50 protein-coding genes and 1 pseudogene (2 of these 51 only partly in view) are annotated in these 56,730 nt (G+C 61.6%); 28 read left to right on the top strand and 23 right to left on the bottom strand.

Annotation, left to right across the window (positions count from 1 at the left end):
* From P3S72_RS18985 to P3S72_RS18970, 4 genes are all read left to right on the top strand, one after another.
* Positions 1 to 741: the 3' portion of a hypothetical protein gene (locus P3S72_RS18985; protein ID WP_276193595.1), read on the top strand. It extends 558 nt beyond the left edge of the window; the window shows 741 of its 1,299 coding nt (coding positions 559–1,299); its start codon lies beyond the left edge, outside the window; the stop codon is at positions 739 to 741.
* A gap of 43 nt (positions 742 to 784) precedes the next feature.
* Positions 785 to 1,549: an enoyl-CoA hydratase-related protein gene (locus tag P3S72_RS18980; RefSeq protein WP_247405895.1), complete on the top strand. Its 765-nt coding sequence runs from the start codon at positions 785 to 787 to the stop codon at positions 1,547 to 1,549.
* Between the two features lie 120 nt (positions 1,550 to 1,669).
* Positions 1,670 to 2,752: a catalase family peroxidase gene (locus P3S72_RS18975; protein WP_247405898.1), complete on the top strand. Its 1,083-nt coding sequence runs from the start codon at positions 1,670 to 1,672 to the stop codon at positions 2,750 to 2,752.
* A complete protein-coding gene (locus P3S72_RS18970; RefSeq protein WP_247405901.1) occupies positions 2,749 to 3,288 on the top strand; it encodes a cytochrome b in 540 nt (179 codons plus the stop codon). The genes P3S72_RS18975 and P3S72_RS18970 overlap by 4 nt, the downstream gene beginning before the upstream one ends.
* A gap of 40 nt (positions 3,289 to 3,328) precedes the next feature.
* Here P3S72_RS18970 and P3S72_RS18965 read toward each other — a convergent pair whose 3' ends face one another.
* A complete protein-coding gene (locus P3S72_RS18965) occupies positions 3,329 to 4,480 on the bottom strand; it encodes a M14-type cytosolic carboxypeptidase (protein ID WP_276193594.1) in 1,152 nt (383 codons plus the stop codon).
* A gap of 465 nt (positions 4,481 to 4,945) precedes the next feature.
* On the bottom strand, positions 4,946 to 5,296 hold the full coding sequence (locus P3S72_RS18960) for a DUF3077 domain-containing protein (protein ID WP_276193593.1): 351 nt from the start codon (positions 5,294 to 5,296) through the stop codon (positions 4,946 to 4,948).
* A 129-nt stretch (positions 5,297 to 5,425) separates the two neighbouring features.
* On the opposite strand from P3S72_RS18960, the gene P3S72_RS18955 reads away from it, so the two are divergent.
* Positions 5,426 to 6,061: a LexA family transcriptional regulator gene (locus P3S72_RS18955; RefSeq protein ID WP_276193592.1), complete on the top strand. Its 636-nt coding sequence runs from the start codon at positions 5,426 to 5,428 to the stop codon at positions 6,059 to 6,061.
* On the opposite strand, the gene P3S72_RS18950 is transcribed toward P3S72_RS18955, so the two are convergent.
* The 4 genes from P3S72_RS18950 to P3S72_RS18935 are packed head-to-tail and all read right to left on the bottom strand — an operon-like array spanning position 6,058 to position 11,584.
* Positions 6,058 to 7,983, bottom strand: coding sequence for an acetyl/propionyl/methylcrotonyl-CoA carboxylase subunit alpha (locus P3S72_RS18950; protein WP_276193591.1), 1,926 nt, complete (start codon positions 7,981 to 7,983; stop codon positions 6,058 to 6,060). The two genes, P3S72_RS18955 and P3S72_RS18950, sit on opposite strands and share 4 nt — an antisense overlap.
* Positions 7,980 to 8,786 (bottom strand): gamma-carboxygeranoyl-CoA hydratase, encoded by an 807-nt coding sequence (locus tag P3S72_RS18945; protein ID WP_276193590.1) that lies wholly within the window; start codon positions 8,784 to 8,786, stop codon positions 7,980 to 7,982. The genes P3S72_RS18950 and P3S72_RS18945 overlap by 4 nt, the downstream gene beginning before the upstream one ends.
* A 15-nt stretch (positions 8,787 to 8,801) precedes the next feature.
* On the bottom strand, positions 8,802 to 10,409 hold the full coding sequence (locus tag P3S72_RS18940; RefSeq protein ID WP_276193589.1) for a carboxyl transferase domain-containing protein: 1,608 nt from the start codon (positions 10,407 to 10,409) through the stop codon (positions 8,802 to 8,804).
* A gap of 11 nt (positions 10,410 to 10,420) precedes the next feature.
* The gene (locus tag P3S72_RS18935) at positions 10,421 to 11,584 is read right to left on the bottom strand and encodes an isovaleryl-CoA dehydrogenase (protein WP_276193588.1); all 1,164 of its coding nucleotides are present in this window, start codon (positions 11,582 to 11,584) and stop codon (positions 10,421 to 10,423) included.
* 149 nt (positions 11,585 to 11,733) lie between these two features.
* Here P3S72_RS18935 and P3S72_RS18930 point away from each other — a divergent pair, with 149 nt between their 5' ends.
* Complete coding sequence (locus tag P3S72_RS18930; RefSeq protein ID WP_276193587.1) at positions 11,734 to 13,416, top strand: AMP-binding protein; 1,683 nt, start codon at positions 11,734 to 11,736, stop codon at positions 13,414 to 13,416.
* 56 nt (positions 13,417 to 13,472) lie between these two features.
* Here the strand turns inward: P3S72_RS18930 and P3S72_RS18925 are convergent.
* The 4 genes and pseudogenes from P3S72_RS18925 to P3S72_RS18910 all read right to left on the bottom strand — a co-directional run.
* Positions 13,473 to 13,688: pseudogene (locus tag P3S72_RS18925) on the bottom strand (flavin reductase family protein); the annotation flags it as partial.
* A 612-nt stretch (positions 13,689 to 14,300) separates the two neighbouring features.
* Positions 14,301 to 15,200 carry a hydroxymethylglutaryl-CoA lyase gene (locus tag P3S72_RS18920; RefSeq protein ID WP_276193586.1) on the bottom strand — a complete coding sequence of 300 codons (900 nt, stop codon included), beginning with the start codon at positions 15,198 to 15,200 and terminating at the stop codon, positions 14,301 to 14,303.
* Positions 15,201 to 15,216: 16 nt separating this feature from the next.
* Positions 15,217 to 15,612, bottom strand: a complete 396-nt coding sequence (locus P3S72_RS18915; protein ID WP_253396847.1) for a MerR family DNA-binding transcriptional regulator — start codon at positions 15,610 to 15,612, stop codon at positions 15,217 to 15,219.
* A 115-nt stretch (positions 15,613 to 15,727) separates the two neighbouring features.
* Positions 15,728 to 16,663, bottom strand: a complete 936-nt coding sequence (locus P3S72_RS18910) for a LysR family transcriptional regulator (RefSeq protein ID WP_276193585.1) — start codon at positions 16,661 to 16,663, stop codon at positions 15,728 to 15,730.
* A 151-nt stretch (positions 16,664 to 16,814) separates the two neighbouring features.
* On the opposite strand from P3S72_RS18910, the gene P3S72_RS18905 reads away from it, so the two are divergent.
* Positions 16,815 to 18,044: an acyl-CoA dehydrogenase gene (locus P3S72_RS18905; RefSeq protein WP_276193584.1), complete on the top strand. Its 1,230-nt coding sequence runs from the start codon at positions 16,815 to 16,817 to the stop codon at positions 18,042 to 18,044.
* 129 nt (positions 18,045 to 18,173) lie between these two features.
* Here P3S72_RS18905 and P3S72_RS18900 read toward each other — a convergent pair whose 3' ends face one another.
* On the bottom strand, positions 18,174 to 19,505 hold the full coding sequence (locus tag P3S72_RS18900; RefSeq protein WP_276193583.1) for a phosphate ABC transporter substrate-binding/OmpA family protein: 1,332 nt from the start codon (positions 19,503 to 19,505) through the stop codon (positions 18,174 to 18,176).
* Between the two features lie 133 nt (positions 19,506 to 19,638).
* Entirely contained in the window at positions 19,639 to 20,451 is an 813-nt protein-coding gene (gene xthA, locus P3S72_RS18895; protein ID WP_276193582.1) for an exodeoxyribonuclease III, read from the bottom strand.
* Between the two features lie 168 nt (positions 20,452 to 20,619).
* Between xthA and P3S72_RS18890 the strand changes: the two genes are divergently transcribed.
* The 7 genes from P3S72_RS18890 (at position 20,620) to P3S72_RS18860 (ending at position 31,546) form a co-directional block, all read left to right on the top strand.
* Positions 20,620 to 21,270 carry a GNAT family N-acetyltransferase gene (locus P3S72_RS18890; protein ID WP_276193581.1) on the top strand — a complete coding sequence of 217 codons (651 nt, stop codon included), beginning with the start codon at positions 20,620 to 20,622 and terminating at the stop codon, positions 21,268 to 21,270.
* 64 nt (positions 21,271 to 21,334) lie between these two features.
* Entirely contained in the window at positions 21,335 to 23,062 is a 1,728-nt protein-coding gene (locus P3S72_RS18885; RefSeq protein WP_276193580.1) for an autotransporter assembly complex family protein, read from the top strand.
* Positions 23,062 to 26,745 (top strand): translocation/assembly module TamB domain-containing protein, encoded by a 3,684-nt coding sequence (locus tag P3S72_RS18880; protein WP_276193579.1) that lies wholly within the window; start codon positions 23,062 to 23,064, stop codon positions 26,743 to 26,745. The genes P3S72_RS18885 and P3S72_RS18880 overlap by 1 nt, the downstream gene beginning before the upstream one ends.
* 138 nt (positions 26,746 to 26,883) lie before the next feature.
* Positions 26,884 to 27,357, top strand: coding sequence for a MarR family transcriptional regulator (locus tag P3S72_RS18875; protein WP_247407614.1), 474 nt, complete (start codon positions 26,884 to 26,886; stop codon positions 27,355 to 27,357).
* Positions 27,354 to 28,805, top strand: a complete 1,452-nt coding sequence (locus tag P3S72_RS18870; RefSeq protein ID WP_276193578.1) for an efflux transporter outer membrane subunit — start codon at positions 27,354 to 27,356, stop codon at positions 28,803 to 28,805. Before P3S72_RS18875 ends, P3S72_RS18870 begins: the two co-directional genes overlap by 4 nt.
* 15 nt (positions 28,806 to 28,820) lie before the next feature.
* On the top strand, positions 28,821 to 30,017 hold the full coding sequence (locus P3S72_RS18865) for an HlyD family efflux transporter periplasmic adaptor subunit (RefSeq protein WP_276193577.1): 1,197 nt from the start codon (positions 28,821 to 28,823) through the stop codon (positions 30,015 to 30,017).
* Complete coding sequence (locus P3S72_RS18860; protein ID WP_276193576.1) at positions 30,017 to 31,546, top strand: DHA2 family efflux MFS transporter permease subunit; 1,530 nt, start codon at positions 30,017 to 30,019, stop codon at positions 31,544 to 31,546. Before P3S72_RS18865 ends, P3S72_RS18860 begins: the two co-directional genes overlap by 1 nt.
* A gap of 162 nt (positions 31,547 to 31,708) precedes the next feature.
* On the opposite strand, the gene lpxH is transcribed toward P3S72_RS18860, so the two are convergent.
* Entirely contained in the window at positions 31,709 to 32,458 is a 750-nt protein-coding gene (lpxH, locus tag P3S72_RS18855) for a UDP-2,3-diacylglucosamine diphosphatase (RefSeq protein WP_276193575.1), read from the bottom strand.
* Positions 32,455 to 32,958: a peptidylprolyl isomerase gene (locus P3S72_RS18850; RefSeq protein WP_276193574.1), complete on the bottom strand. Its 504-nt coding sequence runs from the start codon at positions 32,956 to 32,958 to the stop codon at positions 32,455 to 32,457. The genes lpxH and P3S72_RS18850 overlap by 4 nt, the downstream gene beginning before the upstream one ends.
* A 247-nt stretch (positions 32,959 to 33,205) precedes the next feature.
* On the opposite strand from P3S72_RS18850, the gene P3S72_RS18845 reads away from it, so the two are divergent.
* Together P3S72_RS18845 and cysS are read left to right on the top strand one after the other, a co-directional pair.
* Positions 33,206 to 34,903, top strand: coding sequence for a glutamine--tRNA ligase/YqeY domain fusion protein (locus P3S72_RS18845; protein ID WP_276193573.1), 1,698 nt, complete (start codon positions 33,206 to 33,208; stop codon positions 34,901 to 34,903).
* Positions 34,904 to 34,917: 14 nt separating this feature from the next.
* Entirely contained in the window at positions 34,918 to 36,306 is a 1,389-nt protein-coding gene (gene cysS, locus P3S72_RS18840) for a cysteine--tRNA ligase (RefSeq protein WP_276193572.1), read from the top strand.
* A gap of 111 nt (positions 36,307 to 36,417) precedes the next feature.
* On the opposite strand, the gene P3S72_RS18835 is transcribed toward cysS, so the two are convergent.
* Together P3S72_RS18835 and P3S72_RS18830 are read right to left on the bottom strand one after the other, a co-directional pair.
* Positions 36,418 to 38,304 carry a DUF262 domain-containing HNH endonuclease family protein gene (locus P3S72_RS18835; RefSeq protein ID WP_276193571.1) on the bottom strand — a complete coding sequence of 629 codons (1,887 nt, stop codon included), beginning with the start codon at positions 38,302 to 38,304 and terminating at the stop codon, positions 36,418 to 36,420.
* 214 nt (positions 38,305 to 38,518) lie between these two features.
* The gene (locus P3S72_RS18830; RefSeq protein ID WP_276193570.1) at positions 38,519 to 38,854 is read right to left on the bottom strand and encodes a DUF6124 family protein; all 336 of its coding nucleotides are present in this window, start codon (positions 38,852 to 38,854) and stop codon (positions 38,519 to 38,521) included.
* Positions 38,855 to 39,233: 379 nt separating this feature from the next.
* Between P3S72_RS18830 and P3S72_RS18825 the strand changes: the two genes are divergently transcribed.
* Positions 39,234 to 39,692, top strand: coding sequence for an HIT family protein (locus P3S72_RS18825; protein WP_276197956.1), 459 nt, complete (start codon positions 39,234 to 39,236; stop codon positions 39,690 to 39,692).
* A gap of 127 nt (positions 39,693 to 39,819) precedes the next feature.
* Here the strand turns inward: P3S72_RS18825 and P3S72_RS18820 are convergent, their stop codons facing one another.
* From P3S72_RS18820 to P3S72_RS18790, 7 genes are all read right to left on the bottom strand, one after another.
* A complete protein-coding gene (locus tag P3S72_RS18820) occupies positions 39,820 to 40,158 on the bottom strand; it encodes a Na+/H+ antiporter subunit G (protein ID WP_276193569.1) in 339 nt (112 codons plus the stop codon).
* Complete coding sequence (locus tag P3S72_RS18815; protein ID WP_276193568.1) at positions 40,155 to 40,433, bottom strand: K+/H+ antiporter subunit F; 279 nt, start codon at positions 40,431 to 40,433, stop codon at positions 40,155 to 40,157. The genes P3S72_RS18820 and P3S72_RS18815 overlap by 4 nt, the downstream gene beginning before the upstream one ends.
* A complete protein-coding gene (locus P3S72_RS18810; RefSeq protein WP_276193567.1) occupies positions 40,430 to 40,918 on the bottom strand; it encodes a Na+/H+ antiporter subunit E in 489 nt (162 codons plus the stop codon). The genes P3S72_RS18815 and P3S72_RS18810 overlap by 4 nt, the downstream gene beginning before the upstream one ends.
* Positions 40,915 to 42,597: a monovalent cation/H+ antiporter subunit D gene (locus tag P3S72_RS18805; RefSeq protein ID WP_276193566.1), complete on the bottom strand. Its 1,683-nt coding sequence runs from the start codon at positions 42,595 to 42,597 to the stop codon at positions 40,915 to 40,917. Before P3S72_RS18805 ends, P3S72_RS18810 begins: the two co-directional genes overlap by 4 nt.
* On the bottom strand, positions 42,594 to 42,938 hold the full coding sequence (locus P3S72_RS18800; RefSeq protein WP_007986256.1) for a Na+/H+ antiporter subunit C: 345 nt from the start codon (positions 42,936 to 42,938) through the stop codon (positions 42,594 to 42,596). Before P3S72_RS18800 ends, P3S72_RS18805 begins: the two co-directional genes overlap by 4 nt.
* Complete coding sequence (locus tag P3S72_RS18795) at positions 42,938 to 45,859, bottom strand: monovalent cation/H+ antiporter subunit A (protein ID WP_276193565.1); 2,922 nt, start codon at positions 45,857 to 45,859, stop codon at positions 42,938 to 42,940. The genes P3S72_RS18800 and P3S72_RS18795 overlap by 1 nt, the downstream gene beginning before the upstream one ends.
* Positions 45,860 to 46,068: 209 nt before the next feature.
* Positions 46,069 to 46,998, bottom strand: coding sequence for a DMT family transporter (locus P3S72_RS18790; protein ID WP_276193564.1), 930 nt, complete (start codon positions 46,996 to 46,998; stop codon positions 46,069 to 46,071).
* A gap of 92 nt (positions 46,999 to 47,090) precedes the next feature.
* Between P3S72_RS18790 and P3S72_RS18785 the strand changes: the two genes are divergently transcribed.
* The 11 genes from P3S72_RS18785 to P3S72_RS18735 all read left to right on the top strand — a co-directional run.
* Positions 47,091 to 47,654: an XRE family transcriptional regulator gene (locus P3S72_RS18785; RefSeq protein WP_276193563.1), complete on the top strand. Its 564-nt coding sequence runs from the start codon at positions 47,091 to 47,093 to the stop codon at positions 47,652 to 47,654.
* Between the two features lie 155 nt (positions 47,655 to 47,809).
* The gene (locus P3S72_RS18780) at positions 47,810 to 49,006 is read left to right on the top strand and encodes an SfnB family sulfur acquisition oxidoreductase (protein ID WP_276193562.1); all 1,197 of its coding nucleotides are present in this window, start codon (positions 47,810 to 47,812) and stop codon (positions 49,004 to 49,006) included.
* Positions 49,007 to 49,018: 12 nt separating this feature from the next.
* Positions 49,019 to 49,378, top strand: coding sequence for an acyl-CoA dehydrogenase (locus tag P3S72_RS18775; protein ID WP_276193561.1), 360 nt, complete (start codon positions 49,019 to 49,021; stop codon positions 49,376 to 49,378).
* Entirely contained in the window at positions 49,378 to 50,811 is a 1,434-nt protein-coding gene (locus P3S72_RS18770) for an LLM class flavin-dependent oxidoreductase (protein ID WP_276193560.1), read from the top strand. The genes P3S72_RS18775 and P3S72_RS18770 overlap by 1 nt, the downstream gene beginning before the upstream one ends.
* A 114-nt stretch (positions 50,812 to 50,925) precedes the next feature.
* A complete protein-coding gene (locus P3S72_RS18765; RefSeq protein WP_276193559.1) occupies positions 50,926 to 51,834 on the top strand; it encodes an AMP-binding protein in 909 nt (302 codons plus the stop codon).
* Positions 51,831 to 52,601: an ABC transporter ATP-binding protein gene (locus tag P3S72_RS18760; protein ID WP_276193558.1), complete on the top strand. Its 771-nt coding sequence runs from the start codon at positions 51,831 to 51,833 to the stop codon at positions 52,599 to 52,601. The genes P3S72_RS18765 and P3S72_RS18760 overlap by 4 nt, the downstream gene beginning before the upstream one ends.
* Complete coding sequence (locus tag P3S72_RS18755; RefSeq protein ID WP_276193557.1) at positions 52,601 to 53,482, top strand: branched-chain amino acid ABC transporter permease; 882 nt, start codon at positions 52,601 to 52,603, stop codon at positions 53,480 to 53,482. Before P3S72_RS18760 ends, P3S72_RS18755 begins: the two co-directional genes overlap by 1 nt.
* A 4-nt stretch (positions 53,483 to 53,486) precedes the next feature.
* A complete protein-coding gene (locus P3S72_RS18750; protein WP_276193556.1) occupies positions 53,487 to 54,536 on the top strand; it encodes a branched-chain amino acid ABC transporter permease in 1,050 nt (349 codons plus the stop codon).
* Positions 54,537 to 54,553: 17 nt separating this feature from the next.
* Positions 54,554 to 55,894 (top strand): ABC transporter substrate-binding protein, encoded by a 1,341-nt coding sequence (locus P3S72_RS18745; RefSeq protein WP_276193555.1) that lies wholly within the window; start codon positions 54,554 to 54,556, stop codon positions 55,892 to 55,894.
* Positions 55,895 to 55,897: 3 nt separating this feature from the next.
* The gene (locus P3S72_RS18740; protein ID WP_276193554.1) at positions 55,898 to 56,665 is read left to right on the top strand and encodes an ABC transporter ATP-binding protein; all 768 of its coding nucleotides are present in this window, start codon (positions 55,898 to 55,900) and stop codon (positions 56,663 to 56,665) included.
* 12 nt (positions 56,666 to 56,677) lie between these two features.
* A protein-coding gene (locus P3S72_RS18735; RefSeq protein ID WP_276193553.1) for an FAD/NAD(P)-binding protein crosses the window boundary here: on the top strand, positions 56,678 to 56,730 show its 5' portion. The gene runs 1,342 nt beyond the window's last position; the window shows 53 of its 1,395 coding nt (coding positions 1–53); its start codon is at positions 56,678 to 56,680; the stop codon falls past the right edge of the window.

Genomic DNA, 56,730 nt, shown 5'->3' with positions numbered 1-56,730 from the left:
TTGTTTTGGGGGCTGACGTTGCTGGCGTCCGTCGATAGCTTTGCGAGCCTGCTGCACAGTGGCGCGTTCTGGATGCTGGTGCTGTTGACGCTGAGCATCGCGCTGCCCTGGCTGCGGCTGCGCAAAGTTGCCGTTGAACACACGCGGCCTTCCGGGCATGCGGTAATTACGCGCTTTACCCACACCACGCCTTTTGCCGGTTCGTCGACCGCGATCAGCCGGCATCCGCTGCTGGAGTGGCACTCCTTTGCCAACATCCCCACGCCGGGCCAGGCCGGGTTTCGTCTGACCATCTCCCGCGCCGGCGATTGGACGGGGCGGTTTATCGAGGACTTGCCGAGCCATGTATGGGTCAAGGGCATCACCACTGCCGGCGTGGCCAATGTGGAAACCCTGTTCAAGTCGGTGGTGTACGTCGCCACCGGCAGCGGGATCGGCCCGGTCATGCCGCATTTACTCGCGGCGCGGCTGCCGATCCAACTGATCTGGTCGACCCGCAGCCCGAGAAAGACCTACGGCGACGAATGGGTCGACGAGATCCTGCGCGCCCAGCCCGGCGCGTTGATCTGGGACACCGATGCGCGCGGCAAACCTGACCTGGTGCAGTTGGCCTACGGCGCGGTGCAAGCCTTTGGCGCGGAGGCTGTGATCTGTATCGCCAACCAGCGTCTGACGCGACAGGTGGTGCAAGAACTGGAAGCCCGGGGAATACCCGCCTATGGCGCGATCTGGGATTCCTGAAAAGCGCGTGTTCATTCAACGATATCAATCACTGGAGGTGCCTATGAATGTAGTGATCGAGCGTCATGGCCGGGTGGTCCTGGCCAGGCTCAACCGTCCCCATGTCAAGAATGCGCTGAACTCGGCGTTGATGACGCAGCTGGTTTCCTGTCTGGAGGCCCTCGACCAAGACCCCGAGGTCGGGTGTTTTGTCATCACCGGCGCAGCGGAGTATTTCGCCGCCGGAGCCGATATCAAGGAGATGAGTGGCAAGTCCTATCTGGACATGCTCAACGAGGATTACTTCGTCGGCTGGGAGGCGTTTAGCCGCCTGCGCACGCCGACCATTGCCGCCGTCAACGGTTACGCCTTCGGTGGCGGCTGTGAGCTGGCGCTGATGTGCGACATGATTTTCGCCGCCGATACCGCCACCTTTGCCCAGCCGGAGATCAAGCTCGGCGTGATGCCGGGCATGGGGGCGACCCAGCGTCTGGCGGGCTTGATCGGCAAGGCCAAGACCATGGACCTGGTGCTGACCGGGCGGCCGATGAGCGCTCAGGAGGCTGAACAGGCCGGGCTGGTGTCGCGTGTCTATCCGGCGGCAACCTTGCTAGAGCAGACGCTGGCGGTGGCCGCGCAAATCGCCGGTTTTTCTCGACTGGCCACGCGGGCGGCGCGTGAAGCGGTCGAGCAATCCCTGCAGCTCGGCTTGCACGAGGGCGTGCGGCTGGAACGCCGGCTGTTCCACAGCCTGTTCGCCACGCCTGATCAGCAGGAGGGCATGCGGGCGTTTCTCGACAAGCGAGCGGCCGTGTTTAATCAGGTCTAGGAGGGCGCAGGACGCGGCGCTGGGGCTACTCTGAAAAAAACTACAGCGGAGGGGGAATAAACCTACATGGGATTCGTCTCATAGCTCAATTCCCCCCTGGCCACGTGCCCTGGAGCTTTCATGGTAGATCACTCATCACCGCCCCGTCCGCCACTCGGTATGGCCAGCCTGGTGCTCAGGCTGGCGTGTATCGGTGGCGTGGTGGCGGTTGTCGCCGGGGCGTTTGCCTACGTCAACGGCACCTTCGACCCACAACGCCTGCAGCCCAAAACCCTGGTCAATGCCCTGGAAACCAATAACGGCGTACACCCGGGGTTCCGCCGCAACCACGCCAAGGGTGTGTGTGTCGCCGGGTATTTCGAGAGCAGCAGCGAAGCGCGAGCCTATTCGAGTGCTCAGGTATTCAACGCGGCCAAGACCCCGCTGATCGGCCGTTTTGCCTTGCCCAGCGGTAATCCCTACGCGCCGGACAGCAGCGTGCCCATCCGCAGTTTTGCCGTGCAATTCAGCCAGGCCAACGGCCAGCAGTGGCGCACGGGGATGAACAGCATGCCGGTATTCCCGGTGGGCACCCCCGAGGCGTTCTACCAAATGCTCAAGGCCGGCGCGCCCGACCCGGCCACCGGCAAGCCGAACCCGGCGAATATGCCAGCGTTCTTTGCGGCCCATCCCGAGGCCGCGCCGTTCCTGGCGTGGGTCAAGACGGCCAAGCCATCCGCCAGCTATGCGACTGAAACCTATAACGGTATCCATGCGTTTTACCTGGTGGGCGTCGATGGCACGCGCCAGGCCGTGCGCTGGGGGGTTGTCCCGCAGAGCCTGGATGCTGCGGGCGATACCGCGCCAGCCGGCAGTGATTTCCTGGAAAAAGATCTGGTGCAACGCCTGGCTTCAGGACCGCTGCGTTGGCAGTTGAACCTGACCCTGGCCAACCCCGGCGACCCGCTCGACGATGCAAGCAAACCCTGGGTCGGCGAGCACACCGTGCTGAACGCCGGCACCCTGGTGCTGCAAAGCAGCCAAGCGCAAGCAGACGGCGATTGCCGCGACATCAACTTCGATCCGCTGATTCTGCCGAGCGGCATCGAAGCCTCGAATGACCCGTTGCTGGTCGCGCGTTCGGCCGCCTACGCCAGTTCTTACCTGCGTCGCGCCGCAGAAGTCAGCCCGTTGCACCGCAGCCCTCAGGAGTCGAAGCCATGAATGCCCAACCACGGTTTTTCGCCCCGCTGGCGCGCTTGCTGCACTGGCTGATGGCGCTGATGATCATCGCCATGCTGTTTATCGGCGCGGGCCTGGCAGCGTCGGTTTCCGAACGCCATGAATGGTTGATTCACCTGCACAAGCCGCTGGGCATCGCGATCCTGGCGTTGGTGATCGTGCGCTTGGTGGTGCGTTTTTCTACGCGCCAACCGCCGTTGCCCGCCGACTTGCCGCTGTGGCAAGCCTTGGCGGCCAAGGCGTCCCATCTGGTGCTATATGCGTTGATGCTGGTGTTGCCGCTGCTCGGTTGGGCGATGATTTCGGCGGCGGGCGACCCGGTGATGCTCAGCCGTTCGGTGCAACTGCCGGCGTTGGTGGCGGCCAACGCGCCGTTGTTCGCGGTGCTGCGCAAGGCCCATGGTTATCTTGCCTACGTGCTGTTTCTCACGGTGCTGTTGCACCTGGCGGCGGCGCTGTTCCATGGGTTGATTCGCCGTGACGGCGTGCTGCGGAGCATGACGGGCCCCCAGGACTGAGGCCCGCGCTCGATGGTTGTGGCGAGTACGCTCGCCGCATTCAGCGCAACAGGCTGACGATATCGGCCACGCTGCTCAACACATCCTTGCCCAACTGCATCGACCGTTTGCCCGACCAGCCGGTGTGCGGGTTGGGCGCGTCGTCGTTGTCCTTGAAGGGCATCTCCAGGGTCAGCGACAGGCAGTCGTATTTCTCCCCGACGGCATTGCAGGCCAGGGTCATATTGGCTTCGCCCGGTAGGTCGCGGGTGTAGCCGTGGGTAGTCTGGAAGTCACGGGTCAAGGCGCTCAGGTGGCTGCGGAAGTGTTTTTCCAGGCCTTCGATGCGCGGGGTGTAGCTGGGGTTGCCTTCGCAAGCGGCGGCGAATACGTAGGGGATTTCCTCGTCACCGTGGATATCGAGGAACAGGTCGACGCCATACTTTTCCATTTGCTCCTGGACGAACAACACCTCCGGGCTGATCTCCTGGCTGGCGTTCTGCCAGGCTCGATTGAGGTCCTGGCCCATGGCGTTGGTGCGCAGGTGGCCGTGGAAGGCGCCGTCGGGGTTCATGTTCGGCACCAGGTACAGGTCGGCGACGGCCAACAGCTTTCTCAGCTCGGCATCACCGTCCTGTTGCAGGCGTTCGATGATGCCTTCCATAAACCATTCGGCCATGTGCTCGCCGGGATGCTGCTGGGCGATGATCCACACCTTGCGCCGACCTGCGCCACCTTTGCCACGGCGCAACAATTGGATATCGCGGCCTTCGACACTTTTACCGGTGGCCAGTAGCTGGGTGCCCGCGTGGTTCAGCGCCTGGTCGATGAGCCCGGCGTGGCGCGCGCGGCTGTAGGGTTCGAAGTAGGCAAACCACGCATGCTTCTCGCGGGTTTCCAGGCTGATGTGCAGGGTTTCGCCATCGAAGCGCGTAGGCACCCGGAACCAAGTGACATGGTCATACGAAGCCACGGCGTTGTAGCCGCTCCAGGCGTGCTTATAGGACGATTGCCCGGCGTTGCTCAGGCGGAAGGTGTGGGTGTGGCCCACATGCATGCCTTCGGCCTTGAAGTGGAACCATTGGAAATGGTGACTGCGGGTATCGGGTTTGATTGCCAGCAACAAGTGATAGGCATCGCTGGCATCCAGCACTTGGATGTTGCCGCTGTCGAAGTCGGTGCTTATCTTGATGGAGGTCAAGGCCACGGTCATAGTCTGGTTGCCTGAGTATGAGTGTTGTGGCGGTTATCTTACACAGAGGTTGGGCAAAATCTGGATGCAAAATTGTTGCGAGAGGAGGGGGGCGTCGTCCTTGACGCCGCTGCAGCTTAGGGTCTATGAGATTGATTCTCAAGCGCTATTTCGCAAAGATCTGAGCTAGAGCGGTCGCCCGGCTTTCTTTCGACGATGGTCTTTTGCTATCATTTGCGTCATCAAGCAACACACAGTCTTCATTAGCCTGAAGCCATGCCAGGGAAACTGGCAAAAAAAAGACCCGGCCAAAGAGCCGGGTCAAAAACCGTGATTAGCCTGATGAGGAGATATTCCAAGAGTCCGACCTAAGGTCTCTTGGCCTATCGACTGATCTCGCGATCAGCTGGCTCCAATAATAATCATTATCATTTGCAAGTCAAATGTTTTTATCCGAGGGATAGGAATATTTTTCTTTCGTGTGGCTCATGGATTGTCCTGAGCGTGCGGCGCCTGCAACGATCGCTCCACCATCGCCTTCGCCATATCAATCAAATACACCACTGAAAATGCCAGGTCACGCTGGTTGCCTTGATGGCTGCTCGCCGATTCGTAGGCCGTGGCGGCCGCGCTGCGCAACAGGTCCGAGGCATGCACCAGGGCTTCCTCCGGGCTGATGCCGGGCTTGATGCTGAAGAAGGCGTCATTCGGGGCCGAGTCGCACATATCTTCTTTCAAATAATAGTCCAGCGCCCGTTGAGCGGCGCCGCTGCTGCGCATGTCGAGCAGTTCATGGGATTCGGGTTCGCCGGGCAGGCGATAGGGGCTTGTCGTCATAGGTCGGTACTCGGGTTGGGTGTCGAAACGCGGATGCCCGATAATAGTACGTATCGTATTTATGTCGTTTTATGGATTACTACAAACTGTTTATTGCCCTGAAAAATACGCAACGTATTGTCAGGCCCCATGGATAACTGGATAGCGTTGGTCAGGGCCAACATGAAAGACCGCAAGGTCACGCAGGATGAACTGGCCGAACGCCTGGGCATGTCCCAGGGCGGTGTGGGGCATTGGCTGAACAAGCGCCGGGTGCCAAGCCTGGCGGACATGAACCGGGTGCTGGAGGAACTGGGGCTGGGCGACCTGGAAGTTGCGCTGGATATTCGCCAGAAGACCGATGCACTGCCGGCCGGGCTACAACACTACAACCCGTATTTCCGCTACCCGGTCAGTGACTGGAAAGGTGTGTGCGAACTTCGCGAAGAGCGCCCGGCCTACGGCGCGGCACGCTTTGAACTGACGGATTATCACGCCCAGGGCGAGGCTTACTGGCTGCCCGTGGTCGGCGATGCCATGACCGCGCCCAGTGGCCTGAGCATCGGTGATGGCATGATCATCCTGGTGGACCCGGCCATCGACGCCGAACCCGGCAAGCTGGTGGTCGCGCAGTGCGCGCAGAGCACGCAGGCGACCTTTCGCCAATTGCGCGAAGAGAGCGGCCAGCTGTACCTGGTGCCGCTCAATCCGACTTACCCCAAGCGGCTGTTCAGCGACGATTGCCGCATCCTCGGCGTTGTCGTGCAGGCCTCGGCGAAGTTCTAGTCCGCTGTTTCAAGTTCCACCAGCGCGCAACCTTCGGCAACCATTTCGCCTTCCTGGCAGAACAGTGCCTTGACCACGCCGGCCTGGGGCGCGCGGATGCTGTGCTCCATCTTCATCGCCTCCAGCACCACCAATTGCGTGCCGGCTTCGACGGTCTGGCCGACGTCCACCAGCACACGCACGATGCTGCCGTTCATCGGTGCGGTGAGGCCGCCTTGGTGGGATTGGTTGGCCTCGACCGCCGCAATCGGATCGAACAGGCTGATGGCATGCATTTCGCCATCCCAGCGCAGGAACAGCGTGCTGGCGCTGCGCACCGCCAGATGGGCGCGGCGTATCCCCTGGTGTTCGATCAGCAGCTGTTCGCCTTGCAGTCGCGGCGCGTGCTGCGCCAACGTCACCAGGCGATCCTGACCGTTGCAGCTCAAGTGCAGCGAGACTTCGGCGGGCAGCCCCGCGCGAAAGCCACGGGTGTCCGCCCATGGCCCGTCACCCGCTGGCAGGCTCTGCATGAAGGCCGAACCTGCGGCCTGCCAGAACGCGTCGCTCAATGCGCCAGGCACCGGCAGCAGCTCGTCCTGATAGCGCGGAATAAACCCGGTATCCAGCTCAGCGGCGGCAAACGCCGGATGACCGATGATGCGTCGCACAAAGCCCAGGTTGGTCTTGAGCCCGCCGACGGCGAACTCGTCGAGCATGCTCAACAGGCGCAGCCGCGCTTGTTCGCGGTCCTCGCCCCAGGCGATCAGTTTGCCGAGCATCGGGTCGTAGAAGGGCGAAACGCTGTCGCCTTGCTCGACACCGCTGTCCACCCGACGGCCCGGGCCGGGCGCGGATTCACGGTACAGCGTCAGGTGGCCGGTGGCGGGGAGGAAATCATTGGCCGGGTCTTCGGCATACAAGCGTACCTCGATCGCATGCCCGATCAACGGCACCTGCGCCTGGGTGATCGGCAGCGCTTCGCCCTGGGCCACGCGAATCTGCCAGGCTACCAGGTCGAGGCCGGTAATCGCCTCGGTCACCGGGTGCTCCACCTGCAGCCGCGTGTTCATCTCCATAAAGAAAAATTCGCCCCGGGCATCCAGCAAAAACTCCACCGTGCCCGCGCCCACATAACCAATGGCCTGGGCCGCACGCACTGCGGATTCGCCCATCGCCCGGCGTTGTTCGGCACTCAAGCCGGGCGCCGGGGCCTCCTCGACGACCTTTTGGTGGCGCCGCTGGATCGAACAGTCGCGCTCATTGAGGTACAGGCAGTGTCCATGCTGATCGGCAAACACCTGGATCTCCACATGGCGCGGCTTGAGCAAGTACTTCTCCACCAGCATCTGCGCGTTGCCGAATGACGACAACGCCTCCCGCTGGGCGGAGGCCAGGGCTTCGGCCAGTTGGCTGACGTCCTCGACCACCTTCATGCCCTTGCCGCCGCCCCCGGCCGTGGCCTTGAGCAGCACCGGGTAGCCGATACGCGCACAGGCGGCGCGGAAAGTTTCCAGGTCCTGAGCCTCGCCGTGGTAGCCCGGCACCAGCGGCACGCCGGCGGTTTCCATCAGGGCCTTGGCCGCCGATTTGCTGCCCATGGCGTCGATCGCCGAGGCGGGCGGGCCGAGAAAGATCAACCCGGCCGCCTCGACGGCGCGAGCGAAACCGGCGTTTTCGGAAAGGAAGCCGTACCCCGGATGAATCGCCTGGGCGCCGCTGGCCTGGGCGGCGGCGATCAGTTTGTCGATTTGCAGGTAGCTGTCGCTCGCTTTGCTGCCGCCGAGGTCGACGCGGATATCGGCTTCGCGGCTATGGCGCGCATCGCGATCGGTGGCGCTGTGTACCGCCACGGTGGTCAACCCCATCGCCTTGGCGGTGCGCATCACACGGCAGGCAATTTCGCCACGGTTGGCCACCAGCACGCTGGTCAGTGTGTTCATGCGCGTGGCTCCTGCGACTGCCAACTGGGCGGGCGTTTTTGCAGGAACGCGCGCAAACCTTCCTGGCCTTCGGCGCTGACGCGAATTCGTGCGATGGCATTTTCGCAATAGCGCCGCAGCGCCGGGGTAAGGGCGCCGTTACCGACTTCGCGCAGCAAGTCCTTGCTCGCACGCATCGCCGCCGGGCTGTTTTGCAGGAGATTGGCAATCCATTGGTCCACCTGTTGATCCAGGGTTTCGGCCGGATAGCTTTCGGCCAGCAGGCCGAGGTCGCGCGCGCGCTCGCCGCCAAAGCGCTCCGCGGTCAGCGCATAACGACGCGCGGCGCGCTCCCCAATGGCTTGCACCACAAACGGGCTGATCACGGCGGGCGCCAAACCAATGCGCACTTCCGACAGGCAGAACTGTGCCTCATTCGCCCCAATCGCCATGTCGCAGCAACTGATCAGGCCCAGCGCGCCACCGTAGGCGGCGCCTTGTACCACCGCCAGGGTCGGGATTTTCAGCTTGGCCAGGTTGTACATCAGCTCTGCCAGTTCGCGGGCGTCGTCGAGGTTGGTGGCGTAATCCAGTTCGGCCGATTGCTGCATCCAGGCCAGGTCGGCGCCGGCGCTGAAGTGTTTGCCGCGCCCGCGCAGGACCAGAAAGCGCAGCGACGCATCGCCCTGCACGTGGTCGAGGGCGAGGATCAGTTCGCGGATCATCTGGGCGTTGAACGCGTTGTGCTTGGCTTCACGACTGAGCCACAGCGTGGCGAAACCACGGCTGTCGGTGATCAGTTCGAGGGTGTTGAAATCGTTCATGGGGTACAGCTCCATTTACATGCGGAACACGCCGAAGCGGCTCGGCTCGATGGGGGCGTTCAGCGCGGCAGACAGGGCCAGGGCTAGTACTTCGCGGGTCTGCAACGGGTCGATGACGCCGTCATCCCACAGGCGTGCGCTGGAGTAATAGGGGTGGCCCTGGGTTTCGTACTGGTCGAGGATCGGCTGCTTGATCGCCGCTTCCTCATCGGCACTGAACCCATTGCCGGCGCGTTCGGCCTGCTCGCGCTTGACCTGCACCAGCACGCCGGCCGCCTGTTCGGCGCCCATCACGCCGATGCGTGCGTTGGGCCACATCCACAAAAAGCGCGGGTCGTAGGCGCGGCCGCACATCCCGTAGTTACCGGCGCCAAAGCTGCCGCCGATGATCACGGTGAATTTCGGTACTTTGGCGCAGGCCACCGCCGTGACCAGCTTGGCGCCGTGCTTGGCGATGCCGCCGGCTTCGTACTTCTGGCCGACCATAAAACCGGTGATGTTTTGCAGGAACAGCAAAGGAATCCCGCGCTGACAGGCGAGCTCGATAAAGTGCGCGCCTTTTTGTGCGGCTTCGGCGAACAGAATCCCGTTGTTGGCCAGGATCGCTATCGGGTAGCCGTGCAAGTGCGCAAAACCACAGACCAGGGTGGTGCCGAACAGCGCCTTGAACTCATCGAATACCGAACCGTCCACCAGCCGCGCAATCACTTCGCGCACATCGAACGGCTGCTTGGCATCCGCCGGGATCACGCCGTACAACTCTTCGCTGCTGTACAGCGGCGCCACCGGTGTGCGTTGCAGCAACTGGCCCTGTTTGCGCCAGTTGAGGTTGGCCACGCTGCGCCGTGCCAGGGCCAGGGCGTGTTCATCGCTGTCGGCATAGTGGTCGGCCACGCCGGAGATCTTGCAATGTACATCGGCACCGCCGAGGTCTTCGGCGCTGACCACCTCGCCAGTGGCGGCTTTCACCAGCGGCGGGCCCGCGAGGAAGATGGTGGCTTGCTGGCGTACCATGATCGCTTCGTCCGCCATCGCCGGCACATAGGCACCGCCAGCGGTACACGAGCCCATCACCACCGCAATCTGCGGGATACCCTGGGCGCTCATGTTGGCCTGGTTGAAGAAGATCCGCCCGAAGTGCTCGCGGTCCGGGAATACCTCATCCTGGCGCGGCAGGTTGGCGCCGCCGGAATCCACCAGGTAGATGCACGGCAGGCGGTTCTGTTCGGCGATGGTCTGGGCGCGCAGGTGTTTCTTGACCGTCAGCGGGTAGTAGGAGCCGCCTTTCACCGTGGCGTCGTTGGCGACGATCATGCATTCGACGCCTTCAACCCGGCCGATCCCGACAATCACCCCGGCGGCGGGCACGTCTTCGCCATACACCTGGTGGGCGGCCAGTTGGCTGAGTTCCAGGAACGGCGAGCCCGGGTCGAGCAAGCGGTTGATCCGCTCACGCGGCAGCAGTTTGCCACGCGAGGTGTGGCGCTCCTGAGCCTTGGCGCCGCCGCCTTGCTGCACCTGGGCGAGCAGGGTGTGCAGGGCGTCGACCTGTTGGTGCATCGCCGCGCTGTTGGCGGCAAATTCCGCCGAGCGCGGGTTGAGCTGGGTGTGCAAGGTGGCCATGACGCGCTCCTTCAGCGGGTTTCGTTGAAGAGTTCGCGACCGATCAACATGCGGCGGATCTCACTGGTGCCGGCACCGATTTCGTACAGCTTGGCGTCACGCAGCAGGCGTCCGGCGGGGAATTCGTTGATGTAGCCATTGCCGCCCAGGATCTGGATCGCGTCGAGGGCCATTTGTGTGGCGCGTTCGGCGCTGTAGAGGATCACCCCGGCCGCGTCCTTGCGCGTGGTTTCACCGCGCTCGCAGGCCTGGGCCACCGCGTACAGGTAGGCGCGGCTGGCGTTGAGCTGGGTGTACATGTCGGCGACTTTGCCTTGGATCAGTTGGAATTCGCCGATGCTCTGGCCGAACTGCTTGCGGTCATGGATGTAGGGAACGATCAGGTCCATGCACGCTTGCATGATCCCGGTCGGGCCGCCGGACAGTACGACGCGCTCGTAGTCCAGGCCGCTCATCAGCACTTTGACGCCGCCGTTGAGTACACCGAGGATATTTTCTTCGGGCACTTCCACGTCATCGAAGAACAACTCGCAGGTGTTGGAACCGCGCATGCCGAGCTTGTCGAACTTGTTGCTGCGGCTGAAGCCTTTCCAGTCGCGCTCGACGATAAACGCCGTGATGCCGTGGGGGCCTTTCTCCAGGTCGGTCTTGGCGTAGATCACGTAGGTGTTGGCGTCGGGGCCGTTGGTGATCCAGGTCTTGCTGCCGTTGAGCACGTAGCGGTCGCCGCGCTTGTCGGCGCGCAGTTTCATCGAGACCACGTCGGAGCCGGCATTCGGCTCGCTCATGGCCAGGGCGCCAACGTGTTCGCCACTGATCAACTTGGGCAGGTACTTGAGTTTCTGTTCATGGTTGCCGTTGCGGTTGATCTGGTTCACGCAGAGGTTGGAGTGGGCCCCGTAGGACAACGCCACCGACGCCGAACCCCGGCTGATTTCTTCCATGGCCACCACATGGGCCAGGTAACCCAGGCCGGCACCGCCGTATTCTTCTGCCACGGTAATGCCCAGCAGGCCCATGTCACCGAACTTGCGCCACAGGTCGGCGGGGAACAGGTTGTCGATGTCGATTTGTGCCGCGCGGGGAGAAATCTCCTTGGCCACGAAGGACTGCACGTGGTCGCGCAGCATGTCGATGGTTTCGCCGAGGGCGAAGTTCAGGGAGGGATAACTCATGGAAGGCACCTTTATTGAGCTTTGTTGTTGTGGGGTGACGGCGCCGGGGGAGGGGCGCTCACCTTTACGTTAACGTAAACTTGCGTTGCGGCGCTGTCAATCGTAGTTTACGTTTACGTCAACCTACAAAAAAGACAACAGGGGTCGTTATGGATCAACCGAATCAGAGCTACAGCCGTGGCTCTCAGGACAAGACCTTATTGGCCATGACGATCGGTCAGGCCTTCGATCACACCGTTGCGCAGTATCCCGACGGGGAAGCCTTGGTGGTGCGTCACCAGCAACGCCGCTACACCTGGCGGCAACTGGCCGAGAGCGTTGACCTGCACGCCCGCGCGCTGCTGGCGTTGGGCCTGCAAACTGGCGACCGCCTGGGCATCTGGGCGCCGAACTGCGCCGAGTGGTGCATCAGCCAGTTGGCCAGCGCCAAGCTCGGGGTGATTCTGGTCAATATCAACCCGGCCTACCGCAGCACTGAGCTGGAATACGTGCTCAAGCAATCCGGTTGCCAATGGTTGGTGTGTGCCGGTTCCTTCAAAACCTCCGACTACCACGCAATGTTGCAGGCGTTGGTGCCTGAGCTGGCGGAGCAATCCATCGGCCAATTGAACTGCGAAAAGCTCGCGGACCTGCGGGGCGTGATCAGCCTCGCCGCCAGTCCACCTTCGGGATTTCTGCCCTGGTCGCAGCTCTCGGCCCTCGGTACAGGCATCGCGCCTGAGCGGTTGAGCGCGCGCCAAGCCAGCCTGCACTTCGACCAGGCCGTCAATATCCAGTACACCTCCGGCACCACCGGCTTCCCTAAGGGCGCCACCCTCAGTCACCACAATATCCTCAACAACGGCTACATGGTCGGCGAAAGCCTGGGCCTGACTGCGCAGGACCGCCTGGTGATCCCGGTGCCGCTCTATCATTGCTTCGGTATGGTGATGGGCAACCTGGGCTGCATCACCCACGGCACCACCATGATTTACCCGAACGACGGCTTCGATCCGCTGCTGAGCCTGACCGCCGTTGCCGAAGAACGCGCCACCGGCCTGTACGGCGTGCCGACGATGTTTATCGCCATGCTCGATCACCCACGGCGGGGCGAGTTCGACCTGGCCACCTTGCGTACCGGCATCATGGCCGGTGCCACGTGCCCGATCGAAGTGATGCGCCGGGTCATCAGCGAGATGCACATGAGTGAGGTGCAGATTGCCTATGGCATGACCGAAACCAGCCCGGTGTCCCTGCAGACCGGCGCCGATGACGATCTGGAGCGCCGCGTCACCACAGTCGGCCGCACCCAGCCGCAGTTGGAAAGCAAGATCATCGACCTGGCCGGTAACACCGTCGTGCGCGGCGAGATCGGCGAACTGTGTACCCGAGGCTATAGCGTGATGCTCGGTTACTGGAACAACCCCGACGGCACCCGCGACGCCATCGACGCCGCCGGCTGGATGCACACCGGTGACCTGGCGACCATGGACGAGCACGGCTACGTGTGCATCGTCGGGCGCAATAAGGACATGATTATTCGCGGTGGCGAGAACGTGTACCCGCGCGAGCTGGAAGAGTTTTTCTTCACCCATCCGGCGGTGGCCGATGTGCAGGTCATTGGCATCCCCGATGAGCGTTACGGTGAAGAAATCGTCGCCTGGGTCAAGTTGCATCCCGGGCATGTGGCCAATGAGCTGGAACTGCAAACCTGGTGCAAGGGCCGTATCGCGCACTACAAGACGCCCAAGTATTTCAAGTTTGTCGACGCGTTTCCGATGACGGTGACGGGCAAGATCCAGAAATTTCGCATGCGCGAGATTTCGCTTGAGGAGCTGCGAACGCAGTCTTAGTTGCCTCACTGAAACCCAGCGGGAGGGGCCCCCTCCCACATGATTGGATGTGTGGCTTAGGCCGGCATGGGCAGGGCGACTATCTTGCCGTGGCAATACACTAATGGCCCGGCGTTCCGCTGGGGCACGATGAGGTTCTTCACCGAGCCGACCATGATCGCGTGGTCGCCGCCTTCATACTCACGCCACTGGGACGGGGCTGACACCCTGCAATCAAACTGTGGGAGGGGGCTTGCTCCCGATAGCGGTGCATCAGTCAACCCACTCAATGACTGGCACACTGCCATCGGGAGCAAGCCCCCTCCCACAGTTTAAATCGAGGCTGTGCTTGAAAATTGCGCAATCCCAGACAGCACAAAGGGGACCCGAAGGTCCCCTTTAATTTGTTGTTACGTGCTCTTTTTTTATTATTGAGGGGCGGTCTATTGTTGTTTTTAGCAACCGTTACCCTTTACCGCTGTTTTTGGCGACCCCCATTCGGGGTCAAGAGCAAACGTATTTTTTTGAGCGCTGATCTGCTTCTTCGCACGCGATCCAACCAGTGGGTAGCTACCTGAGGTAGTTTTATTTTTCTCTATCCGGTTGCGGGTTTCGGCAAGCCGTACCCTGCGAAGCACATCTTCTCCAAAAAAATCTGTTAGCTGCGTCTCTGCCGTGTTGTTTTTGTTATGTCAGAGTCGTTTCGTCTTATTTTTATTAGGTTTGGCGCTTTTTATTCTTGTTATGTAATAGAGATAGCAGAAGCCGTGCCAACTTTTAAAAATCTTTTAAAATCAATGTGTTGTATTTTTTGTAGGAAATGGTCTGTAGCAAACACGACAAAATATGTTCCCGTGTTACTCGTCTGGCCGGCCTGCGGTAACACATTGTCACGGCTAAGCGACTCAACTGGCGTTACGCGCCTTGGCAACGCGTGAGCCGCTGGGTCGGCCCAGTACGTTGCTGATCTGCCGGCCCGCGAGAATCAATTGCTCCAGGTCGATCCCGGTCTCGATCCCTAGGCCGTTGAGCAGGTACACCACATCTTCGGTGGCGACGTTACCGCTGGCGCCTTTGGCATAGGGGCAACCGCCCAGGCCCGCGATAGAGCTGTCGAATACGTTGATCCCTTCCAGCAGGCTGGCATAGACGTTGGCGACGGCCTGCCCATAGGTGTCATGGAAGTGCCCCGCCAACTTGTCCCGTGGCACGTGCGCGCCCACCACCTCGAACAGCCGGCGCGTGGCCCCCGCCGTGCCGGTGCCGATGGTGTCGCCCAGGGATACTTCGTAGCAGCCCATGGCAAACAGCTCGCGGGCCACCGCCGCCACTTGTTCCGGGGCGACCGCGCCTTCATAGGGGCACCCCAGCACGCAGGACACATAGCCGCGCACACTGACACCCTGCTGTTTGGCGGCCGCTATGATCGGCACGAATCGCTCCAGGCTTTCGCTGATCGAGCAGTTGATGTTGCGCTGGGAAAACGCCTCGGACGCGGCGGCAAACACCGCGACCTCCTTGACCCCGGCGGCCAGCGCATCTTCAAAACCGCGCAGGTTCGGCGCCAGTGCGCCGTAGGTCACGCCGGGCTTGCGCTGGATCTGCGCAAAGACTTCGGCGGAGCCGGCCATCTGCGGCACCCATTTAGGCGAGACAAAACTGCCGACTTCGATATAGCTCAGGCCGGCGGCGCTTAGGGCATCCACCAACTGCACTTTGTCGGTCACGCTGATGGGTTGGGCTTCGTTCTGCAAACCGTCGCGCGGGCCGACTTCGACCAGGCGCACGTGGGAGGGGAGGGACATGGCAACTACCTTATGATCAACGGCCAGCCTGGCCTTGGATGGTTTCGGCCAGGGCCTGGGTGCAGCGCTCTTCGGCGGTGTCCAGTTCCAGCTTCATTTGTTCGATATCCAACAACTGCTGCTCCAACTGTTCGCGACGCTCGGCGATCTTCACCAGCATGCTGTTGAGTTGGATATGGTTGCCGCTGGTGGGGTCGTAGAGTTCGATCAGCTCACGGCACTCTGCCAGGGAAAAACCGATGCGCTTGCCACGCAGGATCAGCTTGAGGCTGACCTTGTCCCGCGCCGAGTAGATGCGCTCCTGGCCCCGGCGTTCCGGGGCCAGCAGGCCTTGTTCTTCATAGAAGCGAATGGCGCGGGTGGTGATGTCGAGCTCGCGGGCGAGGTCGGAGATGCTGTAGGTCGTGCTCATGAGGGCGCTCAAGAAGGTCTTGGCGCTAAGCTAATGTCAGGTTGACGTAAACGTCAAGGGCCGCTGCGCAGCCCATCGGGGGCAAGCCCCCTCCCACAGGGGGCGTTCTTCAACCTCAGGCTTGTTGTTTATCCAGCTTATTTTCATGGGCTGTGACCTGCTGGCACAACTCGATCATTTGCTCACGCATCCAGCGGTTGGCCGGGTCCTGGTCGGTGCTTTCGTGCCAGTACAAGTGGGTTTCCACCGCTGGCACGTCGTTGACCGGCAGATTGAACCAGTGCAGTTCATGACGGCGGGCGAAGCGTTCGGGAACGGTCATCACCATGTCGGTCTGCTGCAACACTTGCGAGGCCATCAGGTAATGCTGGGAGCGCAGGGCGATCTTGCGCTGGATGCCCATCTTGCCCAGGGCCAGGTCGACATGGCCCAAGCCGTTGCGGCGGCTGGAGATATGGATATGGGTCAGCGACAGGTAATCATCCAGGGTGAACTTGTCCTTGCCCGCCATCGGGTGGCCCTTGCGCATGGCGCACACGTAGCGGTCTTCCATCAGCTTGACATGACGCACCTGCGGGTCGGTGTTGAGCGGCGCATCGACGGCAAAATCCAGGCGCCCGGCGGCCAGTTCCTTGGTGGTCTCGCGGCGTTTGGACAGGAAACTCTCGATCACCACCGTCGGTGCCAGGCGACGCAGGCGCTGGAACAGCAGCGGCAGAATCACCGCCTCGGTCAAGTCGGTCATGCTGATGCGGTAGGTCTTGGCCGCTTGCTGCGGGTTGAAAATCCGGCTTTCCTGCACCGACACCCGCAGCAATGACAGCGCATTGCGCACCGGGCCGATGATGTTCTGCGCCATCGGCGTGGGCACCATGCCTTGGGCGGTGCGCACGAACAGCGGGTCGTTGAAGGTCTCGCGCAGGCGTGCCAGAGCATTGGACACCGCCGGTTGGGTGATGCCGACAATCTGCCCGGCACGGGTCAGGTTGGCTTCGGTGTAGATCGCGTCAAAGACGATAAACAGGTTGAGGTCGACCTTGCTCAGATTCATTTCGTTGCGCTCTTATTGTTAGGTGTCCATGCCCCGATCATATATCGGTGATGAATGTTAATACACGCCGAGAATAGGCTAGGTAAATTATCAGCGCTGTTCTAGCATCGATTGCATGACCTAAACAACCTCTCAAAGAAGGGAGCTGCTCATGGATTTCGCCTATTCGCCCAAAGTTCAGGAACTGCGTGAACGCGTCACTGCGTTCATGGACGCTTACGTTTACCCAGCCGAACCGGTGTTCGAACGCCAGGTCAGCGAAGGCGACCGCTGGCAGCCCACCGCGATCATGGAAGAGCTGAAAGCCAAGGCGAAAGCCGAAGGCCTGTGGAACCTGTTCCTGCCCGAATCCGAATTGGGCGCCGGCCTGACCAACCTTGAATACGCGCCGCTGGCGGAAATCATGGGCCGTTCGCTGCTGGGCCCGGAGCCGTTCAACTGCTCCGCGCCGGACACCGGCAACATGGAAGTGCTGGTGCGCTATGCCAACGCCGAACAGAAACAGCGCTGGCTCGAACCGCTGCTGCGCGGTGAGATCCGTTCGGCTTTCGCCATGACCGAGCCCGACGTCGCCTCATCGGATGCGACCAACATGGCTGCCCGCGCCGAGCGCCAGGGCGACGAGTGGGTGATCAACGGCAAAAAATGGTGGACCTCCGGCGCCTGTGACCCGCGCTGCAAAATCCTGATCTTCATGGGCCTGAGCAATCCCGATGCGCCGCGCCATCAGCAGCACTCGATGATCCTGGTGCCGGTGGACGCTCCTGGCGTGAAAATCGTGCGCCCGCTGCCGGTATTCGGCTATGACGATGCGCCCCACGGGCACGCCGAAGTGCTGTTCGATAACGTGCGCGTGCCGTATGAAAACGTCCTCCTGGGTGAAGGCCGTGGCTTTGAAATTGCCCAGGGACGTCTTGGTCCTGGCCGCATTCACCACTGCATGCGCTCCATCGGCATGGCCGAGCGCGCGCTGGAACTGATGTGCAAACGCGCCATCAGCCGTACCGCGTTCGGCAAACCGTTGGCGCGCCTGGGCGGCAATATCGACAAGATCGCCGACTCGCGGATGGAAATCGACATGGCACGCCTGCTGACCCTGAAGGCGGCGTACATGATGGACACCGTGGGTAACAAAGTGGCGAAAAGCGAAATCGCGCAGATCAAGGTCGTGGCGCCGAACGTGGCGTTGAAGGTGATCGACCGCGCGATCCAGATCCATGGCGGCGCGGGCGTCTCCAACGACTTCCCGCTGGCCTACATGTACGCCATGCAACGCACCCTGCGCCTGGCCGACGGCCCGGACGAAGTCCACCGTGCGGCGATCGGCAAGTTCGAGGTTGGCAAGTATGTGCCTAAAGAGCTGATGCGCGGCGGGCAGTAACACCGCGTCGCCTGCCATCGGGAGCAAGCCCCCTCCCACAGTTGACCGAGTTGTGCATGAGAACGCGGTCTAGGGTGGGAGGGGGCTTGCTCCCGATGAGGCCATTCCGAACACCGCAAGGCTAAGGTCTCAGTACACCCACACCTCCACCCGCCGATTCTTGATCCGGCCTTCATCCGCCGTATTCGCCGCCACCGGCATCTGCGCGCCGAACCCGCGAATATCGCGCAGCACCACGCCGTTCTTGACCAGTTCCCGACGCACCGCCATCGCTCGCAGCTTGGACAACAGCGCCGCGCGTTGCGGGTCATTCTTGATATCGCCGAACCCCACTAGCGTCACCTGCTTGTCGAGCTTGTCGTGGCTTTTTATATACGCCACCACGCGTTGGACATCCTGGCGCGCTTTGTTGTCCAGGCTGGCGCTGCCTTCTTCGAAGCGAAAATTCACCGTCAGGCGCTGGGCCTCGCGGGCAATTGCCTGATAGTCCTCGGGCATCGAAGGGCGCGGCTCCACGCCCATCGCCTGGACCCGCTGCGCGATAAACCCGTTGGCCGCCACGATCGCCTGGCCCTTGCTGCTTTGGGTAAAGTCCACCAGCGCCTTGGCCCACGGGTTGTGCGTGGTCGGCGGCAGGTAAAAGAACAGGCGGCGCGACAGCGGGTAGTCCTCGGTGGCAATCAGGCTGTTGAGCGGCAACATCGGTTGCGAGTCACCGTCGACGATCGCCACCGCCTTGGCCTGGCGCACATAGGGCAGGCCGATAAAGCCGATGCCTTGCGGGTCCTGGCTCACCGCATCCGACAGTTGCTCGCTGGCCTCGAACCGCTTGGCCGACGCCGCGAGGGGCTTGCCGCGACGGCTGAGCACCAGGTCCTTGAACGTGTCATAGGTGCCCGACTGGTCATCCCGTGCATATAAATGAATCGCCCCGCCGATGCCGCCGAGTGCCTCCCAGGTGCTGATCTCTCCGTTGAAAATTTGCGCCAGTTGCTCGGTGTTCAGCGTATTCAGCGGGTTGCGTGGGTTGAGGATGATGGCCAGGCCGTCGATGGCGATCACCTGTTCGGCCTCGGGGCTTTTCAGGTCGCCCAGGGGTTCGAGGTCCACCAACTCGGTGTCTTTGATCGGGCGGGATGAGGCGGCAAGGTCGGCGCTGGCTTTGTGCAGCGCGGCAAACCCGGTGCTGGAACCATGGGCCGCGACCTCGATGGTCAGCGTCTGGCCCTGGCGAGTCTTGCCGATCACGCGCATTTCATTGGCGCCTTCGGCGGGTTCAGCGTGTACCCCTTGCAGACCCTGCCGCTCCATCAACCCCTTGACCAGCGCCGGGCCAAGCGCCGCACCAATCGTGTTAGAGCCCTGGATGCGCAAGGCGGGGCCCTGATCGGGAACGGGCAGCGGCGCGCTAACGGCAAACAGCGGAAAAAGGGTCAGCAGTAACAGAACGCGCGGGATCATGCCGGCACCGTCTCAAGGCAAAGGGAGTGCTGCGAGATTAAGTCAGTTGGGTTTCAGTAATATGACTGACACCCAGGCGTAAAAATATGGAAGGAACTTGCTCCCACATTGTTTAAGCGCGTCGTCCTTGAAATCAGCTCAATTCCAGCCAGATCGGCGCATGGTCCGAGGGTTTTTCCAGGCCGCGCAGTTCGTAATCCACCCCCGCATCCTTGATCCTGTGCAGCAAGCCGTTGGACGCCAGGATCACGTCGATACGCAGGCCACGCTTGGGCTCATCTTCAAACCCACGGCTGCGGTAGTCGAACCAACTGAAACGGTCGGTCACGTCGGGGTTGAGGTGGCGGAAGCTGTCCACCAGGCCCCAGTTCTTCAGGCGGGCCATCCACTCGCGCTCTTCCGGCAGGAAGCTGCACTTGCCGGTTTTCAGCCAACGCTTGGCGTTGTCGGCGCCAATGCCGATGTCGCAGTCTTGCGGGGAAATATTCACATCGCCCATCACCACCAGCGCCTGGTCGTTGCTGAACTGGCTTTCCAGCAACTGTTGCAAGTCGGCGTAGAAGCGCTGCTTGGCCGGGAACTTGGTGGGGTGGTCGCGGCTTTCGCCTTGGGGGAAATAGCCGTTCATGATGGTGACCGGGTTGCCCTGCGCATCGGCGAAGGTGCCCCAGATAAAGCGACGCTGGGCGTCTTCTTCATCGCTGGCAAAGCCCTTGTGTACGCTCAATGCTTCTTTGCGCGAGAGCAGGGCGACACCGTAATGGCCTTTCTGGCCGTGGTAGTACACGTGATACCCCAGGGCCTGCACGTCGGCCAACGGGAACTGGTCGTCGTGGACCTTGGTTTCCTGCAGGCCGATCACATCGGGTTGATGCTTTTCAATCAGCGCCGCCAACTGATGCGGGCGAGCCCGTAGCCCGTTGATATTGAAAGAGACGATTTTCATGGTCGGCTGTCCAGTCTGGCAAAAGGGCGATGCTAGCCGACAAGTCGGACGGGGGCCAGCGTGGCGGTAGGACGGATGCACTGCTAATGTCTGGGAACGACTCGCGCTGCGTAAGTTCGTACCCATAAGAACGCCGTCTTTTGAATGGCGCCCAGGGAGATTCACCGTATGCCTGACACTTCAACTGCGATTGCCGAAATCCGTCTGCTCAATAGCGACTATTCCCGCGAAGCACGCTCCCTGTTGTACCAGGCTTATCGCCATGAGCCGACGTTCGCCTACATCTTCGAAGCTGAGCGCCCGGGGTATGAGCAGCGGGTGCGCGCCACCGTGCGCGAGCTGGTCAAACAGCATTTCTTCCAGAAACTTCCCGCCATCGGCCTGTTCGTCGACGACCGCTTGATCGGCATTGCGTTGATCGCGCCGCCCCAGCGGCGCCTGGGCATCACCGAGAGCTGGGCCTGGCAATTGCGCATGTGGTTGAGCACCGGTGTGCGCGGTACGCGGCGTTACCTGGATTATCACCAAGCGGTACTGGCGTGCCTGCCCAGCGAGTCGGTGCATGTATTGCCGTTGCTGGGCATTCACCCGCAATTCCAAGGCAAGCACTTCGGTGAGCAACTGCTCGGCGCGGTACACGACTGGTGCGCCGAGGACCCGCATTCGTCCGGCGTGGTGCTCGATACGGGCAACTCGCGTTACCTGGAGTTCTACAAGCGTCAGGGCTATGAGGAAATCGGCGAAGTCGCCATAGGACCGGTCCTTGAGCATGTGTTTTTCCATGCCAATCCGCAGCCGTTACAGGCGGCAACGACTTGAGTCAGGATTTTTCAGATAAATCCGAGTTCAAAGACGCTCCCCAGCTCGTGTAGCATCCGCGCCTATGAAGTTTCCAGGAAGATTTACCAGCGGCTTGATTCTGCTGTTCACAAGCTGCGGCGCTTTGGCGCAAAGCGAACTGGACGTGCGCGTCAAACCCTCAAACGACGCGTTGAAAGCCAACATCGAAGGCTACATCGGCGGGGTAGGCGATCGCGATGAAGAAGCGTTGCTGCGGTTCAGCCGTGGCGCCGAGGAGCAGGCGCGCAAAGCGGCCCAGGCCTTGGGCTTCTATCAGCCGCGGATCAGCAGTGATGTGCAGGGCGGCAAGAACCCGCGCCTGACGCTCACCATCGACCCCGGCGAACCGGTGCATTTGCGCAACGTGACTATTCGGGTCGATGGCCCGGCGGCGGCCCTCAAAGCCTTTCGTGTGCCCGCCAGTCACGACCTTCAAACCGGCGCCGTGCTCAACCACGGCCATTACGAAGACGCCAAGCGTCTGATCCAGAACCAGGCCTCGCGCTACGGTTTCTTCAGTGGGCGCTTTACCCGCCAGACCCTGTCGGTCGACCCCAAGGCGGGCGTCGCCGATATCGAACTGGTGTATGACAGCGGCCCGCGTTACACCTTGGGCAAGGTCAGCTTTGCCGGCAATACGCCCTTTGATGAAGAGCTGCTGCAGCGCATGGTGCCGTTCAAAAACGGTGCGCCCTACGATTCCGAACTGATCGCCGAGCTGAACCAGAACCTGCAAGGCAGCGGCTTTTTCGAGGGCGTGCGGGTGGACGCCGCGCCGGCCGCGTCGACTAACGATGTCATTCCGGTCGCGGTGCAACTGGAAACCCGCAAGCCACGCACCATGGGCCTGGGCCTGGGTTTTTCCACCGACGTCGGCCCGCGGGGCAAGGCCAACTGGACGCGCCACTGGGTCAACTCCCAGGGTCACAGTTACGGCTGGGAAGCCGAACTGTCGGCGCCACGGCAGAACGTCGGCCTGTGGTACGACATCCCGCTCGACCCACCGCTTACCGACAAGCTGCGTTTCGCCGGCGGCTACCAGAATGAAGAGCTGGCCAACACCGACACCCTGAGTAAATTGCTCACTCTCGGCCCGGAATGGCACAGCAAGTTGCCCAGCGGCTGGACCCGGGTGATCTCCCTCAAGTGGCAGCGTGAAGAGTATCGTTTGGGCGACGATTCGGGCCTCAGCAACCTGCTGATGCCGGGGCTCAGCTATTCCTATCTGCGCAGCGACAACCGCATCGATCCCCACCACGGCTACCACCTGCAATTCGACACCAAGCTGGCCAAGGAAGGTCTCGGCTCCGACACCAACCTGCTTTACGGCACGGCCATGGTCAAAGGCCTGACCACCTTGTGGGACAACCACCGCTTCCTCGCACGGGCGCAAATCGGCGGCAGTGCCACCAACGGCTACAAGTCGGTGCCGCCGTCGCTACGCTTCTTTGCCGGTGGCGACCAGAGCGTGCGTGGCTACGAGTACCAGACCCTGTCGCCGGAGAACGACCGCGGCGACCGCATCGGTGGCCGCTACATGGTGGCCTTGAGCGCTGAGTATCAATATTCCATCGCCGAAAAATGGCGGATCGCGACCTTTATCGACCAGGGCAACTCTTTCAACACCCTGGAAATGCCCAGCCTGAAAACCGGCGTGGGCGTCGGCCTGCGCTGGGTGTCCCCCGTCGGGCCGATTCGCCTCGACCTGGCCCATGCCCTGGAAGACCCGGGCGGTATTCGTTTGCACTTTTCCATGGGGCCTGAGCTGTGATGCGTGGTTTGAAAATAGCCGGGCTGGTTGCCGTCGGCCTCCTGGGCGTGGTGTTGCTGGCGTTGTGGACGGTACTCGGGACCCAGGCGGGCAGCCGTTGGGCGTTGGGCCAGGTGCCGGGCTTGAACGTGGACAATTTCCAGGGCCGTTTGGGCGGTCAGTGGCGCGCCGATCATCTGGTGTGGCAGCAGGGCAGCAGTCGCGTCGAACTTAATGCGCCGACCTTTGACTGGTCGCCAGCCTGCCTGCTGCGCATGACGCTGTGCATTGATCGGTTGGATGTGGATCAAGTCAGCCTGCAATTTGCGCCGAGCACCGAAGAGAGCAGCGGGCCGCTTCAGTTGCCGGCGCTGAAGTTGCCGGTTGCGCTCCAGTTGGGCGAGGTTCGCGTCGGCAGCCTGCTATTTAACGGCAGTGAAGAACTCAAGGACCTGCAATTGGCCGCACATTGGACCGCCGCCGGCCTGCAAATCGATGCCGTACACCTGCAACGCGACGACCTTGTGCTGGACCTGTCGGGCCTGCTTCAACCTGTCGGCGACTGGCCGTTGACCGCCAGCGGCAACCTGAGCCTGCCCTACGCGCCAGACGGCGCGCCGTGGACAGTCGCGCTCAAGGTCGATGGCGACCTGCTCAAGACCCTCAAGCTCGACGCCGACAGCAGCGGCTACCTGTCGGCCACGCTCAGCGGCGAGTTGCAGCCGCTGGTGGAAAACCTGCCGGCGCAACTGCACATCACCGCCGACGCCTTCAAACCCAGCGCCGATTTGCCGGACACCCTGCAACTCAATCAACTGGACCTGACCGCCAAAGGCGACCTGAACAGCGGTTACCAATTGCTCGGCAAAGCCTTACTGCCGGCGGAAAAAGGCCCGGTGGCTATGCTGCTGCAAGGTCGGGTGGACGCCAAGGGCGCGCAAATCGCCGGTCTGGATCTGACGGCCGGCGACAAACAAAGCCTGAAACTCACGGCACAGCTGGATTGGCAGCAAGGCTTCAGTGCCGACGCCAAGATCGATTGGCTGGACTTCCCCTGGCATCGCCTCTACCCATTGATCGACGAGCCGCAGGTCACCGTGCGCACCTTCAATGGCGAAATTTCCTATAAGGACGGCAACTACCTCGGCAACCTCAAGGCCGACCTCGATGGCCCCGCCGGCAAATTCAATGTGGTCACACCGTTCAGTGGCGACCTCAAGCAAGTGTTCCTGCCCGAGCTGAAACTGGCCGCTGGCCAAGGCAAGGCCGTGGGCCACCTCAACCTGCAGTTCGCCGACGGCATCGCCTGGGACACGGCGCTCGACCTGTCGGCGTTGAACCCGGCGTACTGGCTCGCGGAATTACCGGGCACCCTGGCCGGACCGCTGCGCAGCAAAGGCGAGTTCAAAAACCAACAGCTCAAGCTGAACGCCGACCTCGACCTCAAGGGCCGTCTTCGCGGGCAGCCCGCCGTGTTGGCCGCCAAGGCCGAAGGCGCGGGCGAGCAATGGACCCTGGCCAACCTGGATATCCGCCTGGGCGACAACCGCATCAACGGCAGCGGCAGCCTGCAACAACGCCTGGCGGGGCAGATCGATATCAAACTGACGCGTCTGGCCCAGTTGTGGCCGCAGTTGCGCGGGCAGATCAATGGCCGACTCGATGTGGCCGGCAGCCTCAAAGCGCCGCAAGGCAAACTCGACCTTAAGGGCCAGCAACTGGCGTTTGCCGACAATCGCCTGCAAAGCCTGAGCCTCGACGCCACGCTCGACAACGCCCAGCGCGCGAAGATCGACCTCAAGGGCAGTGGCATCCAAAGCGGCGACACCCAAGTCGGCACACTGACTGCCAGCGCCCAGGGCGATATCAGGCAGCAGAAGGTCCAGTTGGATCTGGCCGGCCCACTGGTCAAGCTGGCCCTGGCCCTGGACGGCAACCTCGACAAAGGCAACTGGCGTGGGCGCCTGGCCAGCGGTGACGTGCAAGCCGGTGGCCAGGACTGGAAGCTGCAGGCCCCGGCGAAAATCGAGCGCCTGGCCGATGGCAAGTTGACCTTCGCCGCTCACTGCTGGGTCGCAGGCACGGCCAGCCTGTGCGGTGAAGACCAGCGGCTGATGCCCGAACCGAAGCTGCGTTATCACCTCAAGCAATTCCCCATCGACAGCCTGGCCGCCTGGTTGCCCAAGGACTTTGCCTGGCAGGGCACGCTCAACGCCGACGTACAGCTCGACCTACCGGCCAGCGGCCCCAAAGGCGTGATCGCGGTGGATGCCAGCGGCGGCATTTTGCGCGTCAAGGATAAGCACCAGTGGCTGGATTTCCCCTACGACACGCTGAAACTGGACGCCACCCTCAACCCCAAGCGCATCGACACCCGGCTCAACTTCCAGGGCGGCAAACTCGGTGAGTTGCTGTTGCAGGCACAGATCAACCCGCTGGCGAAAAACAAGCCGATCAGCGGCACCTTCAGCCTCACCGGTCTCGATCTTGCTGTGGCGCGGCCGTTTGTGCCGATGGTGGAAAAACTCCACGGCAAGCTCAACGGCAATGGGCGTATCTCCGGTGGTCTGTTGGCGCCGCTGGTCAACGGCAACGTGAACCTGGTGGGTGGCGAAATTTCCGGGCCGCAACTGCCGATCAGCCTCGAAGGTTTGAACGTGCAGGCGCTGATTGCTGGCGAAAGTGTGCAACTCGATGGCGGCTGGCACAGCGGCAAAGCCGGGCAGGGTAGCTTCAAGGGCCATATCGACTGGAGTCGCGCCCTGGTGGTCGACCTCAGCCTGCAAGGCTCGCAACTGCCGGTCACCGTCGAACCTTACGCGGTGCTGGAAGTCGCGCCCGACCTGAAGATCAGCCTGAAGAACGACAAGCTCGCGATCGCCGGCAAGGTGCAGATCCCGCGCGGTGATATCACTGTGCGCGAATTGCCGCCGTCGACGGTCAAGGTCTCGGATGACACGGTGATCGTCGGCAGCCAGACCGCAGAGGGCACGCCACCCATGGCAATGGCGATGGATATCGACGTGGCGGTCGGTGAAGACCAGCTCAACTTTTCGGGCTTCGGCCTCACTGCCAAAGTGCAGGGGCATGTGCATATCGGCGACAACCTGGACACCCGTGGTGAGCTGTGGCTGAACGATGGGCGCTACCGTGCCTATGGTCAGAAGCTCAATGTGCGTCGAGCGCGGCTGTTGTTCGCCGGGCCTCTTGATCAACCGTTCCTGGATATCGAAGCGGTGCGGGTCACTACCGAGTCCTCCAGGACCGTCACCGCTGGTATCCGTTTGAGTGGCAGTGCCGAACAGCCGACGACGCAGATCTTCTCCGAGCCGGCCATGGCTCAGGAGGATGCGTTGTCATACCTCGTGCTGGGACGTTCGCGCACCACCACGGGCGAAGACAACAATATGCTGGCGGAAGCGGCGCTGGGCCTGGGCTTGATGGGCAGTGCCGGGGTGACCTCGGACATCGCCAAGAACCTCGGCATCCAGGATTTCGAGCTCGATACCCAAGGCAGCGGCACCAACACCGCCGTGGTTGCCAGCGGCAAGATCTCGGAGAAACTCAGCCTGCGTTATGGGGTTGGGGTGTTCGAGCCGGCCAGTACCATTGCTTTGCGCTACCTGTTGAGCAAGAAGGTCTACCTGGAAGTGGCCAGTGGCGTGGCCAGTTCGTTGGATATTTTCTACAAACGGGATTTCTAGATCCGCCGTCGATGAAAAAGTGCGAGCGGGCTCGCTCGCACATACCAAGCAAGCTAATTATTCCATTTGACATTCGCTGCCTAAGCAGTAATATCTCGTCACACATTCACTGCCTAGGCAGTAATAAGGTGACTTTCGATGAAGCACTTCACCCCGGACAACTTCCACAACTGCCAACTTGGGCTGTTGCTCGGCCGTGCGGCCATCCTTAAAGACAAGATCATCGACACCCATATGGAACCCCACGGCATCACCGCCGCGCAGTTCAAGGTGTTGATCATCATGGCGCAGTTCGGGGTCGACACCCCGGCGGAGCTGTGCCGCAACCTGTCGCTGGACAGCGGTTCGATGACCCGCATGCTCGACCGCCTGGAGCAAAAGGGCCTGCTTGGTCGCAAGCGTTCGGAGCTGGACCGCCGCCAAGTGCAGTTGGTGCTGACGGATGACGGTCAGCGCCTGGCGGACATGCTGCCCTACATCGGCGCCGAGGCGTTGAACCAGTTGGCCAGCGCACTGGAACCGGGTGAGTTGCAAACCCTGGAAAAAATCCTCAAGAAAATTCTGATAGCTGCCGGTGATCCCATCACCCTTCAGCGGGTAGGTAGAGAATGAACACACGTGCCCTTTGCCTGGTGCTGGCGGCCATGAGCATGGCCGGTTGCGCCAACTTCAGCGGCCTCGACACTCAGGGCCAGCGCCTCGACGCCAACACCCTGCAGACCGGTAAGTCGTTGACCGGCGTGACCCTGTCGAGCGCCGCCTGGCCCAGCGCCGACTGGTGGAAAAGCCTCGGCGACCCGCAGCTCGACGGCCTGATCCAGGAAGCCCTGCAAAACAGCCCCGACATGCAAGTGGCCAGCGCCCGTGCCCATCAGGCCGAAGCCGCCGCCTATGCCGCCAATGCCGCACGCATGCCGACCCTGGACGCCAGCGCCGGTGTCAGCCGTTCGCGCCTGGCCAAGGACCAGGACCCGCTGGGGCAGGGCGATGCCTACTCGACCGTGCGAAATATCGGCGCGAGCTTCAACTACAACTTCGACCTCTGGGGCGGCCAGCGTGCTGCCTGGGAAGCCGCCTTGGGCCAGGCCCGCGCCGCCGAAGTCGACCAACAGGCCGCGCGCCTGACCCTGGCGGCCGATGTGGCCAAGGCCTACAGTGATTTGGGCCAGGCCCATATCGTGCGTGACCTGGCCAATGACGACCTCAAACGCACCCGGCAAATGCTCAACCTGAGCCAGCGCCGCCTCAACTCAGGCATCGACAGCCAGTACCAGTTCCAACAGACCGAAAGCCTGGAAGCCAGCTCCCAGTCGCAACTGATCGATGCGGAAAAACAACTGCAGAGCGCCAAAATCGCCCTGGCGGTGTTGCTCGGCAAAGGCCCGGATCGCGGCAACGAACTGGCGCGTCCGGCGGTGCTCAAGCCCAGCGCCGTCGCAGTGCCTTCGGTGCTGCCCGCCGAATTGCTGGGCCGCCGCCCGGACCTGATCGCCGCCCGTTGGCGTGTAGAGGCCGCGAGCAAGAACATCGCCGCCGGCAAGGCCAACTTCTACCCCAACCTCAACCTGAGCGCGAGCGCCGGGGCCGAGTCGTTGCTGGGGGACGCGATGTTCGGTTCGGCCAGCCGGTTCTTCAACATTGCGCCGACGATCTCGCTGCCGATCTTCGACGGCGGTCGCCTGCGCGCCAACCTCGATGCGCGTGATGCCGACTACGACTTGGCTGTGGCCCAGTACAACAAAACCTTGGTGCAAGCCCTGGGCGATATTGGCAACACCCTTTCACAACTGCGCGAAACCGGTCGGCAGATCCAGGCCCAGCAACACGCCGCGGACATTGCCCAGCAGTCCTACGACACCGCGATGCTGCGTTACAGCTCTGGAATCGGTAACTACCTGGACGTGCTCAGCATCGAGCAGCAATTGCTGCAAGCGCAGCGCCAGCTAGCGGCCCTGAATGCCGCGCAAATCGATTTGTCGATCCAATTGATGCAAGCCCTGGGTGGCGGCTACAGCGCCGCAAACGTGGCGTCGACCACCCCAGCTACACGCACGGAATAATTTGAGGTAACTGACATGGCCACTGCCGAAAGCAACACCGCAACGGGAAAACCCGATAACAACCCACGCAAACGTAAAGTGATGCTGATCGGCCTGACGCTGATCGTCATCCTCAGCGTCGTCGGCGTGTGGGGCTGGTATGAACTCTACGGTCGCTTCAATGAAAGCACCGACGACGCCTACGTCAACGGCAACGTGGTGGAAATCACCCCGCTGGTCACCGGCACGGTGGTCAGCATCGGCGCCGACGATGGCGACCTGGTCCACGAAGGCCAGGTGCTGATCAACTTCGACCCCAACGACGCAGCCGTCGGCCTGCAAAGTGCCCAGGCCAACCTGGCCCGCACCGTGCGCCAGGTGCGAGGGTTGTACAGCAACGTCGATGGCATAAAAGCCCAGGTCAATGCGCAGAAAGCCGACATGCAAACCGCCCAGGACAATTTCAACCGGCGTAAGACGCTGGCCCAGGGGGGGGCGATTTCCCAGGAGGAGCTGTCCCACGCCCGCGACGGGCTGACTGCGGCCAAGAACGCCCTGACCAACCTCGAACAGCAGCTCAAGACCAGTACCGCCCTGGTGGATGACACCGTGATCTCGTCCCATCCGGACGTGCAAGCTGCCGCCGCGCAACTGCGCCAGGCCTACCTGGGCAATGCGCGCAGCACCTTGATCGCCCCCGTGACCGGCTATGTGGCCAAGCGCACCGTGCAACTGGGTCAGCGCGTGCAGCCGGGCACGGCATTGATGGCGGTGATCCCGCTGGACCAGTTGTGGATCGACGCCAACTTCAAGGAAACCCAGCTGCGCAATATGCGCATCGGCCAGCCGGTGGACATCGAAGCTGACATTTACGGCAGCGATGTGAAGTACAGCGGCACCATCGACAGCCTCGGCGCCGGCACCGGCAGTGCGTTTGCCTTGCTGCCTGCGCAGAACGCCACCGGCAACTGGATCAAGATCGTGCAACGGGTGCCGGTGCGCATTCATATCAATGCTGAAGAATTGGCCAAGCACCCGCTGCGCGTGGGCTTGAGCACCGTGGTCAACGTTGACCTGCACGACCAGAGCGGCCCGGTATTGGCGCAACAGGCGCCGCAAAAGGCCTCGTTCACCACCAATGTGTATGATCGCCAATTGGCCGAGGCTGACGCCATGATCACTCAGTTGATCCATGACAACAGCCTCGCCGCGCCCAAGGCTGCGCAACGCTGATGAGCAATAACGCGTCCTTCTCGCCGCCCAGCTTGCTGATGGCCACTATTGGCCTGTCGCTGGCGACTTTCATGCAGGTGCTTGATACCACGATCGCCAACGTGGCGTTGCCGACCATCTCCGGCAACCTCGGTGTGAGTTCGGAGCAGGGCACCTGGGTGATCACCTCGTTCGCGGTGAGCAACGCCATTGCCCTGCCGCTGACCGGCTGGTTGAGCCGGCGCTTTGGCGAGGTGAAGCTGTTTCTCTGGGCCACCATTCTGTTCGTGCTGGCCTCGTTTCTTTGCGGTATTTCCACTTCGATGCCCGAGCTGATTGGCTTTCGGGTGCTGCAAGGCTTGGTGGCCGGGCCGTTGTACCCGATGACCCAAACGCTGCTGATCGCGGTCTACCCGCCGGCGAGGCGCGGCATGGCCCTGGCGTTATTGGCGATGGTCACGGTGGTGGCGCCGATTGCCGGTCCCATCCTCGGCGGTTGGATCACCGACAGCTACAGTTGGCCGTGGATCTTCTTTATCAACGTGCCCATCGGCATCTTTGCGGTGATGGTGGTGCGTTCGCAACTGAAGAAACGCCCGGTGGTCACCAGCTACCAGCCGATGGACTATGTGGGGCTGTTGAGCTTGATCGTCGGGGTCGGCGCGTTGCAGATCATCCTCGACAAGGGCAACGACCTGGACTGGTTCGAGTCCAACTTCATCCTCGTGGGGGCGGCGATTTCGGTGATTGCCCTGGCGGTGTTCATCATCTGGGAGATGACCGACAAACACCCGGTGGTCAACCTGCGGCTGTTCGCCTACCGCAACTTCCGCATCGGCACCATCGTGTTGGTCCTCGGCTACGCGGGCTTCTTCGGCATCAACCTGATCCTGCCGCAGTGGCTGCAAACCCAGATGGGCTACACCGCGACCTGGGCCGGCCTGGCGGTGGCGCCGATCGGTATTCTGCCGGTGCTGATGTCGCCGTTTGTCGGCAAGTACGCGCACAGATTCGACCTGCGCCTGCTGGCGGGCCTGGCGTTCCTGGCGATTGGCTTGAGCTGCTTCATGCGCGCCAACTTCACCAATGAGGTGGACTTCCAGCACATCGCCCTGGTGCAGTTGTTCATGGGTATCGGCGTGGCGCTGTTCTTCATGCCGACCTTGAGCATCCTGATGTCCGACCTGCCGCCGCACCAGATCGCCGACGGTGCAGGTCTTGCGACCTTCCTGCGGACCCTGGGCGGTAGCTTCGCGGCCTCGCTGACCACGTGGATCTGGATTCGCCGCGCGGACCAGCACCATGCGTACATGAGCGAGAACATGACCACCTATGACGCGGCCACCCGCAATGCACTGGACGCACTCGGTGGGGCAGGGCACAAGGCTTATGCGCAGTTGGACCAGATCCTCACCAGCCAGGCGTACATGATGTCCACCGTGGATTACTTCACGTTGCTGGGGTGGATGTTCATGGGCTTGATGCTGCTGGTGTGGCTGGCCAAGCCGCCGTTCACCGCGAAGGCAGGGCCGGCTGCATCAGGGCACTGATCTGCCCGGGCTGGAATGCAATCAACCAAGGCAGGAATGCAATCAGCCAAGACTGGAATGCAATCAACTGTGGGAGGGGGCTTGCCCCCGATAGCGGTGTATCAGCTTCAAACAGGCTGACTGATACACCGCCATCGGGGGCAAGCCCCCTCCCACATTTGGTCAGGCGCCGGGAAGCGCCAGTTGCGGGTTCACAAGGTCAAACGCCGCCAACTGAAACCCTTGCTCATCCACCTGCAATGCCCAGCCTTGCTTGTCCCAATCCCCCAGCACAATGCGCTTGGCCGCCTGGTCACCAATCTGCAACTTATGAATGGCGGGGCGGTGCGTATGGCCGTGGACCAAGGTGCGCACGCCGAACTGCTGCATCACCCGCGGCACTTCCTCGGGGGTGACATCGACAATGTCGTTGGCCTTCATCCGCGTCTGCGCCCGGCTTTCGCTGCGCAGCTTGCGGGCCAGCTTGTGGCGGGTGCGCAGGGGCAGGTGACGCAGGATAAACAGCGCAATCGGGTTACGCAGGATGCGCCGCAGCTTCATATAGCCGACGTCGCGGGTGCAGAGGCTGTCGCCGTGCATCAGCAGCACGGGCTCGCCGGCGAGCTGCACGACGCTCGGGTCCTTGAGCAAGGTGGCGCCTGCGGCTTTGCAGAACGCCTTGCCGAGCAGGAAGTCACGGTTGCCATGCATGATGAAAATCGGCGTGCCGCTGTCGCTCAGTTCGCGCAGGGCCGCGCAAATCGAGCGCTGGAAAGGGGTGATCCCATCGTCGCCAATCCAGGCTTCAAAGAAGTCCCCGAGAATGTACAACGCCTGGGCGCCACGGGCGCGGCCGTGGAGTAAATCCAGAAACGCCCGGGTAATGTCCGGGCGCTCCTCTTCCAGATGCAAGTCTGAAATCAGCAATATCACTCAATGATCTCGGCTTTCTCGATGATCACGTCGTCTGCTGGTACGTCTTGGTGGCCGGCTTTGCTGGTGGTGGCAACACCTTTGATCTTGTCGACGACGTCAGTGCCTTCGGTGACTTTACCAAACACCGCGTAGCCCCAGCCCTGCACGTTCTTGCCGCTGTGGTTGAGGAAGGCGTTGTCGGCGACGTTGATGAAAAATTGCGCGGAGGCCGAATGCGGCTCCATGGTACGGGCCATGGCGACGGTGTATTTGTCGTTGGAAAGGCCGTTGTCCGCTTCGTTCTGGATGCTTGGGCGCTTGTCTTTCTTTTCTTGCATGCCAGGCTCGAAACCGCCGCCCTGGACCATGAAGTTGCCAATGACACGGTGGAAAACGGTGTTTTCGTAGTGGCCGGCTTTCACGTATTCAATGAAGTTGGCGACGGTGATCGGCGCTTTCTCGGCGTTCAGTTCGATGACGATGTCACCGTGGTTGGTGCTCAGTTTGACTTGAGTCATGTTCACTACTCTTTCAGGGAATTCGTGGGTTCAGGCGCTGTGCGCCTGACCTGTTTGGCTAAACGATGGCCAAGGCGCGCAGTTTAGCGTGCCCTGCGGGAATTTCGAGGTGGTTTTTTACCGCCCGGGCAATTAAAGCAGCAGTTTTGGGCCGCGCTCTGTCAGGCGGTTGGCCGCTTCGGCTATGATAAGCCCTTTGTTTTATCTGGCCTGACCAAGGCCACGTACTCGTCTGTTCAAGGATATTATGAGCAAGCCCACTGTCGACCCTACCTCGAACGCCAAGGCCGGCCCTGCCGCCACGGTCAACTTCCTGCGCCCGATCATCCAGGCGGACCTGGATTCGGGCAAGCACACGCAGATCGTCACCCGCTTCCCGCCAGAGCCCAACGGTTACCTGCACATCGGTCACGCCAAGTCGATCTGTGTGAACTTCGGTCTGGCCCAGGAGTTCGGTGGCGTCACGCACCTGCGTTTCGACGACACCAACCCGGCCAAGGAAGACCAGGAATACATCGACGCCATCGAAAGCGACATCAAGTGGCTGGGCTTCGAATGGTCCGGTGAAGTGCGCTATGCGTCCAAGTATTTCGACCAGTTGTTCGATTGGGCCATCTTACTGATCAAGGCCGGCAAGGCCTACGTCGACGACCTCACCCCTGAACAGGCCAAGGAATACCGTGGCAGCCTGACCGAGCCGGGCAAGAACAGCCCGTTCCGCGACCGTTCCGTGGAAGAGAACCTGGACTGGTTCGCCCGCATGCGCGCCGGTGAGTTCGCCGATGGCGCCCGTGTACTGCGTGCCAAGATCGACATGGCCTCGCCGAACATGAACCTGCGCGACCCGATCATGTACCGCATCCGCCATGCCCACCACCATCAGACCGGTGACAAGTGGTGCATCTACCCGAACTACGACTTCACCCACGGTCAGTCGGACGCCATCGAAGGCATCACCCACTCCATCTGCACCCTGGAGTTCGAAAGCCACCGTCCGCTGTACGAATGGTTCCTGGAGCACTTGCCGGTTCCGGCACAGCCGCGCCAGTACGAATTCAGCCGCCTGAACCTGAACTACACCATCACCAGCAAGCGCAAGCTCAAGCAACTGGTGGATGAAAAGCACGTCAACGGCTGGGACGACCCACGCATGTCGACGCTGTCGGGCTTCCGTCGTCGCGGCTACACGCCCAAATCCATCCGCAACTTCTGCGAAATGGTCGGCACCAACCGTTCCGACGGTGTGGTCGACTTCGGCATGCTCGAATTCAGCATCCGTGACGACCTCGACCACAGCGCCCCGCGTGCCATGTGCGTGCTGCGCCCGCTGAAAGTCGTGATCACCAACTACCCGGAAGGCCAGGTCGAGAACCTCGAACTGCCACGCCACCCGAAAGAAGACATGGGCGTGCGCGCACTGCCATTTGCCCGTGAAATCTATATCGACCATGACGACTTCATGGAAGAGCCGCCAAAAGGCTACAAGCGCCTGGAACCTGCCGGCGAAGTGCGCCTGCGCGGCAGCTACGTGATCCGCGCCGACGAAGCGATCAAGGACGCCGAGGGTAATATCGTCGAACTGCGTTGCTCGTATGACCCAGAGACCCTGGGCAAGAACCCTGAAGGCCGCAAGGTCAAAGGCGTGGTCCACTGGGTGCCGGCCGCTGCCAGCGTCGAGTGCGAAGTGCGTCTGTACGATCGTCTGTTCCGTTCGCCGAACCCTGAGAAAGCCGAAGACAGCGCGAGCTTCCTCGACAACATCAATCCGAACTCCCTGCAAGTACTCACGGGTTGTCGTGCCGAGCCATCCCTTGGCAATGCACAGCCGGAAGACCGTTTCCAGTTCGAGCGCGAAGGTTACTTCTGCGCGGATATCAAGGACTCGAAACCTGGTCACCCGGTATTCAACCGTACCGTGACCTTGCGTGATTCGTGGGGCCAGTGATTTAAGGAACCGTCGTGCTAACGATCTACAACACGCTCAGCAAGAGCAAAGAAGTCTTCAAGCCGCTGGATGGCAACAAGGTGCGCATGTACGTGTGCGGCATGACCGTGTACGACTACTGCCACATCGGCCACGGCCGCAGCATGGTCGCCTTTGACCTGGTGACCCGCTGGTTGCGTTTCAGCGGCTACGACTTGACCTATGTGCGCAACATCACCGACATCGACGACAAGATCATCAACCGCGCCAATGAAAACGGCGAGTCGTTCGACGCGCTGACCGCGCGCATGATCGCCGCGATGCACGAGGATGAGGCGCGCCTCAACATCCTCAAGCCGGACATGGAACCGCGCGCCACGGACCATATCCCGGGCATGCACGCGATGATCCAGACCTTGATCGACAAGGGCTACGCCTACGCCCCAGGCAATGGCGACGTGTACTACCGCGTCGCCAAGTTCATGGGCTACGGCAAGCTGTCGCGCAAGAAAATCGAAGACCTGCGCATCGGCGCGCGTATCGAAGTCGACGAAGCCAAGCAAGACCCGCTCGACTTCGTGCTCTGGAAAGGCACCAAGCCCGGCGAGCCGAGCTGGGAATCGCCATGGGGCGCCGGGCGTCCGGGCTGGCACATCGAATGCTCGGTGATGTCCACCTGCTGCCTGGGCGAGACCTTCGACATTCATGGCGGCGGCAGCGACCTCGAGTTCCCGCACCACGAAAACGAAATCGCCCAAAGCGAAGCCGCCACCGGCAAGACCTACGCCAACGCCTGGATGCACTGCGGCATGATCCGCATCAATGGCGAGAAGATGTCCAAGTCCTTGAACAACTTCTTCACCATCCGCGACGTGCTGGAAAAGTACCATCCGGAAGTGGTGCGTTACCTGTTGGTGTCGAGCCACTATCGCAGCGCGATCAACTACTCGGAAGACAACCTCAAGGATGCCAAAGGCGCCCTGGAGCGTTTCTACCACGCGTTGAAAGGCCTGCCCTGCGTGGCCCCGGCCGGCGGCGAAGCGTTCGTGGCACGGTTTACCGAAGTGATGAACGACGACTTCGGCACACCGGAAGCCTGCGCGGTGCTGTTCGAGATGGTGCGCGAGATCAACCGCCTGCGTGAGAGCGATCTCGACGCAGCGGCCGGCCTGGCTGCGCGCTTGAAAGAACTGGCCAGCGTGTTGGGCGTGTTGCAGATGCAAGCCGAAGACTTCCTGCAAGCCGGCGCTGAAGGGCGTGTGGATGCGGCTGAAGTGGACGCGCTGATCCAGGCGCGTTTGGCCGCTCGGGCCAACAAGGACTGGGCGGAGTCCGACCGCATCCGTGACCAACTGACCGCGATGGGTGTGGTGTTGGAAGACGGCAAGGGTGGGACGACGTGGCGGTTGGCTGATCAGGTTTGATCAGTCAGCGCTGAATGAAAAACGCCCCGACTGGTTCGGGGCGTTTTTTTAATGGGGCTAAGCGTCTGAAACCGTGACAGAGCTCCAATCAAATGTAGGTGCTGGCCTGCGTCACGTACTTGGACCAATCCACAATGTCCGTGCGACCTCAAATAATTTGGCGCCACGTTCAGTGATAGTTGTTTCGTTCCACTGAGTTATTTGCATCAACTCACGATTTAGATGAAGATTTGAGTGTTCAAACAATGCCTGTCGCTTCTGAGAATATGCATGATTTTGCAGTGAACGGTTAACTCCATAGTGTACGAGCGTGAGATTGCCCATGCGAGGTACGGAGTATTCACGATTAAGAATGGCTTGTGATCGATTGTCTAAGTGGCCTGATACATATTCAAGTTTGTACGCTTCAGTTGCTTCAGCAGCGGTTGAAAGTGTACCGTCGGAGAGTGGCCAGTGCGCATACCAAGACTGAGGAAGGATGTGGTCGATGTCTAAGGTATCCAACGCCAATGGCACGCGCTCTTCACTTCGCTCTGTACGGAGTGCCGTTTCTAGACGGTGGAAGGTGGTCCGTAGTTTTATCGCATCGAGGCGACCTGGATAAATATCACCTTCCAGCCAATGGTGTAGAAACTCTTCGTCAGTTGGCCAGCGCGAAGCGTCCCCAAGCGGTTCAGCCAAGTTGTTTCGAAACGCAGTGGCGCTTAGTTCTCCAGCTTGAAGTTTTTTCAGTTGTTGTGCAAAAACTTTGTTGTAGCTTTTTCTGGTGAGTCCGCATACCGCCCGGCGCACTAGATATGATTCTATGCAGTCAAAAATGTTGTGCTGGTCTTCAAACGAAAGATACGATGAAGCAACCTTGAGCGCCAAGGCGTGCGTAGGAGAAGCATCCCACGCAGCAACGCGTCGACCGAATATGCCAATGGGTGTCTCTCCATTGCCTTTTACCAAATTACGATAGTGTTCGGCGTGGCTGTTGAGCAACTCAAGTTGGGCGTCTGCGCTGTATAGTTTCGGTGTGTCATCCACAAAACGGCGATAGCCAGCGTATAACCGTCCGATATCTATTTCTTCAGCAGTTTCTGCTTGCAGTACGGTTTGTACGAACCACTCCAGTCGGGGCCGGTTGAGTCGGCCACGTGACTGTGGCTCTGACCATAATTCATCTTCAAATCTGGACCAGAGATTTTTGTAAAGATCATCAGCATTCAATCCGGCACGCATAAAAATGAAGTTGCGAATTAAATCGGTCGCATGGAGTTGTGCGCCATGACCATTGAGTGTTTCAAATATGACTTGGGCATCGTCGTCTTCGCCCAGTGAAATGCATACTATTGAAAGGTCTGTAAGGACAGCTGTCGCTAAAGCCACTGCGACGGTGTGGTAAGACTCTTCCGTCTGACTCTCTCCCCATTCGATCATCGCATTACGGAAAAATACAATCGCTTCTAGTGCTGGAGGATGGTGAATGCCTATTTTTCGAATACTGCCGCTTTGCGTAAAGCTCGAAGGAAATCTTTCACGCAGGTCGTCGATCGATATAGCCGTCATCGCTTGGGTATATTGATGACGGTCTCGAAATGTGGGCCAGAGCTTGAAAAGCTCTACCTCTTTTTCTTCCATGGTCTCTTGGTTGCTGTTGCGTAGACAGGTTTCGATGACGGGCAGGAAATTTGGCTGTTCCCATTCGCGCAAAGCGTGCATCAATGCAGTCAGTACATATTGCATCGTTGTCAAACGTTGTTGTCCATCAATGATGTGGTGTCGCTCGACTCCTAACAGGCCTGTCTTCTTTTGGGGTTCCAGCACGACGGCCCCCATAAAATGAGGCACTGCCTTATCGCCTGTAAGACGAGATTCTGCTTTGTCGCGTATGTCTTCCCAAAGGCGCTCCCATTGGTCTTCTCGACTCCATACGTAGGGCCGTTGGTAGAACGGAACTCGATACTGACGCCTGTCTTGGAACATCTGCTGGATGTTGAAGGTGCGTGAATCCATTTGCCCTGTTTCCTTTTGGCTTTTTAAGACGCGTTAGTGAGTTTTTCCTTGGGCTATCCAAGCGATCCAGTTGGAATGTTGGTACAGAAATTAATCGCTTCAATCCGCAAAATATCAAAACCCTAGATCAGGTTCACGTCGGCTGCGATCAAGTAGCAGGAGCGTATCTATTTACTCCCCTCATAGATACGCCAGTTGTAAGGTCGCTCTCGTCCTAACGCTGAGCTGGGAGTGGATACTGATCCAATGCTCTATCCACTAATAATTCAATTCCCTCCAGCATTCGGCAAATTCCTAGCGCCACGCTACGCGAAGCGCCATCAATCTCGAACGCCAAATGGCTCGCCAGTGCCTGAGCTGACGCAAGATCCTCCGACGCATTGACCAGAAGTGTCTCGGCATCCACGCCATCGCGCACGGCAAAGAGGCCATGGTTTGGTGCAGGCTGTTCGGTGTTCTTGGGTGAGTTCAAATAATGGTTAATCGCTCGATGAGCAGCAGCTTGAAACGCGTTTGAATTCGATGGCGGATTCGGACTGTCTTTAATCATGACTTAGCTCCTAGAGTATTGGAGCCACCACCCATCGCTGCGAAACGATACCCGGGTGGCAGCTGTACGCAGGTTCGCAGACCGGGACTCTAGGCACCCGGCATACCCGAAGGTATCCCGCGCACAGCCGCCATAACATCAGGCATAAAAAAGCGCCCGCTATCTGAGGTGGACGCTGTGCGTCTAGAGTTTAACCGGGCTGCGAAACCCGGTCGCTGAATTTGCAGCGACCGCCGAAGATTAGTGATGCATCTTCCGAGGGGCAACCCTAAAAAGATGTCGGAAAGTTCTCGTTTCTACGGTTTTTTTGACGCCGGCCGAAGCGTGCTTTTAGATAGTTGCCATAACCCGACCCATGATGAAACTGACGGTGATTCAAATGGATTGTATTTTCTGCAGCATTGTCCGACAAACCTCCCCGGCCCACATTCTGTGGGAAGACGAACACCATATGGCCTTCCTGTCTATTTTCCCCAACACCCCAGGTTTCAGCGTGGTGATCCCCAAGCAACATTACGGCAGTTATGCGTTTGCACAGTCGGATGAAGTGCTGGCAGGTCTGGTTGTGGCGGCGAAGAAAACGGCGCTGCAGATTGACCGGGCGTTTCCCGATGTGGCGCGCACGGGGATGATCCTCGAAGGGTACGGGGTGGATCATCTGCATGCGAAGCTGTTTCCCATGCATGGGACGGGGCAATACAGCACGTTCAAACCGTTGAGCTCGAAGGTGGATAAGTTCTTTGAGGCCTATGAAGGGTATATCTCGTCGCACGATTCGGATCGGGCGGATGATGCCGAATTGGCGGAGTTGGCGGCACACATCCGGTCCTTCGCCTAGCGTCGATCCAAATGTGGGAGGGGGCTTGCTCCCGATAGCGGTGTGTCAGCGACAGATGCATTGACTGACACACCGCTATCGGGAGCAAGCCCCCGCCCACATTTTTTGACCGTGTTCGCTTCAGCACTCAGCGACGGCTGCTGACCTCGGCGGGCACATCGTCACCGGCCATGCGCTTGCGGAACAACGCCGTGCGCGCCAGCAGCAGCGTCGTCACCGGCACCGTGATCGACAACAAGATCGGGATCAGCCAGCCATGCAGCACCGGCGTGGACTTGAGTACCGAAAAATAGATGATCGACGCCAACGCCACGCTCCACGCGCCCAGCGTCGAGGCCAGTGCCGGCGGGTGCATGCGCTGGAAGAAATCCTTCATGCGCAGCAACCCGATTGCGCCAATCAGTGCAAACACGCTGCTCAGCACCAGCAACACGGCCATGCACACTTCAATCCATAACGGCATCATTCGATCACCTCGCCACGCAGCAGGAATTTGGCCAGGGCAAATGACCCGACAAAGCCAAACAGCGCGATCAACAGCGCCGCTTCGAAGTAGGTATCACTGGCATACCGAATGCCCAGCACCAGCATCATCAGCATCGCCAGGATGTACAGGTAGTCCAGCGCCAGGACCCGGTCCTGGGCCGAGGGGCCTTTGAACAGGCGGATCAGCGTCAGCGCCATGGCCAGCGAGAACAGGAACAGGCTGAACAGGATCGCATTGGCGAGCAGGGCGCTCATTCGAAGATCTCCATCAAGGGCCGTTCGTAGTCGTGTTTGAAGTGCTGGATAAACTGCGCTTCATCGTCCAGGTCGAAGACGTGCAACAACAGGATGCTGCGGTCCAGGGCAAGTTCCGACCAGACGGTGCCTGGGGTCACGCTGGTGATCATCGACAACACGGCCAGGCCGTTGGCGTCGCGCAGGTCCAGGGGGATTTTGATAAAGCGCGAACGCGGTGGCCGCGAGCCGCACACCAGCACGCCCCAGGCCACTTTCAGGTTGGAGACGATCACGTCACGGCCTACCCGGAAGAACAGGCGAATGATCACTCCGGGACGATGGATACGAATCGGCAACGGGCGCAGCGGCGCCATCAGCAGCGGCGCGAGGACGCCCAACAGCGCGCCCAGCAGCAGGTTGCCAGGGCTCACGGACAGGTTCAGCACCAGCCACAACACCCACAACGCCAGCGACAACCACGGGGCCGGGAACAGGCGCTTCATGGCTGCACCTCCAGCGCGGCGGTCTTGGCTTCAGGGCTGGGTACCGGGCGTGTGGCCATGACCGCCATCACATACTGTTCCGGGTTGTTCAGGCGCTTGGCGGTGTCGAGGGTATAGCGCATCAGCGGCTCGGCCTTGAAGGTCAGCAGGATGCTCAGGCCGAGCAGGAAGAAGATCGGCACGCACTCGTAACGGCGTAGCAGCGGTGAAGGGCGCTCTTCTGGGGTCCAGAAGCGTTGGATGCCCAGGCGGGCGAAGGCGATCAGCGAGGCCAGGCCGGACAGGATCAGCAACGTCACCAGGCCCCACGCGGCAGGGCGGATGGGCTCATCCACCGAATGCCCCAAGCCCAGCGGATTGACCAGCGCGCTCAACAGGCTGAGCTTGCCGATAAACCCTGACAGCGGCGGCATGCCGATGATCAGCAGCGCGCAGGCGACAAAGCTCAAGCCGAGGAATGCCATGGTCCAGGGGATCACCTGGCCGACCACGGCTTTCTGCTCGTCATCGAGGTTGACGCCGGGGCGTGGATGCAGGGATTCCATGGCTTTGGGCAGCGCGTCGATCTCCTCGTCCAGCGGCAGGTCGTTGGCCGAGCGCGAGCGTTCGATCAATTCGGCCAGCAGGAACAGCGCGCTCAAGGCCAGTGTGGAACTGACCAGATAGAACAGTGCCCCGGCTGTCAGGCTGGGCTGGGCGAAACCCACCGACGACAGCAGGATGCCGGCCGAGACCAGGATGCTCAAGCTGGCCATGCGCTCCAGGCGCTGCGCAGCCACCATCGCCAGCGCCGCGCAGATGATGGTCGCCATGCCGCCGTACACCAGCCAGTCGCCGCCGAACAGCGCCGACGCCCCGGCCTGGCTGGAGAACAGCAGGGTCCACAGGCGTAGCACGGTGTACACGCCGACCTTGGTCATGATCGCGAACATCGCCGCCACCGGCGCGCTGGCCGATGAGTACGCAGGCGCCAGCCAGAAATTCAGCGGCCACATGCCGGCCTTGGCCAGGAACGCGGTGGCGAGGATCGCCGCCCCCGCGTGCAACAGACCGCGATCGGCCTCGGGCACCAGTGGGATTTTCAGCGCCAGGTCAGCGAAGTTCAGCGTGCCGGTGACGCCATAGATCAGCGCCGCGCCGATCAGGAACAGCGACGACGCCAGCAGGTTGATCGCGATGTAATGCAGCCCCGACGACACCCGCGCACGGCCGGAACCGTGGAGCATCAAACCGTAGGAAGCCGCCAGCAACACCTCGAAGAACACGAACAGGTTGAACAGGTCGGCGGTGAGAAAGGCGCCGTAGAGGCCCATCATCTGGATCTGGAACAACGCATGGAAACTGGTGCCCGCGCGGTCCCAGCGGGCCATGGCGAACAGCAGCGCACTCACGCCGATGATCCCGGTGAGTACCAGCATCAGCGCCGACAGTTGGTCCACCACCAGCACGATGCCGAACGGCACTTGCCAGTTGCCGGGCAGGTACACGCCGATCGAACCGGGGCCACCTTGTTGTGTCCAGTACAGCAGCAAGATCGCGATACCGAGGCCGAGCACGCTGGAGAACAGGTTGATACGCGCCTTGAGCGGGCGGTGCTTCTCGCCGAGCATCAGCATCAGGGCGGCGGTCAGCAACGGCAGCAGGATCGGCGCGACGATCAGTTGATTGACCCACGTCATTCCTTGGGCTCCCGGCCGTCCACATGGTCGGTGCCGGTCAGGCCCCGCGACGCCAGCAGTACCACGAGGAACAGCGCGGTCATGGCGAAGCTGATCACGATCGCCGTCAGCACCAATGCCTGGGGCAGGGGGTCGGTGTAGTGCAACAGGTCTTGCGGCACGCCGTCCTTGATGATCGGCTCCTTGCCGATAAACAGGCTACCCATGCTGAAAATGAACAGGTTGACCCCGTATGACAACAGACACAGGCCCATCACCACCTGGAACGTCCGTGGTCGCAGGATCAACCAGACGCCGGAGGCCGCCAGGACCCCAATGGCAATTGCGATGACTTCTTCCATCAGGCGGCTCCTTCCGGTGTAGCAACGGTTTTCGGCTGGTTGCTCGGTTTATGGGCCCGCACCGATTGGTGACCGAGAGCGGTGAGCATCAGCAGCGTCGAGCCGACGACCATGGCGTACACGCCGACGTCGAAGAACAGCGCGCTGGCGATATGGATGTCGCCGAGCACCGGCAAGCTCAAATGCCAGGTATGGGTGGTGAGGAACGGGTAGCCGGCGAACAAGGCACCGAGGCCGGTCAGGGTCGCCGAGAACAGGCCGAAGCCCATCCAGCGCATCGGTCGCAAACTCATCTGCGCCTCGACCCACTGGGTGCCGGCGACCATGTATTGCAGGATAAACGCCACCGACATCACCAGGCCGGCGACAAAACCACCGCCCGGCTGGTTATGGCCGCGCATGAACAGATAGAACGACACCACCAGCGCAATCGGCAGCAGCAGGCGCACCAGCACCGCCGGCACCATCATGTAGCCCAACGCGGTGTCGCTGGCCTGGCGTGGGTTGATCAGGTCGGTGGCCGCGTCCGGCGCGAGTTGGCGCTGTTGCGCGGGCAATTGCATGCTTTCCTTGGAGGGGCGGAAGCGCCGTAGCAGCGCGTACACAGTCAGCGCCACGGCGCCGAGTACAGTGATTTCGCCCAGGGTGTCGAAGCCACGGAAGTCCACCAGCATCACGTTTACCACATTGCTGCCGCCGCCTTCGGGGAGGGCGCGGCTCAGGTAGAACGAGGAAATATCGTTGGGCGTCTGGCGGGTCAGCATGGCATAGGACAGCAGCGCCATGCCGCCACCGACCACGGTGGACAGCAGGAAGTCGCGCAGCCGGCGAATGCGTGCCTTGCGCAACGTATGGGGCAGTGGTGAGACTTCTTCGATCCGTCGTGGCAGCCAGCGCAGGCCCAGCAGGATCAGCACGGTGGTCACCACTTCCACGACCAACTGCGTCAGCGCCAGGTCCGGCGCCGAGAACCACACGAAGGTGATGCAGGTCATCATGCCGCACACGCTGACCATGGTCAGGGCCGCCAGCCGGTGGTACTTGGCTTGCCAGGCGGCACCGAGGGCGCAGGCAATCGCCAGCAGCCACAGGGTGACGAATACGATGGACCCCGGGATCTTCGGCCGGTCGCCCCAACTGAGGCCGCTGTTGAGTATTGGGATCATGCCGCCGATCACGGCGACTAGCACCAGCAGGAACAACTGCGTCTGCAGGCGCTTGGTACTGATGCGTTTCTCGATCCTGCGCACGCCGCGCATCATCACCACCAGGCAGCGTTCGAAGGCGCGCTTGCCATTGAAGTAGCTGATGATCGGCGGGTACTTGAAGCGCCCGCGCTTGAGTTGCTTGCGCAGCAGCAGGTAAAGCACCACGCCGCCGGACATTGCCACCAGGCTCATGATCATCGGTGCGTTCCAGCCGTGCCAGATGGCCAGGCTGTATTCTGGCAACACCCCGCCGACCACCGGCAGCGCGGCGGCGGCGAGGATCGAGCCGACCACCTGGGCCGGGAATATCCCCACCAGCAGGCAGGTGAACACCAGCAGCTCCACCGGCGCGCGCATCCAGCGCGGCGGTTCATGGGGCGTATGCGGCAGGTCGGTTGCGGGCGGGCCGAAGAACACATCCACCGTGAAGCGCAGCGCGTAGGCCACGCTGAAGGTGCCGGCGATGGTCGCGATCACCGGCAGGGTGATTTCCACCCAGGCGGTTGCTGAGATAAACACCGTTTCAGCGAAGAACATCTCTTTGGACAGGAAGCCATTGAGCAACGGCACGCCAGCCATGGACGCACTGGCCACCATCGCCAGAGTCGCGGTAAACGGGATCAAGCGCACCAGGCCGCTGAGCTTGCGAATATCGCGGGTGCCGCTTTCGTGGTCGATGATGCCCGCCGCCATGAACAGCGAGGCCTTGAAGGTGGCATGGTTGAGGATATGGAACACCGCAGCGACGGCGGCCAGCGGGCTGTTGAGGCCGAGCAGCAGGGTGATCAGCCCGAGGTGGCTGATGGTGGAGTAGGCCAGCAGACCCTTGAGATCGTTCTGGAACATGGCGCAGTAAGCGCCGAGCAGGAGGGTCACGGCGCCGGCACCGCCGACGATCCAGAACCATTCGTCGCTGCCGGACAGCGACGGCCACAGGCGGGCCAGCAAGAACACGCCGGCCTTCACCATCGTCGCCGAATGCAAATAGGCCGATACCGGCGTCGGTGCCGCCATGGCGTGGGGCAGCCAGAAGTGGAACGGGAACTGCGCGCTTTTGCTCAAGGCACCAACCAGCACCAGGACCAGCATGACCGGGTACAGCGAGTGCGCACGAATCTGATCGCCCGCCGCCAGTACCCGGTCCAGGTCATAGCTGCCGACGATATGCCCCAGCAGCATCACCCCGGCCAGCAGGCACAGACCGCCCGCGCCGGTGACCATCAACGCCATGTAGGCACCGCGTCGCGCATCGGCGCGGTGATGCCAGTAGCCGATCAGCAGGAACGAGAACAGGCTGGTCAGTTCCCAGAAAAACACGATCTGGATCAGGTTGCCGGAGATCACCAGGCCGAGCATGGCCCCCATGAATGCCAGGAAAAACGCAAAGAAGCGTGGCACCGGATCGTCCGGCGACATGTAGTAACGCGCATACAGGGACACCAGCGTGCCGATGCCGAGTACCAGCATCGAGAACAACCAGGCGAAGCCATCCATGCGCAAGACAAAATTCACGCCCAGGCTGGGCAACCACATGAATTCTTCGCGGATCACCCCGCCGTGGGCGATTTGAGGGTAGAGCAGGGCGACTTGAACGGTACCGGCCAGGGCAATAAGGCCGGCCAGCAGGGATTCGGTGTTGCGCGCATTGTGCGGCAGCAAGGCCGCCAGACAGCTGCCGATAAAAGGCAGAAGCAGTAGAACTATCAGGGACATAGGCTTCTAATCTGCGGGAGTTTGGGATGCATCATACGTGCCGCTTTGTCGATCACCAAACGGCAACATGTGGCTGAATCCTACAAGGTAGGCTGAAAACGCCCATTTGGCATTGTTTCAAACGCCCTTTCCCACAAACGCCACCGCCCCAGGTGGACGCCGGGCTTGCCCACAATGGCGATTTTACTGCCAGCGCTACAGCTCGGGCCTTAGCCCTGCTGCTCCTGTTCCTTGGCATTTTGCAATTCGATGGCTTTCTGCCCGCGCGTCTTCAGCTCACTCACCACCACCGCCGCCACGATCAACGCCGCCCCGACCATGGCAATCGGCGGGAACCGCTCCCCGGCAATCCGCCCAACCACGCCGGCCCACACCGGTTCCCCGGCATAAATCAACGTGGCCCGCGTCGGCGAAACGCTCTGTTGCGCCCAGTTCATCGCCACTTGGATCACTGCGCTGGTCAAGCCCAGGCCCACCGCGCTGAACAACAGCAACCAGGAGAACCCCGGCAGCGCCTCGCCCATCGGCACCACCATCAGGAACGACAACAACGACGCCGTGGCCAGTTGCACCACGGTCACTCGACGCACGTCCACTTGCCCGGCAAACGCGCTGATCAGGATGATCTCGGCGGCAATCGCCACCGCGCCGATCAGCGTGGCGATTTCGCCGGGGCTGAAATTCAGCGAGGCGCCGGCTGGGCCGGTCAACAGCATCAACCCCGCGAACGCCAGCATGATGCCAATGCTCGGCATCAACCCCGGACGACGGCCCAGCACCAGCCATTGCAACAACGGCACGAACGGTACATAGAGCGCGGTAATAAATGCCGACTGGCTGCTCAGAATCGTCTGCAGGCCGATGGTCTGCAACCCGTAGCCGAACATGATCGCCACGCCGATAAATACCCCGGCTTTCAACTCAAACAGGGTCAGGTCGCGCAGGGTGCGCACGGAAAAGCAGCCGACCACGATCGCCGCCGCGGCAAAACGCAGGCCCACGAAAAACATCGGCCCGCTGACGGTCATGGCGTGCTGCACCAGCAAAAAGGTGCCGCCCCAGATCATGGTGATGAACACCAGGATGCATTCGGCTTTGCTGAAGCGGTTGAAACGCGAGGGAGCATTCGGGGTGGTCATGGCGGCTCAGTCTTGCAAGGGAAGGGCGCGGAACGCACAATGCGCCGCACGCTGGGCAGTATACTGCGCACACCCACCCATTGAGCAATATAGTGCACAAAGAAAATCCGCAACGGGCCTCGGTCCTGCAGCACGTCAGCCAGAATGTTCGTCGCCTGCGGCATGCCGCCGACTTGAGCCAGACAGCGCTCTCGGAAAAGTCCGGGGTCAGCCGGCGCATGCTGGTGGCCATTGAGGCCGGCGAGAAAAACGTCAGCCTGTCCACCCTCGACCGTGTCGCCGAAGCGCTGGACGTAGCCTTCAGCGACCTGATCCAGGCACCGGACGCGCCTGACCATAGCCGCATCAACGAACTGGCCTGGGCCGGGGACATCCCTGGCAGCAAAGCCGTGCTGCTCGCCAAAGCCACGGCGCGGCGTGAAGTCGAACTGTGGGAAATGCGCCTGGAGCCGGGCGATCGCTACAGCCCCGAGCCGGACCCGGATGGCTGGAGCGTGCAGTTGTTCGTATTCGAGGGCAGCCTGACGTTGATTCTGGATGACCAGGAAAAACCGCTCGCCGCCGGTGAGTTCTTCATGTTTGCCAGCCGCCAGGCCCACGCCTATCGCAATGACGGCGACGTTGCGGTGTGCTTTGTGCGCAATGTGGTGATCTAACTGTTTACCGGGCAACAGTGGATGGGCACTTTGCGCGATCGCAAGCGAGTGCTCATGCCTTAAAATGTTAGCAACCCACTGATTTTATTGACGATTGGTTTCAGGCACGACTCCTGCAATCACTCCAGTATCCCCTTGGACTCTGGAGTCGGCCCATGTCAGCCCACCCTCAACACCCTGCTCATATCATCCGTTCAGACGCTGAAGCCATCGAGGTTGCCACGCGTCTGGCCGCACGCTTCGCCGTCGATGCCAGCGTGCGCGACCGCGAACGCCGCCTGCCGGTGGCCGAACTCGACGAGTTTTCCGCCAGTGGCCTGTGGGGTATCACCATCCCCAAGGCTTACGGCGGTGCCGAAGTGTCCTATGTGACGGTGGCCGAGGTGATCAAGTTGATCGCCGCCGCCGATCCGTCCCTGGGGCAGATCCCGCAGAACCACCTGGGTGTGGTGGATATCCTGCTGCAAACCGGCAGCGAGGAGCAAAAGCGCCACTACTTCGGCAAGGTCCTGGCCGGCTACCGTTTCGGTAATGCGTTCTCCGAAGCCAAGAGCAAAAACGCCGGCACCTTCGACACCCAGATTCGCGTACACGCTGATCACGCCCAGATCAATGGCGAGAAGTTCTACTGCACCGGCGCGCTGTTCGCCCATATCGTGCCCGCCGTCGGCACCAACGAACAGGGCAATGCCTTTATTGCCTTCGTCGAGCGCGATGCGCCGGGCCTCACGGTCATCGACAGTTGGGACGGCTTCGGCCAGCGCACCACTGCCAGCGGCGGCGTGACCCTCGACGGCGTGACAGTGCCTCTGAGCGCGGTGATTCCCGCGCATCTGGCGTTCGATCAACCGACCGCCGACGGCCCGATTTCGCAAATCATCCAGGCGGCGATCGACACCGGCATTGCCGTGGGCGCTCTCGAACAAGCGAAAATCTACGCGCGCCAGGCCCGTCCATGGATCGACAGCCAACAGGATCACGGCTGGCAGGACCCATTCACCCTCGCCGCGATCGGTGATTTGGAATGGCGCGTACACGGCACCGAAGCGATTCTCGCCAAGGCCGGTAAAGCGGTCGACCAGGCCCTCGCCGAACCGAACGAAGACACCGTCGCCAACGCCTCGCTGATCGTCGCCCAGGCCAAAGTCCTGTCGGCCGAAACCGCGTTGCTCGCCAGCAGCAAGCTCTTCGAACTGGGCGGTACCCGCTCGGTGACCGGCAAGCACAACCTCGACCGCTTCTGGCGCAACGCGCGCACCCACACCCTGCACGACCCGGCCCGCTGGAAATACCACCTGATCGGTAACTTCGTGCTCAACGGCGTCAAACCCGCACGCCATGCCTGGAACTGAGGAGTCTGCCCTATGAATGCACTGACCCAACCCACCGCACTGGACCAGGCTCGCCAATTGCTGGAGAGCACCCGCCGTAGTGTGCAAACAAGTGATGACCCCTACGTGATCAGCCGCTTCGGCGATTGGCAGATCCGCGTGGAGGTGGCCGCCGCGTTGCTCGAGTACGCCCAAACCCACGCAACGCCTGTCGCCTTCACCGAAGCGCAGATCGCCGCCGCCGAAGCGTTGCTGTTCGCCAGCGCCGCCGAATTCGAACTGACTGGCCAACGCACCGCGCTGGCGCCAACCCTCGAAGACCCGCTGCGCTGGAAGTACCAGATTGTCGGCAACTACCACCTCAACGGTGTCGCCCCCGGGAGTGCTGTTTGATGGCCCGTGAAATTCGCTTGAATGCCTTCGACATGAACTGCGTCGGCCACCAATCTCCCGGCCTGTGGGCGCACCCGCGTGATCGCTCGTGGCAGTACAAGGACCTGGAATACTGGACCGACCTGGCGAAAATCCTCGAGCGCGGCAAGTTCGACGGCTTGTTTATCGCCGACGTGCTGGGTATCTACGACGTGTACAACGGCAATGGCGACGCGGCGATTCGCCAGGCGACCCAAGTGCCGGTCAACGATCCGCTGTCGCTGATCGCACCGATGGCGCTGGTCACCGAACACCTGGGTTTTGGCCTGACCGCGTCGTTGTCCTTCGAACACCCGTATCCGTTCGCTCGGCGCCTTTCTACCCTCGACCACCTGACCAAGGGCCGGATCGGCTGGAACATTGTCACCTCCTACCTGGAAAGCGGCGCCAAGAACCTCGGCCAGAACGCCCAGACCGAACACGATGCCCGCTACGACTACGCCGAAGAGTACCTGGAGGTTTGCTACAAACTCTGGGAAGGCAGTTGGGAAGACGGCGCCGTGCTGCGTGACCGCGAGCGGCGGATTTTCAGTGACCCGAGCAAGATTCACGAGATCCGCCACGTCGGCAAACATTTCCAGGTGCCCGGCATTCACCTATGCGAACCGTCGCCGCAACGCACGCCGTTGCTGTACCAGGCGGGCGCGTCCAGCCGTGGCAAGCAGTTCGCCGCCGAACAGGCCGAGTGTGTGTTTGTCGCCGCGCCGTCCAAAGTGCAGCTGAAAAAGACCGTCGCCGACATTCGTCGCCGTGCGGCCGAGGCCGGGCGTGATCCGCGCAAGATCCTGATCTTCAATCTGCAGACGGTGATCGTCGGCGAGACCGACGCGAAGGCCAAGGCCAAGTTCGACGAATACACATCCTACGTCAGCTACGAAGGGGCCATGGCGCTGATCTCCGGCTGGACCGGCATCGATTTCAGCCAGTTCAAGCCCGACGAGCCGCTCAAGCATGTGCATACCAACGCCATTCAGTCAGCGGTGGAAGCGTTTTCCACGGCCGATCCGAACAAGGTCTGGACCCCCAAAGAGCTGGCCGACTGGGTCGGCATCGGGGGTTTTGGCCCGCTGTTTGTCGGCGGTCCGGAAACGGTGGCGGACTTGCTGCAGGAGTGGGTGGAAGAGACCGACGTGGACGGCTTCAACCTGGCCTATGCGCTGACCCACGAAACCTTTATCGACGCGGTGGAGCTGCTGGTGCCGGAGTTGCAAAAGCGCGGCGTGTACAAGACGGAATACGCTCAGGGCACGTTGCGCGAGAAGTTGTTTGGTGAAGGCCCGAGGTTGCCGTCGAACCACCCTGGCGCCGGCTACCGCGATTTGTCCGGCCAAAACAAATCCAATGTGGGAGGGGGTTTGCTCCCGATAGCCGAGGGTCAGTTAGAACATATTTGATTGATCCGTTGCTATCGGGAGCAAGCCCCCTCCCACGTTTCGATCTTCATTGCCTGATCAACATCAGCCAGCGGACCACCGCACGCTTACCCACCCAATAGGAGCATTACCCCTATGAGCGTGCATGACCTCAAACGCCCACTGGCGTTGGAATGGCCGGCCGAGCTGCTCGGTCACCGGCCCAAGGCCCTGGAACAACTGCGTCACTGGGCGCAAATCACGCCGCTGCACACCGCGCTGCGCCACAAGCGCCAGGGCCAGTGGTACGCCTGGCGCTGGATCGACGCCTTGCGCGATGTCGAGCGTCTGGCCGATGGCTTGCGCCAGCAGGGGTTCAACGAACAATCGCGGTTGGCGCTCTGCGGTGCTTTCGAACCCAATTTGTTGCTGCTGGCGCTGGCCGCCCAATCCGTCGGCGGCCAGGTGCTGACCCTGGCCGATGACTTGGAACCCGAGGCCCTGCGCCAACAACTCTGGCGCATTCGTCCGAGCCACGCCCATGTGCACGATCGCCGGCAGCAGCCTGGGGCATCGATCAATGTGTTGGACTTCGGCCAGTTGCTTGGCCCCGTCGATCCGGCCCGCCCCCTCAGCCGCTGGTGGCACCCTGCCGGTGAGGCCGTGCTGTGGAGCGAGGAGGGCACCCATTGGCAAGGCGGCCTGGCGGTGCTGCTGGAGCAATGGCTGAGCAGCGGTCGCGGCCTGGCCTTCCCGGAAAGCCCGGCTTCGGCCCGGCGTGATCGCAGCGAAGTTGCGCCCACCGGCTTGCTGTTGTCACCCGCGCGCCTGCAGCACCTGGCTGACGACATCGAAAGCCGCCTCGCGCCCTACGGCACCTGGCGCCGACGCCTGTGTGACTGGGCCATTGCCCAGCCGCACAGCGGCCTGCGCCGTCTGCTGAAAAACCGCGTGCGCAAACTGCTGGGCTTCCAACGCCTGGCCTCTATCTGGCAACCACCCAGCACGGGCACGTCCGTGAGCGACCCGGTGTGGCTGGCTGAATTCAAACGGGACATCGCATGAGCCAAGCCATTCTCCACGTGCGGGATATCTCGCTGTCATTCAAGGGGGTCAAGGCGATCAATGCCTTGTCCTTCGACGTACAGCGCGGCGAGATCTGCGCGCTGATCGGCCCCAACGGCGCCGGCAAGAGTTCGCTGCTCAATGTGCTCAACGGCGTGTATCGCTTCGATGCCGGCGAGATCGTGTTCGAGCAGCAGCATTTCCACCGAATCGACCCCTTGGGCGCTGCGCGCCGAGGCATTGGGCGGACCTTCCAGAACAACGCGCTGTTCAAAAAGATGAGCGTGCTCGACAACATTCTCACCGGCCTGTCGCGGCATATGCGCACGAGCTTTATCGAACAGGCCCTCGGCTTACCCCGTGCGCGGCGCGAGGCCGCAGCGTTCCGCCGACGTGCCCAGGGCATCCTCGAGTTTCTTGAGCTGCAGGCCCACCGCGATGTGCTGGTGGGCAACTTGTCCTACGGCCTGCAAAAGCGCGTGGAGCTCGGCCGGGCGTTGATCGCCGGGCCCAGCCTGTTGTTGCTGGACGAGCCCATGGCCGGGATGAATGCCGAGGAAAAACAGGAGATGGCGCGCTTTGTCGCCGATGTGAACCGCGACCTTGGCACCACCGTGGTGTTGATCGAGCACGATATGGGCGTGGTCATGGGCCTGTCCGACCATGTGGTGGTGCTCGACTACGGGCGTAAGGTCGGTGACGGCACCCCCGCCCAAGTGCAGGCCAACCCCGACGTGATCGCGGCGTACCTGGGAGTGGTCCACTGATGACGTTCTTTTTCGAAACCCTGCTCGGCGGCCTGCTCGCCGGCACCATGTACTCGCTGGTCGCCATCGGTTTTGTGCTGATCTACAAGGCCAGCGGCGTGTTCAATTTCGCCCAGGGCTCGATGTTGCTGTTTGCCGCGCTGACCTTCGTCAGCCTGCATGACCAGGGCGTGCCGTTTGCCCTGGCGCTGTTGCTGACGGTGGCGGTGATGGTCGTCGGCGCCTTGCTCATTGAGCGCCTGGTGCTGCGCCCACTGGTGAACCGTTCGCAGATCACCCTGTTCATGGCCACCCTGGGCCTGTCGTTCATTATCGAGGGCCTGGCCCAGGGCTTGATGGGCTCGCAGGTGCGTGCGCTGGACTTGGGCATCGACGACGTGCCGCTGTTCGTCGGGCCGCTGATGCTCAGCCAGTTCGACCTGATCGCGGCCGCGGCCGCCGTGGTGCTGGTGACGGTGCTGGCGTTGCTGTTCAACAAGACCCGCATCGGCGTGTCGTTGCGCGCCGTGGCCGATGACACCACGGCAGCGCTGTCCATCGGCATCAACCTCAACCGGATCTGGCAGATCGTCTGGACGGTGGCCGGGATCGTCGGGCTGGTGGCCGGGCTGTTGTGGGGCGCGCGCCAGGGTGTGCAGTTCTCGCTGTCACTGGTGGTGCTCAAGGCCTTGCCGGTGTTGATCATCGGCGGCTTTACCTCGATTGGCGGGGCGATTGTCGGCGGGCTGATTGTCGGCGCGGCGGAGAACCTCGCCGAGGTGTATATCGGCCCGCTGCTCGGCGGCGGCATCACGCCGTGGTTTGCCTACGTCCTGGCCCTGGCCTTCCTGTATATCCGTCCCGCCGGCCTGTTCGGCGAGCGCGCCATCGAGCGAGTCTGAAACCATGTCGATCCCTGTTGCTCAAGAAACCGCACCGTTACTGCTGATTCAGCGCCGAGTGCCCTGGGGCCTGCTCGGCCTGTTGGTGCTGGCGTTTATCGTGGTGCCGCTGTGGGGCAATGATTATTGGCTCAGTGCGATCCTGATCCCGTTCCTGGTGCTGTCCCTGGCCGGGCTGGGCCTGAACCTGCTGACCGGCTACACGGGGCAGACTTCGGTGGGCGCCGCCGGATTCATGGCGGTCGGTGCGTTTGCCACCTACGGCTTTCTGCTGCGCCTGCCGGAGCTGGGCTTGCCGGTGGCGTTGCTCGGTGGCGGCCTTATCAGTGCGCTGGTCGGCTTGCTGTTTGGCCTGCCCAGTTCGCGGATCAAGGGCTTCTACCTGATGGTCACCACCCTGGCCGCGCAGTTTTTTCTCGAGTGGCTGTTCGTCAAATTCCCCTGGTTCTACAACTACGGTTCGTCCGGCACCCTCTCCGCGCCGAAGCTGGCGTTGTTCGGGTATGACCTCAACACGCCGCTGGGGCGCTACTGGCTGACGTTGCTGACCGTGCTGCTGCTGACCTGGAGCGCCGTCAACCTGGTGCGCAGCCAGGTGGGGCGTAACTGGATGGCGATCCGCGACATGGACACCGCCGCCGCCGTGGTTGGCATCCCGGTGGTGCGTTACAAGCGCCTGGCGTTTGCGGTCAGCTCGTTCTACCTCGGCATCGCCGGTGCGCTATGGGCCTTCGCCTATCTGGGCACAGCCAGCGCCAGCAGCTTCGATATCAATCGTTCGTTCCAGATCCTGTTCATCATCATTATCGGCGGCATGGGCAGCATCGCCGGCAACTTCGTCGGCGCGGCATTTATCAGTTTGCTGCCGATCTTCCTCAGCCACGCCGGGCAGGCGCTGTTCGGCGGCTCGGTGGATGCGGGGCAGTTGCAGAACCTGCAGAAAATCATCTTTGGCGTGCTGATCATCGTGTTCCTGATCAAGGAACCCGAAGGCTTGATTCGCCTGTTGCATAACCTTCGCGATCGGCTGCGTCAGTGGCCCCTACGTTTCTGACCTCTATGAGAACCCCCATGCGTGCATCCTTGAAACGTTCCCTGGCCGGCGCCGCCTTCGCGCTGGCCGCCCTGGCCGGTGCAGTGCCCCAGGCCGTGGCGTCGCCCGACCAGCAGTTCTTTCCCCTGGCCACCTACCGCGTCGGCGCCTATGCCTCCAGCGGCGTGCAGGTGTGGGCCGGGATGATTGACTACCTGCGCTACATCAACGAGGTCGAAGGCGGTATCAATGGCGTAAAACTGGTGTGGCAGGAATGCGAGACCGAATGGACGGCGGAGAAGGGCATCGAGTGCTACGAGCGCTTCAAGAACGGCCTGGATGGCGCGCCGGTCGCGGTGTACCAGCCTAACGGCGCACCTGCGGCCTATGCCTTGAGTGAGCGTGCCGAAGTGGACAAGGTCCCGTTGATCACCCTCGGGTATGGCCGCACCGAAGCCACCGACGGCACCGTGTTCCCCTATAACTTCCCGGTGATGCTGACCTTCTACAGCGAGGCGTCGAGCCTGGTGAACTACATCGCCCAGCGCGAAGGCGGTTTCGACAAACTCAAGGGCAAGAAGATCGCCACGGTCTACCACGACTCGGCCTACGGTCGCGAAACCCTCGGCCCGCTGAAGCTGCTCGCCGAGAAGTACGGCTTTGAGAATATCCAAATTCCGGTCGCCGACCCCGGCAACGAGCAGTCCGCGCAATGGCGCCAGGTGCGCCAGGCCAATCCGGACTGGGTGTTCCTGCGCACGTGGGGCGTGTCCACCCCGGTCGCGGTGAAAACCGCCGCACGTTTTGGCTTCCCGGTCGACCATATCATCGGCGATATCTGGGCCAGCTCCAGCGAAGACGTATTGCCCGCCGGCAGCGCTGCCAAAGGCTACCTGGCGCTCACGCCATACCCGGCCGGCGCCGACTTCGAGATCCACAAGCGCCTCAAGCAATACGTCCTCGACAAAGGCCATAGCGACCTCAAGGACCTGAAAAACTTCGGCAGCGTTTACTACAACTCCGGCCTGGTGAACGCCGCCGTGGCGGTGGAAGCGATCCGCACCGCCCAGGCCAAGTTCGGCAAGCGCCCGCTCAATGGCGAAGAAGGCCGCTGGGGTCTGGAACACCTGAATATCGACGACGCGCGACTCAAGGCCATGGGCTACCTGGGCCTGATGCAGAACCTCAAGCTGTCCTGCCGTGACCACGAAGGCGGCGGTTCGGCGCGGGTGCAGCAGTGGGATGGCGCCAACTGGACGCTGGTCAGCGACTGGATCGCCGCCGACCGTGCGCTACTGCGCCCGCTGATCGATGAAAAGTCCACCGCGTTCGCCAAAGAAAAAGGCCTGACGCCACGCACTTGCGCCGGGGATGAATAAATCATGAACCTACCCGCCGCTGGATCTACACACGCCGCGCTGCTGACGGTCAACGACATCGAGGTGATCTACGACGGCGCGATTCTCGCCGTGGCCGGGGTGTCGCTGAGCGTACCCAAGGGCGCGATCGTCGCCTTGCTCGGCGCCAATGGCGCGGGCAAGAGCACCACGCTCAAGGCGATCTCCGGGCTGGTGCGCGCCGAGCGTGCCGAAGTCAGCCGTGGCGTGATCGAATACGCAGGCCGTGACCTGGCCGGTGTCGACCCCAGCCAACGGGTGCGCCAGGGCATGGTGCATGTGCTGGAGGGGCGCCATGTGTTTGGTCAACTGACGGTAGAGGACAACCTGCGCAGCGGCGGCTTTGTACGCCGCCTGAGCCGCAAGGCCATGGACGCCGATCTGGAGCGCATCTACGCCTGGTTCCCCAGGCTCAAGACCAAGCGCCACACCCGCGCCGGCCTCACCTCCGGCGGCGAGCAGCAGATGGTCGCCATTGGCCGGGCGTTGATGACCCGTCCTACTTTGGTACTGCTCGACGAGCCGTCCATGGGTTTGGCGCCTATGATCGTGCAGGAGATATTCGAGATCATCGCGCAGCTCAACCGTGAGCAGCAGGTGAGCTTCCTGATTGCCGAGCAGAACATCAACGTCGCACTCAACTATGCGTCCCACGGCTACGTGCTGGACACTGGGCGCGTGGTCTTGAGTGGCAATGCCGCTGAACTGTTGGCGCGGGGCGATTTGCATGACATTTATCTGGGTAAACAGTAAAGGCGAACAGGCATGACTGAATCCATCCGCAACGCTGATGTCCTGATCATCGGTGGCGGCCTGAG

It is taken from the genome of Pseudomonas sp. D3, assembly GCF_029320995.1.
Classification (GTDB): Bacteria; Pseudomonadota; Gammaproteobacteria; order Pseudomonadales; family Pseudomonadaceae; genus Aquipseudomonas; species Aquipseudomonas paraveronii.
This window is presented reverse-complemented; position numbering and strand designations above follow the sequence as displayed.

What these genes read in the sequence shown, in the direction of transcription:
- P3S72_RS18750 (WP_276193556.1), top strand. Translation starts at nt 53,487, where the DNA reads ATGTCGATCCCTGTTGCTCAAGAAACCGCACCGTTACTGCTGATTCAG.
- P3S72_RS18945 (WP_276193590.1), bottom strand. Translation starts at nt 8,786, where the DNA reads ATGAACGATTTCAACACCCTCGAACTGATCACCGACAGCCGTGGTTTC.
- P3S72_RS18910 (WP_276193585.1), bottom strand. Translation starts at nt 16,663, where the DNA reads ATGAATCTGAGCAAGGTCGACCTCAACCTGTTTATCGTCTTTGACGCG.
- P3S72_RS18830 (WP_276193570.1), bottom strand. Translation starts at nt 38,854, where the DNA reads ATGATTAAAGACAGTCCGAATCCGCCATCGAATTCAAACGCGTTTCAA.
- P3S72_RS18930 (WP_276193587.1), top strand. Translation starts at nt 11,734, where the DNA reads ATGGATCAACCGAATCAGAGCTACAGCCGTGGCTCTCAGGACAAGACC.
- P3S72_RS18905 (WP_276193584.1), top strand. Translation starts at nt 16,815, where the DNA reads ATGGATTTCGCCTATTCGCCCAAAGTTCAGGAACTGCGTGAACGCGTC.
- P3S72_RS18760 (WP_276193558.1), top strand. Translation starts at nt 51,831, where the DNA reads ATGAGCCAAGCCATTCTCCACGTGCGGGATATCTCGCTGTCATTCAAG.
- P3S72_RS18850 (WP_276193574.1), bottom strand. Translation starts at nt 32,958, where the DNA reads ATGACTCAAGTCAAACTGAGCACCAACCACGGTGACATCGTCATCGAA.
- xthA (WP_276193582.1), bottom strand. Translation starts at nt 20,451, where the DNA reads ATGAAAATCGTCTCTTTCAATATCAACGGGCTACGGGCTCGCCCGCAT.
- P3S72_RS18975 (WP_247405898.1), top strand. Translation starts at nt 1,670, where the DNA reads ATGGTAGATCACTCATCACCGCCCCGTCCGCCACTCGGTATGGCCAGC.
- P3S72_RS18745 (WP_276193555.1), top strand. Translation starts at nt 54,554, where the DNA reads ATGCGTGCATCCTTGAAACGTTCCCTGGCCGGCGCCGCCTTCGCGCTG.
- P3S72_RS18770 (WP_276193560.1), top strand. Translation starts at nt 49,378, where the DNA reads ATGGCCCGTGAAATTCGCTTGAATGCCTTCGACATGAACTGCGTCGGC.
- P3S72_RS18885 (WP_276193580.1), top strand. Translation starts at nt 21,335, where the DNA reads ATGAAGTTTCCAGGAAGATTTACCAGCGGCTTGATTCTGCTGTTCACA.
- P3S72_RS18755 (WP_276193557.1), top strand. Translation starts at nt 52,601, where the DNA reads ATGACGTTCTTTTTCGAAACCCTGCTCGGCGGCCTGCTCGCCGGCACC.
- P3S72_RS18860 (WP_276193576.1), top strand. Translation starts at nt 30,017, where the DNA reads ATGAGCAATAACGCGTCCTTCTCGCCGCCCAGCTTGCTGATGGCCACT.
- P3S72_RS18870 (WP_276193578.1), top strand. Translation starts at nt 27,354, where the DNA reads ATGAACACACGTGCCCTTTGCCTGGTGCTGGCGGCCATGAGCATGGCC.
- P3S72_RS18875 (WP_247407614.1), top strand. Translation starts at nt 26,884, where the DNA reads ATGAAGCACTTCACCCCGGACAACTTCCACAACTGCCAACTTGGGCTG.
- P3S72_RS18740 (WP_276193554.1), top strand. Translation starts at nt 55,898, where the DNA reads ATGAACCTACCCGCCGCTGGATCTACACACGCCGCGCTGCTGACGGTC.
- P3S72_RS18820 (WP_276193569.1), bottom strand. Translation starts at nt 40,158, where the DNA reads ATGATGCCGTTATGGATTGAAGTGTGCATGGCCGTGTTGCTGGTGCTG.
- P3S72_RS18980 (WP_247405895.1), top strand. Translation starts at nt 785, where the DNA reads ATGAATGTAGTGATCGAGCGTCATGGCCGGGTGGTCCTGGCCAGGCTC.
- P3S72_RS18940 (WP_276193589.1), bottom strand. Translation starts at nt 10,409, where the DNA reads ATGGCCACCTTGCACACCCAGCTCAACCCGCGCTCGGCGGAATTTGCC.
- P3S72_RS18900 (WP_276193583.1), bottom strand. Translation starts at nt 19,505, where the DNA reads ATGATCCCGCGCGTTCTGTTACTGCTGACCCTTTTTCCGCTGTTTGCC.
- P3S72_RS18815 (WP_276193568.1), bottom strand. Translation starts at nt 40,433, where the DNA reads ATGAGCGCCCTGCTCGCCAATGCGATCCTGTTCAGCCTGTTCCTGTTC.
- P3S72_RS18965 (WP_276193594.1), bottom strand. Translation starts at nt 4,480, where the DNA reads ATGACCGTGGCCTTGACCTCCATCAAGATAAGCACCGACTTCGACAGC.
- P3S72_RS18825 (WP_276197956.1), top strand. Translation starts at nt 39,234, where the DNA reads ATGGATTGTATTTTCTGCAGCATTGTCCGACAAACCTCCCCGGCCCAC.
- P3S72_RS18920 (WP_276193586.1), bottom strand. Translation starts at nt 15,200, where the DNA reads ATGTCCCTCCCCTCCCACGTGCGCCTGGTCGAAGTCGGCCCGCGCGAC.
- P3S72_RS18955 (WP_276193592.1), top strand. Translation starts at nt 5,426, where the DNA reads ATGGATAACTGGATAGCGTTGGTCAGGGCCAACATGAAAGACCGCAAG.
- P3S72_RS18960 (WP_276193593.1), bottom strand. Translation starts at nt 5,296, where the DNA reads ATGACGACAAGCCCCTATCGCCTGCCCGGCGAACCCGAATCCCATGAA.
- P3S72_RS18805 (WP_276193566.1), bottom strand. Translation starts at nt 42,597, where the DNA reads ATGACGTGGGTCAATCAACTGATCGTCGCGCCGATCCTGCTGCCGTTG.
- P3S72_RS18935 (WP_276193588.1), bottom strand. Translation starts at nt 11,584, where the DNA reads ATGAGTTATCCCTCCCTGAACTTCGCCCTCGGCGAAACCATCGACATG.
- P3S72_RS18775 (WP_276193561.1), top strand. Translation starts at nt 49,019, where the DNA reads ATGAATGCACTGACCCAACCCACCGCACTGGACCAGGCTCGCCAATTG.
- P3S72_RS18795 (WP_276193565.1), bottom strand. Translation starts at nt 45,859, where the DNA reads ATGTCCCTGATAGTTCTACTGCTTCTGCCTTTTATCGGCAGCTGTCTG.
- P3S72_RS18880 (WP_276193579.1), top strand. Translation starts at nt 23,062, where the DNA reads ATGCGTGGTTTGAAAATAGCCGGGCTGGTTGCCGTCGGCCTCCTGGGC.
- P3S72_RS18915 (WP_253396847.1), bottom strand. Translation starts at nt 15,612, where the DNA reads ATGAGCACGACCTACAGCATCTCCGACCTCGCCCGCGAGCTCGACATC.
- P3S72_RS18790 (WP_276193564.1), bottom strand. Translation starts at nt 46,998, where the DNA reads ATGACCACCCCGAATGCTCCCTCGCGTTTCAACCGCTTCAGCAAAGCC.
- P3S72_RS18765 (WP_276193559.1), top strand. Translation starts at nt 50,926, where the DNA reads ATGAGCGTGCATGACCTCAAACGCCCACTGGCGTTGGAATGGCCGGCC.
- P3S72_RS18845 (WP_276193573.1), top strand. Translation starts at nt 33,206, where the DNA reads ATGAGCAAGCCCACTGTCGACCCTACCTCGAACGCCAAGGCCGGCCCT.
- P3S72_RS18810 (WP_276193567.1), bottom strand. Translation starts at nt 40,918, where the DNA reads ATGAAGCGCCTGTTCCCGGCCCCGTGGTTGTCGCTGGCGTTGTGGGTG.
- P3S72_RS18865 (WP_276193577.1), top strand. Translation starts at nt 28,821, where the DNA reads ATGGCCACTGCCGAAAGCAACACCGCAACGGGAAAACCCGATAACAAC.
- P3S72_RS18970 (WP_247405901.1), top strand. Translation starts at nt 2,749, where the DNA reads ATGAATGCCCAACCACGGTTTTTCGCCCCGCTGGCGCGCTTGCTGCAC.
- P3S72_RS18780 (WP_276193562.1), top strand. Translation starts at nt 47,810, where the DNA reads ATGTCAGCCCACCCTCAACACCCTGCTCATATCATCCGTTCAGACGCT.
- P3S72_RS18890 (WP_276193581.1), top strand. Translation starts at nt 20,620, where the DNA reads ATGCCTGACACTTCAACTGCGATTGCCGAAATCCGTCTGCTCAATAGC.
- P3S72_RS18800 (WP_007986256.1), bottom strand. Translation starts at nt 42,938, where the DNA reads ATGGAAGAAGTCATCGCAATTGCCATTGGGGTCCTGGCGGCCTCCGGC.
- P3S72_RS18835 (WP_276193571.1), bottom strand. Translation starts at nt 38,304, where the DNA reads ATGGATTCACGCACCTTCAACATCCAGCAGATGTTCCAAGACAGGCGT.
- P3S72_RS18950 (WP_276193591.1), bottom strand. Translation starts at nt 7,983, where the DNA reads ATGAACACACTGACCAGCGTGCTGGTGGCCAACCGTGGCGAAATTGCC.